The sequence below is a fragment of the Beggiatoa alba B18LD genome (assembly GCF_000245015.1).
In the GTDB taxonomy this organism is placed as follows: Bacteria; Pseudomonadota; Gammaproteobacteria; order Beggiatoales; family Beggiatoaceae; genus Beggiatoa; species Beggiatoa alba.
Genome location: NZ_JH600070.1, coordinates 1,559,779 through 1,617,449, shown reverse-complemented (window position 1 = coordinate 1,617,449; position 57,671 = coordinate 1,559,779). Strand labels below are relative to the sequence as shown.

At 40.0% G+C, this 57,671-nt stretch carries 49 protein-coding genes and 1 tRNA gene (2 of these 50 only partly in view); 19 read left to right on the top strand and 31 right to left on the bottom strand.

Going from position 1 to position 57,671, the window contains the following annotated elements:
- Together BEGALDRAFT_RS18030 and BEGALDRAFT_RS06540 are read left to right on the top strand one after the other, a co-directional pair.
- A protein-coding gene (locus tag BEGALDRAFT_RS18030) for an MFS transporter (RefSeq protein WP_002684977.1) crosses the window boundary here: on the top strand, positions 1–1,655 show its 3' portion. The gene continues 466 nt to the left of window position 1, outside the view; only the last 1,655 of its 2,121 coding nucleotides appear in the window; the start codon falls outside the window, past its left edge; the stop codon is at positions 1,653–1,655.
- Positions 1,652–2,683: an ABC transporter substrate-binding protein gene (locus BEGALDRAFT_RS06540; RefSeq protein WP_002684976.1), complete on the top strand. Its 1,032-nt coding sequence runs from the start codon at positions 1,652–1,654 to the stop codon at positions 2,681–2,683. Before BEGALDRAFT_RS18030 ends, BEGALDRAFT_RS06540 begins: the two co-directional genes overlap by 4 nt.
- 57 nt (positions 2,684–2,740) lie before the next feature.
- Here BEGALDRAFT_RS06540 and BEGALDRAFT_RS06535 read toward each other — a convergent pair whose 3' ends face one another.
- Positions 2,741–3,598 (bottom strand): DUF3421 domain-containing protein, encoded by an 858-nt coding sequence (locus BEGALDRAFT_RS06535; RefSeq protein ID WP_002684975.1) that lies wholly within the window; start codon positions 3,596–3,598, stop codon positions 2,741–2,743.
- Positions 3,599–3,757: 159 nt separating this feature from the next.
- Between BEGALDRAFT_RS06535 and BEGALDRAFT_RS06530 the strand changes: the two genes are divergently transcribed.
- Positions 3,758–5,053: a glycosyltransferase family 39 protein gene (locus BEGALDRAFT_RS06530; RefSeq protein ID WP_002684974.1), complete on the top strand. Its 1,296-nt coding sequence runs from the start codon at positions 3,758–3,760 to the stop codon at positions 5,051–5,053.
- Positions 5,054–5,277: 224 nt separating this feature from the next.
- On the opposite strand, the gene cls is transcribed toward BEGALDRAFT_RS06530, so the two are convergent.
- Together cls and BEGALDRAFT_RS06520 are read right to left on the bottom strand one after the other, a co-directional pair.
- Entirely contained in the window at positions 5,278–6,726 is a 1,449-nt protein-coding gene (gene cls, locus BEGALDRAFT_RS06525; RefSeq protein WP_002684973.1) for a cardiolipin synthase, read from the bottom strand.
- A gap of 42 nt (positions 6,727–6,768) precedes the next feature.
- Positions 6,769–7,569, bottom strand: coding sequence for an endonuclease/exonuclease/phosphatase family protein (locus BEGALDRAFT_RS06520; RefSeq protein WP_002684972.1), 801 nt, complete (start codon positions 7,567–7,569; stop codon positions 6,769–6,771).
- Positions 7,570–7,788: 219 nt separating this feature from the next.
- Here BEGALDRAFT_RS06520 and BEGALDRAFT_RS06515 point away from each other — a divergent pair, with 219 nt between their 5' ends.
- Both BEGALDRAFT_RS06515 and BEGALDRAFT_RS06510 read left to right on the top strand, forming a co-directional pair.
- On the top strand, positions 7,789–9,432 hold the full coding sequence (locus tag BEGALDRAFT_RS06515; protein ID WP_002684966.1) for a vWA domain-containing protein: 1,644 nt from the start codon (positions 7,789–7,791) through the stop codon (positions 9,430–9,432).
- 119 nt (positions 9,433–9,551) lie between these two features.
- Complete coding sequence (locus BEGALDRAFT_RS06510; protein WP_002684965.1) at positions 9,552–10,205, top strand: hypothetical protein; 654 nt, start codon at positions 9,552–9,554, stop codon at positions 10,203–10,205.
- 330 nt (positions 10,206–10,535) lie between these two features.
- On the opposite strand, the gene BEGALDRAFT_RS06500 is transcribed toward BEGALDRAFT_RS06510, so the two are convergent.
- Together BEGALDRAFT_RS06500 and BEGALDRAFT_RS06495 are read right to left on the bottom strand one after the other, a co-directional pair.
- Entirely contained in the window at positions 10,536–12,257 is a 1,722-nt protein-coding gene (locus BEGALDRAFT_RS06500) for an NADPH-dependent assimilatory sulfite reductase hemoprotein subunit (protein ID WP_002684961.1), read from the bottom strand.
- A gap of 49 nt (positions 12,258–12,306) precedes the next feature.
- Positions 12,307–14,052, bottom strand: a complete 1,746-nt coding sequence (locus tag BEGALDRAFT_RS06495; RefSeq protein WP_002684959.1) for a diflavin oxidoreductase — start codon at positions 14,050–14,052, stop codon at positions 12,307–12,309.
- A gap of 418 nt (positions 14,053–14,470) precedes the next feature.
- Here BEGALDRAFT_RS06495 and BEGALDRAFT_RS06490 point away from each other — a divergent pair, with 418 nt between their 5' ends.
- A complete protein-coding gene (locus BEGALDRAFT_RS06490; protein ID WP_002684956.1) occupies positions 14,471–15,073 on the top strand; it encodes a class I SAM-dependent methyltransferase in 603 nt (200 codons plus the stop codon).
- A 77-nt stretch (positions 15,074–15,150) separates the two neighbouring features.
- Here the strand turns inward: BEGALDRAFT_RS06490 and BEGALDRAFT_RS06485 are convergent, their stop codons facing one another.
- Entirely contained in the window at positions 15,151–16,179 is a 1,029-nt protein-coding gene (locus BEGALDRAFT_RS06485; protein ID WP_002684954.1) for an SPFH domain-containing protein, read from the bottom strand.
- Between the two features lie 210 nt (positions 16,180–16,389).
- Here BEGALDRAFT_RS06485 and BEGALDRAFT_RS06480 point away from each other — a divergent pair, with 210 nt between their 5' ends.
- A complete protein-coding gene (locus tag BEGALDRAFT_RS06480) occupies positions 16,390–18,090 on the top strand; it encodes a hypothetical protein (protein WP_002684952.1) in 1,701 nt (566 codons plus the stop codon).
- Positions 18,091–18,110: 20 nt separating this feature from the next.
- Here BEGALDRAFT_RS06480 and BEGALDRAFT_RS06475 read toward each other — a convergent pair whose 3' ends face one another.
- Positions 18,111–18,920: a hypothetical protein gene (locus BEGALDRAFT_RS06475; RefSeq protein ID WP_002684947.1), complete on the bottom strand. Its 810-nt coding sequence runs from the start codon at positions 18,918–18,920 to the stop codon at positions 18,111–18,113.
- A 68-nt stretch (positions 18,921–18,988) separates the two neighbouring features.
- On the opposite strand from BEGALDRAFT_RS06475, the gene BEGALDRAFT_RS06470 reads away from it, so the two are divergent.
- The 3 genes from BEGALDRAFT_RS06470 (at position 18,989) to BEGALDRAFT_RS06460 (ending at position 21,372) form a co-directional block, all read left to right on the top strand.
- Complete coding sequence (locus tag BEGALDRAFT_RS06470) at positions 18,989–19,567, top strand: Maf family protein (RefSeq protein WP_002684943.1); 579 nt, start codon at positions 18,989–18,991, stop codon at positions 19,565–19,567.
- A 133-nt stretch (positions 19,568–19,700) separates the two neighbouring features.
- On the top strand, positions 19,701–20,888 hold the full coding sequence (alaC, locus tag BEGALDRAFT_RS06465) for an alanine transaminase (RefSeq protein ID WP_002684936.1): 1,188 nt from the start codon (positions 19,701–19,703) through the stop codon (positions 20,886–20,888).
- 289 nt (positions 20,889–21,177) lie between these two features.
- A complete protein-coding gene (locus BEGALDRAFT_RS06460) occupies positions 21,178–21,372 on the top strand; it encodes a hypothetical protein (RefSeq protein WP_157237558.1) in 195 nt (64 codons plus the stop codon).
- Between the two features lie 93 nt (positions 21,373–21,465).
- Here BEGALDRAFT_RS06460 and BEGALDRAFT_RS06455 read toward each other — a convergent pair whose 3' ends face one another.
- The 4 genes from BEGALDRAFT_RS06455 to argC form a co-directional block, all read right to left on the bottom strand.
- Positions 21,466–22,383 carry a TraB/GumN family protein gene (locus tag BEGALDRAFT_RS06455; RefSeq protein ID WP_002684932.1) on the bottom strand — a complete coding sequence of 306 codons (918 nt, stop codon included), beginning with the start codon at positions 22,381–22,383 and terminating at the stop codon, positions 21,466–21,468.
- A 74-nt stretch (positions 22,384–22,457) separates the two neighbouring features.
- Positions 22,458–22,970 carry an OmpA family protein gene (locus tag BEGALDRAFT_RS18025; protein WP_157237557.1) on the bottom strand — a complete coding sequence of 171 codons (513 nt, stop codon included), beginning with the start codon at positions 22,968–22,970 and terminating at the stop codon, positions 22,458–22,460.
- Between the two features lie 38 nt (positions 22,971–23,008).
- A complete protein-coding gene (locus tag BEGALDRAFT_RS06445; protein ID WP_002684928.1) occupies positions 23,009–23,470 on the bottom strand; it encodes a bactofilin family protein in 462 nt (153 codons plus the stop codon).
- A gap of 106 nt (positions 23,471–23,576) precedes the next feature.
- Positions 23,577–24,611, bottom strand: a complete 1,035-nt coding sequence (gene argC / locus BEGALDRAFT_RS06440) for an N-acetyl-gamma-glutamyl-phosphate reductase (RefSeq protein WP_002684927.1) — start codon at positions 24,609–24,611, stop codon at positions 23,577–23,579.
- A gap of 577 nt (positions 24,612–25,188) precedes the next feature.
- Between argC and BEGALDRAFT_RS06435 the strand changes: the two genes are divergently transcribed.
- On the top strand, positions 25,189–25,947 hold the full coding sequence (locus tag BEGALDRAFT_RS06435; protein ID WP_002684925.1) for an oxygen-binding di-iron domain-containing protein: 759 nt from the start codon (positions 25,189–25,191) through the stop codon (positions 25,945–25,947).
- Between the two features lie 362 nt (positions 25,948–26,309).
- Here BEGALDRAFT_RS06435 and BEGALDRAFT_RS06430 read toward each other — a convergent pair whose 3' ends face one another.
- Genes BEGALDRAFT_RS06430 through BEGALDRAFT_RS18020 form a run of 3 tightly spaced genes read right to left on the bottom strand, consistent with a single transcriptional unit; the run spans position 26,310 to position 31,141 of the window.
- The gene (locus BEGALDRAFT_RS06430) at positions 26,310–29,399 is read right to left on the bottom strand and encodes an efflux RND transporter permease subunit (protein ID WP_002684921.1); all 3,090 of its coding nucleotides are present in this window, start codon (positions 29,397–29,399) and stop codon (positions 26,310–26,312) included.
- Between the two features lie 6 nt (positions 29,400–29,405).
- The gene (locus tag BEGALDRAFT_RS06425; protein WP_002684919.1) at positions 29,406–30,539 is read right to left on the bottom strand and encodes an efflux RND transporter periplasmic adaptor subunit; all 1,134 of its coding nucleotides are present in this window, start codon (positions 30,537–30,539) and stop codon (positions 29,406–29,408) included.
- Complete coding sequence (locus BEGALDRAFT_RS18020; protein ID WP_002684917.1) at positions 30,536–31,141, bottom strand: TetR/AcrR family transcriptional regulator; 606 nt, start codon at positions 31,139–31,141, stop codon at positions 30,536–30,538. Before BEGALDRAFT_RS18020 ends, BEGALDRAFT_RS06425 begins: the two co-directional genes overlap by 4 nt.
- 140 nt (positions 31,142–31,281) lie before the next feature.
- Between BEGALDRAFT_RS18020 and BEGALDRAFT_RS06415 the strand changes: the two genes are divergently transcribed.
- The gene (locus BEGALDRAFT_RS06415; RefSeq protein WP_002684915.1) at positions 31,282–32,067 is read left to right on the top strand and encodes an HAD family hydrolase; all 786 of its coding nucleotides are present in this window, start codon (positions 31,282–31,284) and stop codon (positions 32,065–32,067) included.
- Here the strand turns inward: BEGALDRAFT_RS06415 and BEGALDRAFT_RS06410 are convergent.
- The 5 genes from BEGALDRAFT_RS06410 to BEGALDRAFT_RS06390 form a co-directional block, all read right to left on the bottom strand.
- Positions 32,027–32,464, bottom strand: a complete 438-nt coding sequence (locus BEGALDRAFT_RS06410) for a hypothetical protein (protein ID WP_002684913.1) — start codon at positions 32,462–32,464, stop codon at positions 32,027–32,029. The two genes, BEGALDRAFT_RS06415 and BEGALDRAFT_RS06410, sit on opposite strands and share 41 nt — an antisense overlap.
- A gap of 75 nt (positions 32,465–32,539) precedes the next feature.
- Complete coding sequence (locus tag BEGALDRAFT_RS06405) at positions 32,540–32,974, bottom strand: CBS domain-containing protein (RefSeq protein ID WP_002684910.1); 435 nt, start codon at positions 32,972–32,974, stop codon at positions 32,540–32,542.
- A 91-nt stretch (positions 32,975–33,065) separates the two neighbouring features.
- Positions 33,066–33,887, bottom strand: coding sequence for an alpha/beta fold hydrolase (locus BEGALDRAFT_RS06400; RefSeq protein ID WP_002684908.1), 822 nt, complete (start codon positions 33,885–33,887; stop codon positions 33,066–33,068).
- Positions 33,888–33,925: 38 nt separating this feature from the next.
- Positions 33,926–34,150, bottom strand: a complete 225-nt coding sequence (locus tag BEGALDRAFT_RS06395; RefSeq protein ID WP_002684906.1) for a hypothetical protein — start codon at positions 34,148–34,150, stop codon at positions 33,926–33,928.
- Between the two features lie 77 nt (positions 34,151–34,227).
- Positions 34,228–34,419: a hypothetical protein gene (locus tag BEGALDRAFT_RS06390; RefSeq protein WP_002684905.1), complete on the bottom strand. Its 192-nt coding sequence runs from the start codon at positions 34,417–34,419 to the stop codon at positions 34,228–34,230.
- Positions 34,420–34,621: 202 nt separating this feature from the next.
- Here BEGALDRAFT_RS06390 and BEGALDRAFT_RS06385 point away from each other — a divergent pair.
- Positions 34,622–34,697: transfer RNA gene (locus BEGALDRAFT_RS06385), tRNA-Phe, on the top strand.
- Between the two features lie 619 nt (positions 34,698–35,316).
- Here the strand turns inward: BEGALDRAFT_RS06385 and BEGALDRAFT_RS06380 are convergent.
- The 7 genes from BEGALDRAFT_RS06380 to BEGALDRAFT_RS06350 all read right to left on the bottom strand — a co-directional run bounded on the left by BEGALDRAFT_RS06380 (position 35,317) and on the right by BEGALDRAFT_RS06350 (position 41,708).
- Positions 35,317–36,726, bottom strand: coding sequence for a S41 family peptidase (locus BEGALDRAFT_RS06380; protein WP_002684903.1), 1,410 nt, complete (start codon positions 36,724–36,726; stop codon positions 35,317–35,319).
- A gap of 87 nt (positions 36,727–36,813) precedes the next feature.
- Positions 36,814–37,977, bottom strand: coding sequence for a murein hydrolase activator EnvC family protein (locus tag BEGALDRAFT_RS06375; RefSeq protein ID WP_232281972.1), 1,164 nt, complete (start codon positions 37,975–37,977; stop codon positions 36,814–36,816).
- Between the two features lie 27 nt (positions 37,978–38,004).
- Entirely contained in the window at positions 38,005–38,394 is a 390-nt protein-coding gene (locus BEGALDRAFT_RS06370; protein ID WP_002684900.1) for a roadblock/LC7 domain-containing protein, read from the bottom strand.
- Between the two features lie 59 nt (positions 38,395–38,453).
- Complete coding sequence (locus BEGALDRAFT_RS06365; RefSeq protein ID WP_002684899.1) at positions 38,454–38,984, bottom strand: GTP-binding protein; 531 nt, start codon at positions 38,982–38,984, stop codon at positions 38,454–38,456.
- Positions 38,981–40,060, bottom strand: coding sequence for a hypothetical protein (locus BEGALDRAFT_RS06360; RefSeq protein WP_002684898.1), 1,080 nt, complete (start codon positions 40,058–40,060; stop codon positions 38,981–38,983). Before BEGALDRAFT_RS06360 ends, BEGALDRAFT_RS06365 begins: the two co-directional genes overlap by 4 nt.
- Positions 40,061–40,214: 154 nt before the next feature.
- Entirely contained in the window at positions 40,215–40,742 is a 528-nt protein-coding gene (locus BEGALDRAFT_RS06355) for a GTP-binding protein (protein WP_002684897.1), read from the bottom strand.
- A gap of 210 nt (positions 40,743–40,952) precedes the next feature.
- On the bottom strand, positions 40,953–41,708 hold the full coding sequence (locus tag BEGALDRAFT_RS06350) for a hypothetical protein (protein ID WP_002684896.1): 756 nt from the start codon (positions 41,706–41,708) through the stop codon (positions 40,953–40,955).
- Positions 41,709–41,896: 188 nt separating this feature from the next.
- Here BEGALDRAFT_RS06350 and BEGALDRAFT_RS06345 point away from each other — a divergent pair, with 188 nt between their 5' ends.
- From BEGALDRAFT_RS06345 to BEGALDRAFT_RS06335, 3 genes are all read left to right on the top strand, one after another.
- Entirely contained in the window at positions 41,897–43,075 is a 1,179-nt protein-coding gene (locus tag BEGALDRAFT_RS06345) for a helix-turn-helix domain-containing protein (RefSeq protein WP_002684895.1), read from the top strand.
- Between the two features lie 88 nt (positions 43,076–43,163).
- Complete coding sequence (locus BEGALDRAFT_RS19370) at positions 43,164–46,013, top strand: AAA family ATPase (RefSeq protein ID WP_002684894.1); 2,850 nt, start codon at positions 43,164–43,166, stop codon at positions 46,011–46,013.
- Positions 46,014–46,276: 263 nt separating this feature from the next.
- Positions 46,277–47,734 (top strand): hypothetical protein, encoded by a 1,458-nt coding sequence (locus BEGALDRAFT_RS06335; protein ID WP_002684892.1) that lies wholly within the window; start codon positions 46,277–46,279, stop codon positions 47,732–47,734.
- A gap of 157 nt (positions 47,735–47,891) precedes the next feature.
- Here BEGALDRAFT_RS06335 and BEGALDRAFT_RS18015 read toward each other — a convergent pair whose 3' ends face one another.
- Positions 47,892–48,998 carry a hypothetical protein gene (locus BEGALDRAFT_RS18015; protein WP_002684891.1) on the bottom strand — a complete coding sequence of 369 codons (1,107 nt, stop codon included), beginning with the start codon at positions 48,996–48,998 and terminating at the stop codon, positions 47,892–47,894.
- 227 nt (positions 48,999–49,225) lie between these two features.
- On the opposite strand from BEGALDRAFT_RS18015, the gene BEGALDRAFT_RS06325 reads away from it, so the two are divergent.
- Positions 49,226–49,465, top strand: a complete 240-nt coding sequence (locus BEGALDRAFT_RS06325) for a hypothetical protein (protein WP_002684889.1) — start codon at positions 49,226–49,228, stop codon at positions 49,463–49,465.
- A 290-nt stretch (positions 49,466–49,755) separates the two neighbouring features.
- Here the strand turns inward: BEGALDRAFT_RS06325 and BEGALDRAFT_RS06320 are convergent, their stop codons facing one another.
- Entirely contained in the window at positions 49,756–51,435 is a 1,680-nt protein-coding gene (locus BEGALDRAFT_RS06320) for a potassium channel family protein (protein WP_198284612.1), read from the bottom strand.
- A 23-nt stretch (positions 51,436–51,458) separates the two neighbouring features.
- Entirely contained in the window at positions 51,459–51,842 is a 384-nt protein-coding gene (locus tag BEGALDRAFT_RS06315) for a DUF6394 family protein (RefSeq protein ID WP_002684884.1), read from the bottom strand.
- A gap of 113 nt (positions 51,843–51,955) precedes the next feature.
- On the opposite strand from BEGALDRAFT_RS06315, the gene BEGALDRAFT_RS06310 reads away from it, so the two are divergent.
- Both BEGALDRAFT_RS06310 and BEGALDRAFT_RS06305 read left to right on the top strand, forming a co-directional pair.
- Complete coding sequence (locus BEGALDRAFT_RS06310) at positions 51,956–52,441, top strand: HyaD/HybD family hydrogenase maturation endopeptidase (RefSeq protein ID WP_002684879.1); 486 nt, start codon at positions 51,956–51,958, stop codon at positions 52,439–52,441.
- 449 nt (positions 52,442–52,890) lie between these two features.
- Positions 52,891–56,196, top strand: a complete 3,306-nt coding sequence (locus tag BEGALDRAFT_RS06305) for an Eco57I restriction-modification methylase domain-containing protein (RefSeq protein WP_002684877.1) — start codon at positions 52,891–52,893, stop codon at positions 56,194–56,196.
- A gap of 398 nt (positions 56,197–56,594) precedes the next feature.
- On the opposite strand, the gene BEGALDRAFT_RS06300 is transcribed toward BEGALDRAFT_RS06305, so the two are convergent.
- Positions 56,595–57,341 (bottom strand): HNH endonuclease signature motif containing protein, encoded by a 747-nt coding sequence (locus BEGALDRAFT_RS06300; protein WP_002684875.1) that lies wholly within the window; start codon positions 57,339–57,341, stop codon positions 56,595–56,597.
- Positions 57,342–57,501: 160 nt separating this feature from the next.
- On the bottom strand, positions 57,502–57,671 hold the 3' portion of the coding sequence (locus BEGALDRAFT_RS06295) for a helix-turn-helix domain-containing protein (RefSeq protein ID WP_002684873.1). The gene runs 148 nt beyond the window's last position; the window shows 170 of its 318 coding nt (coding positions 149–318); its start codon lies beyond the right edge, outside the window; the stop codon is at positions 57,502–57,504.

Genomic DNA, 57,671 nt, shown 5'->3' with positions numbered 1-57,671 from the left:
AGCAGTTAATTGGTGTGCTACATCTAGGGGTTGACCAGAAATTAGTACAGCGGAGTTTAGAAGAAATTACTTACGATATACTCATTGTTTTATTAGTATCGCTGTTAATCACATTTGAATTACTTTTATTCTTGATTACATTAAATATTTCTACACCAATTCGTTTAATTAATAACGTCTTAGTTCGTGCTCGCTATGGTAATTTTAGCTATACCATTGCGAATCAGTCACAAGATGAAATTGGGCGTTTTGTTAGTGCATTCAATCAGTTAATCCAAAAAATTAATTTGCAATATCAAGCAGTTTCAACACAACTGGATAAATTAAAAGATAAAAGTATGGAGGCTTTACGCCTTGTTACTTTGTTTAGAGAACGTTACACCATAAGCGGTAATGAACCTTATAAAGTTTCAGAAAAAAATTTAATTAATATTCGTATTCCCGTGTTTTTATTTATGCTTGCGGAGGAGTTATCCCGCTCATTCTTTCCGATTTATGTTCGTGAATTATATGCACCAATTATTGGATTATCACAAGATATAGTGATTGGTTTACCAATTTCCCTCTTTATGCTCTTGGTTGCCGTTGCGATGCCCCTGTCTGGGCGTTGGTGTGATTATTACGGTAGTCGTCGTATTTTTCTCATTGGTTTGATTCCAAGTACTATCGGCTTTATTGGTACAAGTCTGGCATTTAATCTGTATGACCTCTTATTCTGGCGCAGTTTTTCTGCGTTTGGTTACGGCATGATGTTTATTGCCTGTCAGGGTTACATTGCTAATAACACGACATCGGTGAATCGCTCGCAAGGGGTAGCAATGTTTGTCGGGGCAGTAATGGCAGCATCCATGTGTGGCCCCCCTATTGGCGGGATTTTGGCTGATCAAATTGGCTTCCGCGCAGTATTTATCATGTCTGCTTTTCTATCTGTGCCTGCAGGCATCATGGTTTATCTATTCTTAAAAGATGAAGTGGGCAACAAAGAAACGAGTAAGCGGGCAAAGCCTGCAAGTATGTGGGAATTATTTATTCTCTTTAAAAATGTTCGTTTTGTGGTACTTTCATTTTTAAGTGCTTTTCCGACAAAATTTGCGTTAACAGGATTTATCTTCTTTTTAGTGCCGTTATATTTGCATTCCTTAGATAATAATCAGGCGACAATTGGGCGTGTGCTGATGTTATACGGCATTGCGGCGATTCTGATTTCTCCATTGTCTGCAACCTTAGCTGACCGTTGGAAGCAAAAACGCTTATTTGTCAGCATTGGCGGATTTATTGGTGCTATTGGGATTCTGCTCATTTTATATTGGCAAAGTACACTTGCGATTGTTATCAGCGTCACGCTTTTAGGCATTGCACACGCTATCAGCTTATCGCCACAATTGGCGTTAGTTCCCGATATTTGTCCCGCTGAAACACAACGTTTAGGACAAGCAACTGTCATTAGTTTTTTCCGTTTAATTGAACGCATGGGCGCAGTTGCAGGCTCATTAGTTGCAGCTATTTTTGTCGGCTTATATGGTTATACAGGGGCTATTGTTGGCATTGGTCTTTGGATTTTAGTCAGTTCCTGCTTATTTACCCTTGCTTTTTTAGTATTAGGAACAACCCCTAAAGCCACGAAAACAGATATCGATACGGTAGTAACACCATGAACAGCATAAAGAGCGTTGTTTGTATTTTATGTTTATGGATGAATTTGCCGTTATATGCGGCAGACACGCAATCCCCTTTTCATATTTATATGGTGGTGTGGCGTGGAGAAACAGAAGTCGATGTTGGCTTTCGAGAATATTTTAAAAATAACCGTATCCCAGTGACATTTACGCTGAAAGATATGGATAGAGATAGTAGTAAATTTCCTGAAGTGATTGCCGAAATCAAGCGTGTTAAACCTGACTTAGTTTATGCAGTCTCTACCCCTGTGACTTTAGGATTAGTGGGTAAAGAAAAAGACTTAAAAGCCAATCCTGAAAAATATATTACTGAAATTCCTGTTGTTTTCACCCTTGTCACTGATGCAGTGAGTTCAGGGATTGTGTCAAATAATGCTTCTTCTCAACGCAATGTGACAGGCACAAGCCATGTTGCCCCCTTAGAGACACAATTAAACGCGCTGTTGAGTTATAAACCGTTTAAACGATTAGGGGTTATTTATAACGAAAAAGAACAAAATTCAGTGATTATCACGCAAGAATTACAGACACAAGCGCAGAAACTAGGCTTTGAATTAGTGGCAATGACCGTACCTTTAGATGCAGCAGGGCAACCTATTCCTGAATTATTGCCTGATTTAGTGGAAAAAATAGCACGGGCTAACGTTGATTATTTATACATGGGACCAGATTCATTCGTTGCGGGTGCAAATGCAGATGTATTAACACGCACGGCTTTGTTGTATCAATTACCAACTTTTACAGCAACTGAAATTTCAATCCGCAAATCAGATGCAATGATAGGTTTAGTCAGTGGATATTATAGTTTAGGACAGTTCACTGCTTATAAAGCAGAACAAATTTTAGTAGAAAAGAAAGCCCCGCAAGAAATTCCCATTGAAACGTTAAAACGGTTTTCATTCATTATTAATATGAAAGTTGCATTAGCATTAAAAGTTTACCCACCGTTACCCGTTGTGCAATTTGCCGAAGTGATTAATGTCCCTAATAAAATAGCACAACCCTAATGCTTAACTCAGGGGAAGCCCCCTGAGTCAATCATTAATTGCTATATTCAGACAGCCTTAAAATCGAGCTGACATATAATCACCCATTTTAATAATGGAATAACTACCATCTTGATTATGACGAGCCGTAAAAGTGCGACGGTCTATGCCCGTGTCTGTTCGTCCTTGTGGATTATTGGGAATAGGAATATAGCGATATTCCACATGAAAGACACTGTTATTATTGTTGCGTCTAGTATTACCTTGTTCTACACGCATCTGAAGAATATCACCCATATAAAAAACGCCTGCCCATTCTCCCTGTGTATCATAGAAATTCTTAATGGCAAGAGAGGCACTTTGTAAATCAATATCCTCTACCATAGGCGCAGGTTGGGTTTGTGTAGTATTTGTATTTTTTTCAACTAAAACCTCATACTCCTTAATTAATATCTCTTTCCCCCCCCAACCGATATGACACCCACCAAATTCAGCTCGAATCTTTCCGGGATGAATACCGTTTTCATAATGTGCACGACACACATATAAGTTCTCATTATTAGGAGAATGTTCACGTCCCCCTAAAACAGCGCCTTGTGGCAGCTTGCCATCTTTCATTGCAACCCATGTAAAATTATCATTGTGTAATAAAACTTCATAGTTGCTAACAGTATGCTCCGCATCTCCCCATCCAATATTACAACCATTAAATCCGACTCGAGCCTTTCCCGTATGCACACCTTGATGAAAAACAGCGCGACAGATAAATAAACTACTCGCCTCAGGCGGGGCTTCATTCCCCCCCACAAAAGCATTATTGGGAATATTATCACCCGATGCTGCCTGCCATTCAGCCTCTGCATAAACACGGGGCATATACATGATAATAAACATAAATAGAAAAAAGACTTTGCAATATAACATGCTATTTTTCATAATGTTACCTTCCTTATATTTAACAAGCTATCTATAGTGCATGTTAGCTCTTCGCTTGTAAAGCCAATATATTTCAACCGAACATCAGCTTTAACCGAGTACTTTGATTGGGACAATAAGACATCCAACCTGTTTTAATACACTATTTTTACTTTTCTCATGTATTCCAGAATTTTAAAAAAACCTGTTTTTCTACATCATCCGACTGCTTGGTTATTCCCCATTTTTTGCCTTTTCTGCCTACATTTAGCATATGCTTACCAGCAACCACGTTGGAGTCCTATCGATGAACAGGCGCATTACGACTATATCGATGTCCTCACACAAGGACGATTACCTGCACCCGATGCAGACATCACCGAATACACTCATTATTTAACAACAGAAATTTTTCACTTTGCACCTGCTGATAACTTAGGACTGGTTGGCAAATCTTACCAAGCACAACAACCTCCTGTTTACTATGCCTTATTAGCCATTCCAAATTGGGTTTTAAAAACATTAGCGGTTGACCCAACACAACAAATTCGTCTGCTACGTTTTATAACACAACTATTTATTTTGCTGGGTTGCTTACTCCTCATTCCTATTTTTAAAGAACTTCAACAACTATTTGGCATTCAGGCTAATTACGGTTATGTTTTTGCTTGTCTTTTACTTTGTTTACAACTAGATAGACGTTATGCATTAAGCAACGATAATCTTGCCTTATTTCTAAGTCATTTCAGCTTGTTATGCTTACTTCGCGCATGGCGATTGCAACAATTATCCTATGTTGGTTTGGCAAGCACAGGTGTGACACTGGCGTTTTTAACAAAATACAGTAACGGTTTATTATTAGTTCCACTGGGTGTTTTTCTTTGTTTATGGGGATGGTATGTACGTTACACTTTGCGGGCGATGCTATCGTTAATGCTTGTAAATATCCCTTTATTACTGATTCCTTGCTATTTATTAGTAAACAAACTGTTATATGGTGATGCGTTTAAAAATAATGTGACACAAAACTATTTTGCAAGTTTTGTCCAGCCGATTGGTAATCCACAAGATTTTATTCATCTTTTTTTAGAAAAACTCTGGAATATCAACCATTTTTTTAATACACCTTCTGTTGTAGCGAACATATCATTTATTTTATTTGTTTTAACATTGCTGGTTTGTTTACTCAGTGGGTGGCGTTATTTGCGTGCTACCATGTGGGTTGCATTTACTTGTGGAATGAGTTTACTGACATTATGGGTAGCATGGTGGTTAAATAATCATTATGTTGGTGTATATTGGTTTGAATTTAGACATTTTAATGCATATAATCTTTACTTTTTACTGGCTAATTTTGGATTTATCTTTTTTTTGCGAGAAATTTGGCAAAATAACATTGTACAGATAGCAGGTTTATTGTTTAGCACGCTGGGTGTATGGGCATGTGTGCAAGCAGGTTACTTATTAATAAGCTGAGTTCAGCGAGATTTTTAAAAAGACAAGCATTTATCTGAATCAGGATTTTCAGAATGAACAGGATTTAAACCCCTTAAACTAAAAAATTAATGCGAATCACGCTTTTTAATTCTGCTAATTCTGAAAATTCTGTGAATTCTGATTCAGACAAAAAAAGACCTGTTAGATTTTGAAAACCTAGCAGGTTTTTGTTTTATTTTATAAAACTTGCAAAGCTGAAGGGGTTATAATAATGGACTTAACAACTGTGTTGCGTTCTCCATAAATCGCCGTAAAGCTGGGCGTTTTTTCCAAGTTACAGGGTCAAAAAAATAAGCTTGTTTTAAATAGTCTAATTGCATGGTTTTCACTTGTTGAGTGAACTCTTCATCATAAACAAAAAGCGTAATTTCAAAATTTAGCCAAAAACTACGCATATCCATATTTACTGAACCAATTAAACTGAATTCACCATCAACGCTAATCGTTTTAGAATGTAATAAACCACCATAATAGCCTGCAATTTTAACCCCCGCCTCCATTAATTCGTCAAAATGTGCACGACTCGCAAAACGCACTAGCAAAGAATCCCCTTGTGAAGGAACAAGTATTGTTACTGCAACCCCGCGATGTGCTGCGGTACATAATGCTGTTTGCATCGCTTCATCGGGTACAAAGTAAGGCGTTGTAATAATAAGTTCTTTTCGTGCTGTATAAATCGTGGTTAATAACATGCCATGAATAATCGTCGGTGCAAGTCCAGGCCCTGAAGGAATCACTTGCACAATAGAACCCTGTTGATAATTTGCCTCTGTTTCAGTTGCTAGCGTAGTTTTAAGGCTAATATCGGTTTCCATTTCCCAATCACCTGCAAAAATGGCATTTAAGGCTTTAGCTGCCGCCCCTGTGACACGTACCATGGCATCCACCCATAATCCAATTGCATCATGTTGTTTAAAATAGCGCGGGTCGGTCAAGTTCATGCTGCCCGTATAAGCAATTTCATTGTCGATAACAATGATTTTTCGATGGTTACGTAAATCTAAACGGACGAAGAGTGAACGTACTACGTTAACAGGTAACGCAATTTCAACTGCAACACCAGCCTGACGTAATTGTAACAGCCACGCGCTATTGATAAATTCATGACTGCCTACAGCATCGACAAGCAGACGACATTCTACCCCACGCTGTACCGCTTTTATTAATGCATTTAGGATATTATCGACAAGTCCGCCTGTTTGACAAATGTAAAAAACTAAATGGCAAGTTTCTTTTGCCTGATTAATATCATTCAACATTTGTTGCAGCGTTTCTTCTGTTTTGTCTAATAAACGCAGTTGATTCCCTGCTAGTGCAGGCATCCCAATGGTGGCAATGGCTTGGCGGTGTAGGGCTTCGCAGGCGGGATTTAGTAAGGGAAAGTTTAAACTTTGTTGAACACCAAGCGATTTTAGCCATTCATGATAAGGCTTTTGTAATTGAACAGCGCGTTCGGCGCGTTTTGTGCCTAATCGATTTTCACCCACCAGAATGTAAATAATTGCGCCAAAGAAGGGAATTAATAAAATCACAGTGAGCCAAGAGAGTGATACACCCACCGCACGCCGTTGCATAATCACGCGCGTTGATAAGGTGAACACGATAAGCCAATGTAAAATTAATGCGGTAATCTCAAACCCGACGGTAAACATAAGGGTATATTTCGGTGTGATTGAGCGACAACACGCTATTTTTTAAGCGTGTGCAAGTTCAACAAAGAGCGGTTTATGGTCAGAAGAACGGATATTACCCAAAACATGGGTATTTTGTTGCTCGTTATCAAAGCCACGGTAAAAGATATGATCGAGTGGGGATAATAAAAAGTGTTTGATTTGTTTACGTGCATCTGGGGCAAAAGTCACAGGATTTAATTGTAAGCGACTGGCTAAGTGTTCAAGAGAAGATAAACGTTTTGGATTCCATGTGTTAAAGTCGCCCAGAAATAAAATAGCACCGTGATGATGGGTTAAAATATGTTCCAAGTCGTGCAACTGTGCGCAAAATTTTTGACTATTTACAAAGTTAATACCATGAATATTAATCGTTAATAAAGTTTCGTTGCGATTAGGTAATGGATATTCTGCGATTAATGAGACTTTTGGCGTATGACTCATAGGCTCATGGTTATCGCTAAAAATAGAACGAGTATGTAAAGGTTTTACTTTTGAAGCGGTTAATACTCCCGAATAACTATTGGTTTTTTTATCAATTAAATTCGGTGCAAATGTCCAACCTAAGGCAGCATGATTGAGTAAGTGACGAATGGTTTCATTCCAGCGAACTTCTTGTAAAAACAGCATATCAGGTTGATACTCATTTAAAATGCTTTTGAAATCATTGAACCAATGATAACGATGACTACGTTTCGCAATATTCCAGTTCAAAATGCGCAAAGAAGGACTATGTAATTTTGCCAATGGAAAATGATTATCCGTCAGGATAATTTGTGGTGCTGGCATAAAACGATAGTGACCTAATGGAATAAAATCGAGCATGGATAGTCCTACGGTATGAGCGACCTTTCACAAGGTCAGAAAGTAATAAATCCTACGACCTATTTTTTGAATCAGGATTTTTAGGATTAACCTGATTAACAAGATTATCTACAGTTTAGGTTTTTAATCCTGAAAATCCTGTGAATTCTGATTCAGACAATAAAAATCCTATCCCTTACGCACTATTAATTCCGTCAACGACATGATAAAGAGGGAAAAATGTTTAAACCAATTCTTTTACTCTCACCATTGGTGTTGAGTTTACTCATTGCTTGTCAGCCAAATACGTCCAGCCCAAACGGCAAGACAACAAGCGATTATGAGGCAAAACCAAGTCTTGAAACCAGCGCAGGCACAGCAAATTATGTCACACGTGGACAGCCCCAGTCCGTCGTCGCCCCATCACCCGAACAACGTCAATTACTAGAAAACCGCGAAAACTATGCCCATCTAGCAGAAAACTCACTGAAACTAACCAAAGAACAACCCATTTCAACCTTTAGCATCGACGTTGATACAGGTAGTTATAGCAATATTCGCCGTTTTCTCAATCAAGGCAGTTTGCCCAATCCTGATGCCGTTCGCGTTGAAGAAATGCTTAACTATTTCTCTTATCAATATCCTTATCCCAACAGCACAACCCCCCCGTTTAAAGTGACGACCGAACTTGCCCCCGCTGTATGGAATCCAAAAACGCTGGTTTTATCTATCGGCATTCAAGGCTACGACGTGCCACGTACGCAACTGCCCGCCAGCAATTTAGTTTTTCTCATTGACGTATCAGGCTCGATGAACAGCCCCGATAAACTCGGCTTACTCAAAACAGCCCTGCAAATGCTCAGTTCAAACTTAAGCGCGAAAGACCGCGTGTCGATAGTCGTTTATGCAGGGGCATCGGGCGTTGTTTTAGAACCCACCGCAGGCAACGAAACTGCCACCATTAACGCCGCCTTACAACGCCTGATTGCAGGCGGTTCAACCAACGGAGGCGAAGGCATACAACTCGCCTATGCCATGGCACAACAAGCTTATATTCCTAATGGTATCAATCGCATTCTACTCGCAACCGATGGCGACTTTAACGTCGGACTCACCGACTTCGAAGCCCTCAAATCCCTTGTTAGCGAAAAACGCAAAAGTGGCATTGCTCTAACAACTTTAGGCTTTGGAACAGGCAACTACAACGATGAACTCATGGAACAACTCGCCGATGCAGGCAATGGACACTACGCCTATATCGACACACTGAACGAAGCCCGCAAAGTTCTCGTTGATGAAATTTCTTCAACCCTACAAATCATCGCCAAAGACGTAAAAATACAAGTTGAATTTAACCCCACACAAGTTACCGAATACCGACTGATTGGCTACGAAAATCGCATATTAGCGCGTGAAGATTTTAATAACGACAAAGTCGACGCGGGCGAAATTGGCGCAGGACATCGCGTAACCGCCTTATACGAAATCACCTTACAAGGCAGTGGTGGAGAACGTTTAGAACCATTACGCTATGACGAACATAAAACCCAAGCGACCAGCACAAAAGACGAAATTGCATTTTTACGCCTGCGCTATAAAGCCCCAAATACTGATACAAGCGAACTCTTAGAATATCCAATTCTCCTATCATCACTGAATAAAAACCTTAACAATACCAGTGAAAACTTCCGTTTTGCCAGTGCTGTCGCCGCTTTTGGGCAACTTCTCCGTGGTGGTAAATACACCGAACGCTTTAACTATAACGACGTTATCAACCTAGCCCAACAAGCCAAAGGCGCGGACGAATTTGGCTACCGTAGCGAATTCATCAACCTTGTCAAACTTGCGCAATCCCTGACGACACAACGCCCTGAAAAACCATAAATCCAACTCAAAACAAAACGGATAACACAGCTTGAAGCCGTGCTATCCGTATCTTATAGTGCATTAAGTAACGCTTATATCAATGCCTGCTTAAACTTGCACCCTACCGAGAATCCCTCATGAGTAAAGAAATTGACCGCATTTCTAGCGACATCGCCTGTTTAAACACAAATACATTTCCCGCTACCCTTGTATCTACCACAGGTTCACATTGCGAAGTTTGGCAGTCATTCCGTACCTATATTGAAAACGGTGAAAAAATCACCCTGAACTTTGTTGTAAAACGCCATTATCAAGCCTGCGAATTTCACGAAGTTCGTAATTTATGCAGAGATTACCGAATATTAAAAGAAGAACTAACCGATATTATCCCCAGTGCGATGTTTATTCAGACACTGATAGACGGCAAAAGTAACTTAATCGTCATGGCAGAAACCAATACCCCATGGTTTAACCTTGCTAATCCCATTAACGAAACCGAAGCAATCCCAACTTTACGCCATAGTCCCAAAGCGTTAATGCAATTACAACGATTTTTAACCGCCGCGAAAAAATGGCATGAGGAAAAAGGCTGGGTGATTGATTTATATGGGCTAGACAATTTAATTTTGAATAGAAATAGTGAAGTACGCTATATCGACAGCTTTAGCGTATTTTTTTACGAAGACATGCTGAAATATATTAGTGGCGACGATTCACTAAAAGATAAAATTGATATTTCTTTAACTCGCCGTTCTTACTTAGAATATATTTATCGAGAAGCTACAAAATAACGCTGAAAAATAAAGACTTGCTAGGCTTCCAAAATCTAGCAAGTCTTTTTTTATCTGAATCAGAATTCACAGAATTTTCAGAATTAGCAGAATTAAAAAGCGTGATTCACCTGACTTTACTTTTTGGTTTAAGAGTTTTAAATCCTGTTAATCCTGAAAATCCTGATTCAGACAAACTGTTGTCTTTTTTAAAAGAAACTCGCCAAACTTGGGTTACTTTAGAAAAAACACGAACTAGGAATTGATTTAACAAGTTAAATGCTAAAAACTTATTCGCCAAACTTGGGTTAATAAAAACAAGTTTCAAGCATTTCAGTTAAAACAATGACTTTAACCTTCAAACACCGTCCGTTGCACAAAATCGCCGAAACTTTCTTTTGATTTCCGCTGTTTTGCATACTGTCCGAACAAAGTATCTAATTCGCCTAAAATTTCCGTTTCGTTCAAACTTTCTTTGTACAAACGGTTTAAGCGCGTGCCGTCAGGTTTCGCGCCTAACATCAGGTTATAACGCCCGTAATGTGTGCCGACAAAGCCAATTTCTGCCGCATAAGGACGAGCGCAACCATTGGGGCAGCCTGTCATACGGATAGAAATATCATCCTTTTGTAACTTATGTTTAACTAAAATCGGTTCAATTTTAGTAATTAAGTCAGGTAAATAACGTTGTCCTTCTGCTAAAGCCAACGGGCAAGTATTGAAAGATACACAGGCAATTGCAGATTTACGCACAACAGACGCATTTTCTGTTAATTGACTGATGCCGTGCTTGGCTAAAACCGCCTCAATCCACGCTTTATCTTCAGTTTTAATATCGCTTAAAATCAAGTTTTGATTGCAACTAAAACGAAAATTTGCTTTACGCGCTTGCGCAATGGCTAAAAATGCCGTTTTGAATTGCACATTTTCATCATCTAACACCCGACCATTTTCCACAAAAGCGGTGTAATACCAAAGCCCTGCATGATTTTGATGCCAACCATAATCATCTGTACGATGGGTTAAATTCACAGGTTTTGCAGGTTCTAATTTAAAACCAATACGTTTTTCTAATTCGGCTTTAAAACCCTCAACCCCTAATTTATCAACAGTATATTTTAACCGTGACAATTTGCGGTCAACTCGATTACCAAAATCGCGCTGTACTGTAAGCACTTCATAAACCGCTTTTAACAACGGATTTTTTTCTAAAACATCAGGAATTTCTGCATTTTGTAAAGCATTTTTTAAAGCTTTGTACGGCACATAACCAATCGTTGTCGCTAAACGCGGATAAGTTTCTGCGTTGCCGTGCGTTGTACCCATCCCGCCACCGATGGCTAAATTGAAGCCTTTAATTTTGCCTTTTTCAACAATCGCAACCAGTGCAATATCATTGGTATAGACATCTACATCATTAGAAGGCGGAATCGCAATGCCAATTTTGAATTTACGCGGTAAATAACGATTTTCATACAGCGGGTCAGGCTCAGGCTCGGCAGTCGTCAGCGGGGCTTCATCTAACCAAATTTCATAATACGCGCGGGTTTTAGGCAATAATAAGATACTAATATCATTGGCTAATTGAAACACTTCGCCATGAATCGGCGAGACTTGCGGGTGCGCGGTTGCAGTGACGTTACGATTCACATCGCCACAAGTACAAATCGAGTCTAATTTGTATTTATCAAAGGCTTGCAAAGTTGGCTTAATATGAGATTTTACAATGCCATGCAGTTGCACAGTTTGCCGTGTGGTAATCTTAATAATGCCTGTGGAATAGTCGCCCGCGATGTGGTGCAAGCCTTCCCATTGTTCAGCCGTTAAGAAACCACCCGCTAAACGTAAGCGAATCATGAAGGAATATAAACGTTCCAATTTTTTCGTGGCGCGTTCTTCTCGGCGGTCGCGGTCATCTTGGATATACATCCCATGGAATTTAATCAGATTTTGGTCGTCTTCACGAATTGCGCCTGTATGTTCATCGGCAAGACTTTCGACAATCGTACCGCGTAAGCCACGGCTGGATTTTTTAATTTTTTCAACAGCAGATTCTTGAGGAGTTTTTGACATAATGCGTATTAATTCAGTAGTTAAATAACAAAAGTAGCATTTTTCAGGCTTAATATACGTCTTTGTGATAACGCCCTTGTTCTTGCAAGTTATCTAAATAAGCCCGTGCTTGTTCTGGTGAACGTTGAGAGCGTTCGGCAATGATTTGAATTAAGGCGTTTTCTACGTCAACACTCATCGGGTCTTTAGCCCCGCAAATGTATAAAACTGCGCTAGCTTCTAACCAATTAAACACTTCCTCTGCTTGTTGTAACAATTTATGTTGTACATAAATTTTCTGGGCTTGGTCACGCGAGAAAGCAGTATTTAAACGGGTTAAAACCCCTGTTTCTAATAAAGTTTGCAATTCAGTTTGATATAAAAAATCTGAGGTGAAATGTTGTTCTCCAAAGAATAACCAATTGCGCCCAGAGTCGCCCCGCGCTTCTCGTTCAAACAGGAAGGAACGGAACGGCGCGATGCCTGTGCCAGGCCCTATCATGATGATGTCAGTTTCTGCATTGGGGAGCTTAAATTGATGATTAGCTTGGATATAAAAGTTTAAATTTGCCCCTTCTGGCAGTTGTGCCAAATAATTGGAACAAAAGCCGTATTTTTCGATGAATTCACCATTTTCAGCGGGTGTTTTGAATTGATGACGGCTAACGGTTAAATGAATTTCATTATTGCCATGTGCTAGCGGTGAGGAGGAAATCGAGTAAAGACGGGGCGGAATTGCTTCTAAACTAGCAATAATTTCAGCACGTTTGCTTGCAAAATCTGTCGGATAGCGGGTTAATAATGCCAGTAAATCCAAGCGTTCAGCGGGAATGGTTTGCGCAGTAATGCGGGCGTAGGCTTGTATCACGCGCTCAGGCAAATATTGCACGTTTAATTTTTCGGTGAATAATTGTTGCGCGCTGTAGTTTGTGCCTTTGTAATCAATGGATTCTTCTGCATTTAAACCGAGTTTAGCTAATAAAGCATCAACAGTTTCCGCAGGATTATGGGGGACTAAGCCTAAAGCATCACCCGCTTGATAAACGATTTCATCTTCTGATTCAATTTCAATATGATAAATCTCTTTATTTGAATCACGGTCGTTTAAATTGAGATTAGTTAAAATCGTACCTGTGTAGCTCTTTTTCCCTGTTTTCGCGCTGGTTTGTCCTGCGGGTAACGCGGCGGGGGCGGTGTTGCTATAGACAACAGTTTGCGTGAATTCGGCTAACCAGTTTTGTACTTCGGGTTCAAAATCGGTATCGCATTTGCGCAAGGGGAATAAGCGTTGTGCGCCGAGTGTGGCTAATTGGTTGTCGATGTCTTCGCTGGCTTTACAGAATAAGGGATAAGCAGAGTCACCTAACCCAATGATAGCAAACTGTAATTTGCTTAAATTTAAATCAGCGGTTTGATAGAGGTAATCGTAAAACTTGCGGGCAGCGGCGGGCGGTTCGCCTTCGCCTTGGGTGCTGATGACGATAATTAAATGGCTTTCTTTGGCTAAATCGCTTAGGCGATATTGGTCTAAGCCTTTGAGTTTGGTTTGTGTCCCGTGTTTTTTCAGTTGGGTACTGAGTTCAGTAGCGACACGTTTGGCGTTGCCTGTTTCTGTGCCAAAAACGATAGTGCATTGGGTTAAGGCTAAAGTGGGGGCGAGTGTCGCGGTTGTTGTTGTCGGTAAACTAGAAACATTGAGTGCGAGCGAATCACGTGCAACTAGTCCACTGAGAAAACCGCTCATCCAAATTAATTCGTCACGTTGGGCGGTTTTGAGTAATTCATTAAAAGTTTTCTGAGTAATTTCTGTCAGCATAGCGGTTCTTTTAGCTAAAGGGTAAACAATCCCGCTAAAGACTAACAGAGTTGATTAGGGTGCATTAGACAATGTTTTTATACCCTCAAAAAATATCAATATATCATTAATTGATAATTTATTAATGTAGTCTGAATTCAGTCAAATTTTACCTATGTCCTTCTTGTTTGAAGGGGTAAAATAGTGCAAATTTTTTATTTACAAGTCGGGTTTTAAACGTATAAAACTTGATTCAGATAACCGCGTGAGGATTAACGGTGGTGCTAAACGAGTTGGGTTTTACGGGTTAATCTTAAGACTTTTGTCTGAATCAGGATTAGCAGGATTTAAAAGAGTTATTCGCATTGGGTTTTGTGTGTGGGTTTATCCTGACTTGTTTAGCACGATCCATTTTATAAACCAATCTGATAAAACGGTTATGACAACAAGATTTGATACTGAAGCAAAAACATGGGATAGAGGCAGACGGGTTGAGGTTGCAATGACTTTTGCGAATTGTATAAAGGCTCATGTGCCTTTGAATGCGACACAACGCTTGCTCGATTATGGTTGTGGGACTGGATTAGTTGCGTATCAATTTATTCAAGAGGTTGCGCAAATCACAGGGATGGATAGTAGTGAAAAGATGTTAGAAAGTTTTTTGGAAAAAGCGGAAAGCTATCCCGTTAAAGCAGTTAAGCATGACATGATGCAAAATGATTTACCTGCTGCTGTGTTTGAGGTCGTGGTTTCAAGTATGGCAATGCACCATATTCAGGATACCGCGCGTTTTTTTCAGCAAGTACAGCAAACATTAACAACAGGGGGATATTTTGCAGTTGCTGATTTAGATAAAGAAGATGGAACATTTCACGATAAAGGTAATGAGGGGGTTTGGCATTTTGGTTTTGAACGTCAGGCAATGTGCGAGTTATTGGTACAGTCTGGCTTTCAGTTAGTACATTTTGAGTATTTTTTTCATATTGAGAAGAATAATAAGCATTATCAAATTTTTGCGGCAATTGCTCAGAAAGTGGCTTAATATTACCCACGAAAAACACAAAAAACACGAAAAACACGAAAAATAGAGTATTCCTGTTTTTCGTGGGTAACTTGTTGTTATTTCTTTCCTTGCTGTGCACTGTGTAATAAACTATTTAATAATTCAGGGGATACATTGAGTTGACCAATTTTATCCGCACTGTCCGCTAAATCACGGAAGGCTAAGGCAACCAGTTGAGCGGGGTTCATATCAATGCTCGCAAGGGCTTGTAAGACTTTTGCATCAACGCCAGCAAGGGCTTGCATGGTGACAGTTAGGCTATAAGCCCGTGCATCGGCTTCACGTTGTAAGTTTTCTACTTGTAAGACAACTAATTGTTTCTTTTCTGTTTCTAAAACAACTTTCCCGCGCATATCTGCTTCTTGTAACGCTTGTTGTTTTTCTTGTATCACACGATCAGCTTCGATTTGTGCTTCACGAATTTGACGCTTTTTATTTTCTACGGCAATTTCTGTATTTAATTCATTTTCACGAATCGCGCGTTCTTGTTCTACGGCGGCATTTCGTCGTGCGTAAACGGCTTGATCTGCTTCGCGTAATAAGTTTTCTCTCACGTCTGCTTCTAAAGCTCTTGTAGTATCAGGATTTGGCTTAATAGAAAGGATGGATAAATTTAGAATTTCTAAGCCTAGTGTTTGTACTTCTTTGCTTTGAATAAGTCCTTGTTTAACCGTTTCTACTAAACTATCAGCCGCAACAAGGGTTTCGCGTAAACGGCTGTCGCGGAGCGCGCTTTGCATTAAGACTTGTACGGTATTGATAATGCGTTGTGGGAGTTTTTCAGGGTCATTGCTGATATAAGCCCGCCCTTTTCTATCTAATGTAAAATTAACAAGTTGGGCTAATTTTGTCGGGTCTATCGTGCGATAGGTGACTTGTCCTTGTATGGTAATTTCTTGGTAATCTGACGTGGTTTGGTAAAAAATAAAAGGAACATCAACACTTTCTAACGGAACAGCGACTAAAGAGGTCGTAGGCTCAAAGTAAAAAAAGGCTAATCCACGCCCTTCCCGTTTTATTTTGCCTTTAACATATTGGATTAAATAGGTCGTTGGTTGCGTTTTGATAAAACGAATTCCAAACATGTGCTTTACCTCCATCATGGGTAAATTAGTGAGTAAGATAAATGATACAAGTTGTATCAGTTAATTGATTGATTCAAATTACTTAGTTGCTATATTTTTTGATAAACTATTGTTTTAAGTTGTTATCAGTCAATGGCTTATGGTTTAATAAGAGAAAATACTTATAAAAATGAATAATAGTTATAACGTGAACGTGATATAAACCTAACTATGTCGAACTTATTACCATTGACGGTGCTGTTAAAATATTTACCTATCCATGTTAAAGAGGGTCATCATCGAACGATTGTTACTCGTGACTATTTGATAAACGTTTTACAACAAGAAGCATTTCTTTCTGTTGGTGAATCAATGCTTTTGATAGATGTGGTTGAGCGTTTATTTTGCAGTGTTGCGGTGTTAGATAAGGAAATATTACACGAGCAGGCATGGTGTTTTGTGTCGTTTCCTGCTCAATCTTTTGCCATCGGTTTATTGCAAGTGCTTGCAGATAAACAGCAAAATCTATTAGACCCTTTCTTTTGGGAGGTGTCTTTTTCTCCGCATGAAAATATCGTTTCTGAGCAACATGAGCTTTTATTTTGGTTAGAAACGCAACGTTTGCAACATCATCAATCTAAATTAGCTAAACCCACTAATTATGTGGCGAATAGTGTGACGTTTATTAAATTAGATGATCAATTTTTGCTCCATCGTCGTGAGGGAAATCTTGTTAAAGACCAGCATGGCGAGTTCGTATTGATTGGTGGGTGTACAAATCTGGCAGATTTGGAGCATTTGGAGTTATCTCTGCCCGAAAAACTTGCCTTGCTCAAAGAACCGCATCATTTACCTTATAGTGTTGTCGAAAAAACCTTGATTCGTGAAATTAAGGAGGAAACAACGTTAGAACTGGATAAGGATTATTCATTGTTTTTTATTGAAAAAATAGAGCCTTATAATCATTTGTCTGGCTCTGGGGTGAATTATGCTTATACCTGTTATTACTTCAGTTTATTTCGTATTCAGTTGACAGAGCAAGGATTTTTCCGTTTATTGCAAGCGGAGCAGGATAAACCACAAATTTTTAGTTGGTTTACTTTAGAAGAGTTGCAAGCGAGTAGAACTAGCGACGGTAAAACCGCTTATATTGATGTATTACATGCTCATTTTAGTAGTAATTTTAAAAAAGTAATGGGGGAAATCCCCAACTCTTTTAATAATCAATACAATGTGTTAAAGGAAAGTGATAGCGTAACCTTACCATTGCATCAAGCGCGTTTTTTGCGTGTTGGTGCAACAGGAAAAGAAAAAACGCTAAATATTCCGTTAACAACACGGCAATGTCAGCTTTTATGGTTATTAGGCGCACATGCGCGTCAATTTCGTATTATCGCTTGTCATGCGTCTTTTCAGCTTTTTCCGTATGGTTGGGTGCAAGGTGTACATCTTTCTTTTATTGAGGAGATGCAAATAGTTGCGACTTTGTTACGTGAACATCATTTAGATTTATTGGAGTTTGTGGAAGGGCATTATTATCGCTTGAATTTAGACCCACAGTTGATTTTTTTTGATGAGGCGAATTTTCAGGCGTTTTTATCTAAATCCGCACAAGAGCCTTATCAAATTAGTATTGTTAATCAATCAGTTTTAACGCCATGGGCAACGATTGAAGAGAATAGTTTAATGGAGAAATTAACTCCGCATTTAGGCGTTAGTTTGCAGGAGTTGATGACGGGAAAAAATTCGTATTGTTCCGCTGAGGAAAAAGAGAAGTTGGATAAATTTGTGGATTTAGCACGTAAAAAAATCAATTGTAAGGCAATCGGATTACGTTTATTTTTGCGCACTGAGGAAAACCGTTGTCGTTTAAGTTGTAATATCAGCGCGAAAATTAACGGAAAGAAATTGCATTTAGCTGTGATTGATTGATTTTTTATATGTTTTTATCGTTACGCGCCACTGGGTTCTCGAAGAGAACGAAGTTGTTGTAATTGTTTTTCTTGAATCAGGATAATTAGTTGTAATTGTTCGTCAAAAGTACGGAGATTTTTTTCTGTACTTTGACTCAGTAGGGCAATTTTTTGCAGTGGCTGACTCATTTCTTCAAGTGATTCATTAAGTTGTATAGTATTGATAATGTGTTGATTTGCGTTAAAGTGTTGTCGGTAAATGGTTTGATTGTTCTTAATTAACTGAACAATTTTCGGCAGGCTCTCAATAAGGGCTTGTTGTGCTTCTTGTTGCAGTTGTACTGAACTGTCTGCAAGTGCTGTGAGGCGTGCAGGGCGTTGTTGTAAGTAGTTAAGTTCTTGTTTTAGCTTTTCAATATTTTCTGCCAAGCGGATGATTTCTTGTTCTAGGGCTTGTTGTTGTTCTAGGGTTTGTTGTAGGTGTGTTTGTGTTTGCGTTAAGGTTTGTTGTTGTTGTTTTAATGATTGTAAGCTCTCGTCATCTTGTTTTAAACCGCCTTGCAGGTTTTCTAGTTCTTGCTCAAAGGGTTGACCGCGATAGTCAGGGTCTAAATGTGGTCGTGCAAGTGTGATAAATTGGTGAATCATTTGCCCCATGCTTTGATATTCTAGTAATAAGTCGGTTAAATCATCACTGTTGAGTGTGGCAGGATTTGGGGTTGTTTGTTGTGCTTGTTGTAGGAGTAAACGCGCCATTTCTAGCAGTTGTTGACTTTGTTTGTCGCAGTTAGTTTGTTGTTGAATTTGCACCCAAAGTGCGTTTTCTTGGGTAAAATCATTATGTATCATATTTTCACCATTTATCTTGCTGACTGAGTGTGAAATAATTTACTTTCTATTATGTTTATTGGCTTTCCATGATTTATCTTGCCTCCCAATCTCCTCGACGATGTGAATTATTGGCACAAATTCAGGTTAATTTTCAACAATTATCTGTGGATGTGGATGAAACGCCTTTTCTAAATGAAGCTCCCGTAGATTATGTCAGCCGTTTAGCGTTGATGAAAGCGCAGGTTGGGTTTCGGCAATCACAAGCGCATTATCCTGTTTTAGGCGCAGATACGAGTGTTATTTGCGATGGGGTAATTTTTGGTAAACCGCAAGATGCTGAGGATGCAAAACGGATGTTGTCGCAATTAGCAGGGAAAACTCATCAGGTGATGACTGGGGTCGCGTTGGTGAGTGCTAATAGTGAGCAGGTTTTAGTGAATCAAAATAGGGTGACTTTTCGTCCGTTAAGTGTTTTGGAAATTGAGCGTTATGTTGCAACAGGTGAGCCGTTAGATAAAGCAGGAAGTTATGCCGTGCAGGGGTTGGCGAGTGTATTTATTACGCAAATTGTCGGCAGTTATTCTGGCATTATGGGTTTACCATTATATGAAACGGCATTGTTGTTGGCGCAGGCACAAGTCCCAGTGTGGACAACATCTCTTTAATTTATTTTAGATTTTTGTATGATTTTTGCTTATACAAGGGGTTATTTGTTCAGTTGCTCTTTGTGATAAAAACCGCAATAGCTGGTATGGCTATTGTATATAATTGTTCTATTGCTAATTTTAAGGATTTATCTTGAATACTGATTTTCCTCGAATCAAACGCCTCCCCCCTTATGTCTTTGGCATTGTTAATGAGCTTAAGGCACAGGCACGAGCGCGGGGGGAAGATATTATCGATTTTGGGATGGGCAATCCTGATCAGCCTACGCCAAAACATATTGTCGATAAGTTGGTTGAAGCGGCTCAACGTAAAGATACGCATCGTTATTCTATGTCGCGCGGTATTCCCCGCCTGCGCCGTGCTATCGTCCGTTGGTACGCTCAACGTTATGATGTGACTTTAGACCCTGAGTCTGAGGCTATTGTCACTATCGGTTCTAAAGAGGGTTTAGCCCATTTAGCATTAGCTACTTTAGGGCCTGGGGATTCGGTGCTTGTCCCTAATCCAGCTTATCCTATTCATCCTTATGGTTTTGTCATCGCAGGGGCAGATATTCGTCATGTGCCTTTAATCCCTGGTGTGGATTTTTTTGCAGAGTTATCTCGGGCAATTGTGGATTCTTGGCCGCGCCCAAAAATGTTAGTCATTAGTTTTCCTGCTAATCCAACAACGCAGTGTGTTGAGTTAGATTTTTTTCAGAAAGTCGTGGATATTGCTCGTGAACATCAGATTTGGGTGATTCATGATTTAGCGTACGCGGATATTGTGTTTGATGGCTATACCGCGCCGTCAATTTTGCAAATTCCAGGGGCAAAGGAAGTGGCAGTCGAGTCTTTTTCGATGTCTAAAAGTTATAATATGCCTGGTTGGCGCGTTGGATTTATGTGTGGCAACCCCATTTTGATTGGGGCATTGGCTAAAATGAAGTCGTATTTGGATTATGGGACATTTACGCCGATTCAAGTTGCGGCAATCACGGCATTAGAAGAGTCTCAAGAGTGCGTTTCACAAATTCGGGATATGTATTTAGAGCGTCGTGATGTGTTGTGTGATAGCTTGAATAATATTGGTTGGAATGTCACGCATCCAAAGGGTAGCATGTTTGTCTGGGCAAAGATTCCTGAGCCTTATCAGGCAATGGGTTCTTTAGAGTTTACGAAGAAGTTAATCAGTGATGCACATGTTGCCGTGTCGCCTGGTATTGGTTTTGGCAGTTATGGGGATGATCATGTCCGTTTTGCATTGATTGAGAATCCACATCGGACACGTCAAGCAATTCGTGGTATTCGGGATATGTTCCGTAAAGACGGTTTGTTATAGCATTTAGTCCCCTTTCTTTAGTAGGGTATATATAGTAAACGTATTATAAAACGATATGGAGGACTGGCAGTCCTCGCAGGACTGCCAGTCCTAGATTTAAATCACTTTATGGTACAGTTACTATAATAAAAGAGAGGGGGAGTATTAACAATTTAAAACCTGTCTTTTATAACAGAAATCAGTGGTCGATTGTGTAGCCGTGTCTGTGTCATAAAAAGCTTGATATAATTAAATAAGGGGTCAGTTTTAAAATTGACTTCATGTATAGGCGATATGTTTTAGGAGATAAATGATGTTACTTAACCGCAATGAAACACTACTTAGTAAGGTTCAATCTGTTGTTGGTGTGAGACGTTCTGTATTACAAGCGGGTGCACGTGTTCCTGCAACGGTCATGGCGCAAGTCCTGCCTGCGGATAATCTCATGACCCCCGATCAAGGGGATAATCGTTATGAAGACCTCGATTGGATTCGTGGCAATTAATGGGATGTTTTTAATTTGTTGATTAAGCTCTGTATGTTTTAATTGATAATGGCAGGTATCAGATACAGAGCTTATTTAGTGTGTTGCTTTACTTTACCAAACAGCGCTGACTTTATATCCCTGTTTGCGCAGTTGGTAGATAATTCCTGTTTCTCCCACCAAATGCATTGAACCTACTGCAATAAAAGTAGATGTTTGTTGTATGATAGGTATTATTCTTTCCACCATACGATTATTTCGCTCATCGACTAATTTAACCATCAGGGCTTTCACCAATTCAGGCTCGTTGGTTGTTTTTTCTAAATAAATCGCTTCAAAGTCTTTCATCGCCTGCAAGGTATGTGCAATATAGAATTTATGAAGTTGTTCAAGCGTTTCATTAACAGACTCTATATGTGCAAGGCTATCTTTCAGCAGGGTAATTTGTTCAGTTAAGGGTATATTTTCAAATAAACTTAATTGCTCTTCTGCTGTTTCTAAGCCTTTAATCTTTTTACCCAGTTGTAGCGCGTATTGATAAAGCAGTAAGTCTAATATTTGTCCTGTTTTTGATTTGGGCATACTAATGGTTAGCATCACTGCCCAAGGTTTCATGCGTTTAACTACGGACTCAGGGAAGCCATGTTTTTCTAATTGTTGAATCATGGCGGGGTAGTCTTCTTTACCAATGATTTGTTCTAACGTTTGCTCGCCTTCTAAATACATGGCGGTCACACTTTTATAAAGCGTTGAGAAATTTAATTCTAGTTCAAAGACAGCAAGTTCACTTTTATCTATGGCTTGTCGAACGGTTGGGGATAATTTGGCAACTCGTGGGTCTTCTGAGTGAATCGTACCAAGTAAATAGCTGGTTTTTATCCCTTCTTTCTCAATTTTCCACAATAACCCTTTTTCTAAAGTCACTGTTGGTGCTGAAGTTTTTGCTTCACGTGCCCATGTGTGGGTGGGGACAAGGAAGAATTGACAAAGTAGTAATAGATTAATGAGGTAATAAGTAGCAGGTGCTTTCATAAGTGAGCATTAACGTATCATCGTTGCAATAACGTCTTATCGCAACTGTGTTATGTGAGGGGTTTTATAGTGATTTAATGCGATTGAATAAACCGTTGCATTTCTTTGACAGTTTCACATTCGCCTGCATGAGGGCTGGTATCTCCTTGCACAGGTGTTGGTCTATCAGGCAGATAACCTTGTGGGAAAAAAGCTAAATCAACGCGGCGATTGCGTTCACGATCTTCAGGGCAAGCATCTGATGCAACAGGACGTTGTTCACCAATTTCTTGCACATGCAATTGATGAATAGAAACTCCTTGTTTTAAAAGGTATTGTTTAACTGCTTGAGCACGTTTACTGCTTAATTGTCGGTTATAGTTTTCCTCGCCAGTATTATCAGCACGCCCAGTAATCAAAAGATTCACCGCTGGATATTGTTGTAATGTCATTGCAAGACGATTCAGTACGGGTAAATCTGTTTTACGTAATATCGCATGATTCAAGGCAAAAAAGACATTATCTTGCCATCCCCATGTAATGCCTGTCGGTGGTGGTGGATAATTATCTTCTGTCGCATAGACCGCAGAGCTTAGAAGGACACTCATGAATATCATGAGTCTGATAAACCCCCCATTGTTCATAATTACTCTTCCTTCGTTTCAGTCTCTGTCTGGGTATGGGTTGGCATTGCCATACTTGAGCCTTTTTTCTCTTTATCATGTTTAATGGCGAGTGGCTGTTTTTTATCGGTGTGGTGGACAAGGCTGCCGTTGACTTCTGCACCCATCGCCATTTCTATTAAATTATAGTAAACGTTGCCCGTCACTCGCGCATTTAAAGCAAGCTCAATATGTTCTGCTGCGTAAACATCACCAATAATAACCCCATTTAAAATAGCATTCGGTACACGTACCTCACCCTTAATTGAGCCTTGTTCACTCAAGGTTAAAATGGAGTTGGAATCATCTTTTGCGGTGATATTGCCTTTAACAGTACCATCAACGTGTAAACCGCCTGAAAACACGACATGACCATGAATTTCTGTTCCCTGTCCAATCAATGAGTCAATACGTGTGACTTTTTTCTTTTTCTTGCCCCAAAACATGCGATACATACTCCTTAACAACTGCAATAAAAAAAGGTACATCTAACGGGATTCAATGCAAAATGCTTGATTCTGATGTACAAAGGATGTGCCATAAATAGCCTATTTAAGGCAATAGCCCAACCAGTTTTAAGCCTGTGCTTTCTGGTAATCCACACATAATATTCATATTTTGCACAGCTTGCCCTGCTGCACCTTTCACCAGATTATCGATAACAGCAAGTACCACCACAACATTCCCGCCTTGTGGGCGATGAACAGCAATACGACACATATTTGCACCGCGAACACTTCTTGTTTCTGGATGAAAGCCTGCGGGTAATACATCGACAAAAGGTTCATCTTTATAACGTTGTTCAAAAATATGCTGTAAATCTAATACATTGTTTTCGTACAACGTTGCATATAACGTCGCGTGAATCCCGCGAATCATAGGTAATAAATGAGGGACAAAAGTTAATTGTACAGGCACATGTGATAAGGGATTTAAGCCCTGTACGATTTCAGGTAAATGCCGATGTCCTGCAACCCCATAGGCTTTAAAACTTTCGCCCGTTTCTCCCATTAGCATACCAACTTCGGCTTTACGTCCTGCGCCACTGACACCCGATTTTGCATCTGCAATTAAACTTTTAGGGTCAACAATGCCAGCCTCTAACAAGGGAATAAATCCTAATTGCACCGCCGTTGCATAACAACCAGGGTTTGCGACTAAACGTGCGGCGGCAATCGCGGTGCGGTTCACCTCGGGCAAGCCATACACAGCATCATTTAATAATTCAGGGCAAACATGTTTCACTTTATACCATTGTTCCCATGTTACTGGATTTTTTAAGCGAAAATCTGCGGCTAAATCGATAACACGCACCCCTGTTTTTAATAAATCAGGCACGCTTTGCATGGCAGTTCCGTTAGGCGTGGCGAAAAACACGATATCACAGTTTGCTAATTGTTCAGGATTCGGCTCGGTGAATGCTAAATCAACAAAACCGCGCAAGTTAGGAAACATATCAGCAACTTTAACGCCTGCCTCGCCACGTGAAGTAACCATTTGCACGCGCACATCAGGATGAGTTGCTAATAGCCGTAATAATTCAACCCCTGTGTAACCTGTACCACCGACAATACCAACTTTAATCATTGAAGCATCTCTTTTGCTAAAAATAATAAATAATGAAGTGTATCGCTTATATCATAACCCTATCTCAAAAATGTCTAAATTACGTCTTTTTCATCACAAATTTTTGACACAAACCCCGCAAATTATCAGTTCTCCTTCAATTTTTAAACAAATTATTTTACTGGTATAAACTTTGCTAATTCATTTGTTTAAGTGATTTAACAACCTGCTTTTTGTTGTAACATCACTGGCTTGAGTTCAATACAAAATTGTTTGATGTTTCCTCTTTATGCTAAAGACATATATTATATAGCTTTTTAAAGTGAAGCATTCTGATTCAGAATGATGCTTGACTTATCGTGCTGGCAAATTAAGAGTAGGATATATTCCTAGCAATCCTTAAATTTCCAACGTGTGGCTTGGGCATAAAAGCATTAAACTGCTGGACTGGTAGGCTTACTTTGCGGGTAATACTGCGCTTCTGACTAAAGTATGAGTAAGCTCAAGCAACTATTGTGGATTTTTAAGGCTGTCGTCAAATTACTGGATAGTTAAAATTGCGTGAACGCTGATAGGTTGTGTGAGGAGAATCAATTAAATGCCTGTCGAATTGTACAATGATGGTACACATAAATGTATTGCTTTTTATGACCTAGTGTCAGGCGAAGGCGTGCAAGCCAATCAATTTTTAATCGTTAATGGAAGTCATTCCGCCCTACTCGACCCAGGGGGGGATTTGATTTATAACGATTTATTCATGAAGTCGTATAAATATGTATTTACTAAAAATTTAGAGTACGTGATCGGTTCACATCAAGACCCCGACATTATTTCTTCTTTAAATAAATGGTTGGTTGGGAGTGAGTGTAAAGTCATTGTGCCCAGTATTTGGGAGCGATTTATCCCCCATTTTGCGCCCCCTGGTAAATCCAAAGATCGCATTATTGGCATTCCTGATCGGGGTATGGACATTTATCTTGGAAATGCCGTTTTAAAGGCGATTCCAGCCCATTTTTTACACTCTGAAGGAAATTTCCAATTTTATGATCCGCTGAGTAAAATTTTATTTTCTGGAGACTTAGGCGCGTCGTTAGTACATAACAAAGAAGACCAGCCTGTTGATGATTTTGAATCTCACATTAAATATATGAAACCCTTTCATCAACGCTATATGTCCAGCAATAAAGTATGTCGTTTCTGGGCTAATATGGTGCGGGAATTAGATATTGAGTGGATAGTGCCACAACATGGACGCTCTTTTAAAGGCAAAGAGATGATTGGGCAATTTTTGGCATGGATTGAAAATTTAGAATGTGGTGTCGATTTAATGACACAAGATAATTATAAACTGCCTTAATGCTGATTTGAACGCCATAAAAAAACCGAGTGTTGATTTAACACTCGGTTTTTTTATGTTCACCATTTAGCGTGAACCTGAGTACGGCGAGATTCTTTTAAAAAAGACAACAGCTTGAATGTTGTAGGGTGGAATAGCGAAGCGTATTCCACCTTGAAATTCTGCAAAAACTGAGCAAAAACAGATTATAAATCGTATGGTGGAATACGCTTCGCTATTCCACCCTACATTTTTTAGTTGAAAAATTCTAAAAGGTTTTCGCCACTCGCCGAGCTCAGGTTAGTTAAAGAGACAAAAAGACCTGCTAGGTTTTGAAAACCTAGCAGGTCTCTATTTTTTTAAATTTGCAGATATGGGGGAAGTTAATGCGCAGGCGTGCGTTGTTCTTCTGCCTGTCCCTCGACAGGAACTTGATAAATTTTTAAGGGTTTATGAGCTTCTCCTAAATAGCTGTAAATCGTGGGCAACACAAAAAGGGTGAAAAGTGTGCCTATCGAAAGCCCTGAAAAAATCACAATGCCAATGCTAAAGCGGGCAGCAGCGCCAGGTCCTGCGGCGTAGAGCAGGGGAATAACGCCCGAAACCATAGCGATAACAGTCATTAAAATCGGACGTAATCGAATGCGGGCAGCATGTTGAATGGCAGCAAATTTGTTTTCGTTAAAGTGTAATTGACGCTCTTTTGCGACTTCGCACATTAATATCCCGTGTTTGGTTATCAGTCCAATCAGCGTAATTAAACCAATTTGGGTGTAAATGTTTAACGTTGCTGTCCCCCATGCCATGACGAGTAACGCGCCACAGAGTGCTAAAGGTACTGAAACCATGATAACTAAGGGGTCGCGCCAGCTTTCAAATTGTATCGCTAAGACGAGGAAGATAATGGCAAGGGCGAGTGCGAAAGTGATGTATAACGAAGAGCCTTCTTGCATGTATTGGCGCGATGTGCCTTTAAAGTCGTAGGTAAAGCCAGTAGGGAGAATTTCATCCGCTTGTTTCATTAAAAAGTTTAAAGCATCGCCTAAACTGCCATTTGGCATTAAAACCGCGCTGAAGGTAATCGCGTTGGCTTGATCCATTTGTTCTAGGCTTAAAGGTTCACCGCGCACGGTAAAATCGAGTAATTCCGCCAGTGGGATTTGTTGCCCTGAACTTGCTCGCACATAATAATTACCTAGACTTTCAGGGGTTAAGCGGTCAGTACGCGCTACTTGGGGCACGACTTCGTAACTGCGTCCATCGCGGTTGATGTAGTTGACACGTCCATCACCAACAAATGTCGATAGAGTGCTGGCAATATCTGCCATGGTTACGCCATACATGCCCGCTTTATCGCGGTTAATTTGATATTTCAGCGTGGCTGTGTCGAATTTAATATCGATGTCGGTAAAGATGAATAAATGGCTGGCTTTTGCGCGTTCTTGTAGCTCTAAGGCTAATTTCAGTATGGTTTCATAATCAGCTGTGCTTTTAATGACCATTTGCACGGGTAGTCCTCCTCCACCGCCTGGTAAAGCGGGCAAGGGAAAGGCTGCCATTTTAACGCCTGCAATGTCTTCTACGGTTTTAGTAAATAATTCCGTCATCTGTTTTTCAGTATGGGTTCGATTTTGCCAAGGTTCACTGAGCATCACGGTCAGTCCTGCATTAGATTTTGGCATCCCTGCTAAACTCAATACATTGCGTATTCCTTCGGTTTGTTTCGCGCGTTCTCCAATTTCATTAAGGTTCGTATCAATAAAGTCGACGTTCGCGCCACTGGGCGCAGTTGCCATGCCTAAAAACGCGCCTTTTTCTTCAGTGGGGGCGAGTTCTGATGGAATCATCGGGAAGAGCATGACGAGTGAACCCATCACGATGATAGCGAATAGTAGTACGGCAGGGCGATGGGTTAACGTTGCATCTAACATGCGTCCATAGCCACGTTCTACGCTTGCCATGATGGCTTGTACACCTTGTTCAAAACGGCTGGCGTGTTGTCCGTGTTTTAGAATCAGGGAACACATGGCGGGGGAAAGGCTTAAGGCAACCATGCCCGAGACGATGACCGCGCCCGCAAGGGTGAGGGCAAATTCTTTAAAGAGTGTGCCTGTTACCCCTTCTAATAATGCAATGGGGGAATAAACAGCGGCGAGGGTGATTGTCATGCTGATAACGGGCATCGCAATTTCTCGTGTGCCGACAATGGCAGCATCAAAGGGCGATTTGCCTTGTTGTAAATGGCGTTCTACGTTTTCAACAACGACAATTGCATCATCAACAACAAGTCCAATTGCCAAGACCATCGCCAATAAGGTGAGCAAATTCAGGGAAAAGCCGAGAAATTGCATGGCTAAACAGACCCCAATCAGTGAAAAGGGAATGGTGACGATGGGAATCAGCATGGCGCGAAATGAGCCCATGAAGAGGAATATCACGATAACGACAATTAAACTCGCTTCAGCAATGGTGTGTAACACTTCATTAATCGATGCGCGAATATATTCGCTGGCATCGTAACTAATCTCCATTTCTATCCCACTGGCAAGATTACGCTGAATGGTTTTTAACTGTTCGGTGACTAATTGCGCAACATCTAACGGGTTTGCCGTTGGTGTTGGTTCGATAGCAATAACAACGGCGTTAATGCCGCTCATCCGTGCTTTCACAGTTTCCCGCACAGCCGCTAATTCCACTTTAGCAATATCTTGTAAACGGATAATGCCTTCAGGTCGTTTAGCAATCACCATTTGTTCAAATTCTTCTACCCCTTTTAAATCGGTATTAACTTGAATGATGTATTGATAATAACGGCTTTTCACCTGCCCAGGTGCGGCACGGTAGTTATTATTGCTTAATACCGCATTGACTTCGTTAGCGGTTAAGTTGTGCATCGCCATAGCTTTAGGGTCTAACCAGATACGCACCGATAGTGAGGGAGAAAGAACGCTAGCACTAGAAACCCCCTGAACAGACAGTAATTGATTTTGTACGTTACGTTTTAAATAGTCACCAATTTGAGCCGTTGACAAAGTTTTACTGAAAAAACTTAGATACATCAATGCAGTGGTTGAGCCGACTTCACTGGTAATGGTGGGATTTTCAGCTTCAGGCGGTAATTGAGAATTAACGCTATTCACCTTCGCCATGATTTCCGCGAGTGCTGCATTAGGGTCTGTGCCGACTTTCATGTGTGCAGTAATCGTACTACTACTCAATTGGCTACTGGATTCTAAGTAGTCGATGTTATCTGCTTCGGTAATGGCTTGTTGCAAGGGTTGGGTGATAAAGCCTTGTATGACATCAGCCGATGCACCGTAATAACTGGTTGATACGATAATATTCGTATTGGTCATTTCGGGATATTCCCGAATTTGTAGCTTGAAAATCGCTTGTAAGCCGAGAATTAAGACTAAAAAGCTCAAAGCGATAGCCATAACAGGGCGTTGTATAAAATTGTCGGTAAAAGTCATGATGGATTAATCAATAGGAATCGGTTGGTCATGTTTAATAAAGTCATTTTTCACAATTTTAACTTTTGCGTGATTGTCTAAACGCACTTGCCCTGAAGTCACGAGCATATCACCTGCTTGTAAGCCTGACAGAATGACGGCATCATCGCCACGGCGTTCTCCAACGCTAACACTTTGTTGTTTAACCCGTAATACTGGTTTTTTTGCCCCCGTTTTATCAGGTTCTTCCAATTTCTGCACGATATAAACCATTTCACCGTATAACGTGAAGTTAATCGCCATTTGTGGCACAACGATGGTATTTGCTTGTTCGGTTTGCCAAATGGTGATTGTCGCGTACATGCCACTGCGTAATTTTTGCGCGGGGTTGGGGAGACGGGCTTGTAGTTGAATAATCCCGCTGTCTTTATCGACGGAGGGTTCTATCGCGCTCAGTGTGCCTGTAAATGATTGATTAGAGTAAACATCTGTATGTAATTCAATGGGCATTCCGATACTGACATGAGGCAGATATTTTTGTGGAATGATAAAACGCACACGCATTTCATCATTACTTTCTAAATAGGCTAAAACGCTACTAGGTTGTAAATATTGCCCTTTCTGGACTTTCCGAATGCCCATTTGTCCTGAAAACGGGGCTTTAACTTCTAAACGGTCGACTTTCGCTTGTAAACTAGCCACCTCAGCCAATGTGGCTTTATAGGCAAACTCTAGCTTTTCCACTTCATCAGCGGAAATTAAATTGCGTTGATAGACTTTCTGGTTACGTGTCCAAGTATTTTTTGCTTCGGCTAAACGAGCTTGTGCAGCGGCTAAATCAGCACGTTCGACATTAGATTCTAAAGAAACTAACACTTGACCTTGTGTCACACGGTCGCCTGATTCAAAACGAACCATTTCCACCATACCTGCCACTGAGGTTGTGACATCAACCCCTTCAGACGGTTCAATATAACCAATCGATTGGATAGCAGGTCGCCATGTGCGCGAAGTCACGTCGATAACCTCAACAGGTAATTCAGGTTCGGGCATATTCGACATAACTTCAGCAATCATTTGATTTTTAAAATTATTAAACCAAAAAATACTGCCAAATAGTAAGAGAGAAATAACGATAACGGCAAAAAACCAACGTATCATGAGGATTGTCCTTCAGAAGAATGCGGATTTAAAACGAGTGCGTCCCAACAGGCTTGGACAAAAAGTGTCCGTTGTTCAGGGGTTAAGCCTTGTAAATTGCCTTTACGAATATGAAAGTACCACTCGAGCGGCCCTAGCCCCAGACTGAGCAATACATCAACGGGCAAGGGTTTAAAGATGCCTTGTTCTAAGCCTTGTAAACCAAATGTGATAACGGGTAAAAAGGTTTTATCAAGAAATTCAATATCATCTGCTGGTTTATTCGGTACCATGTCTAAAATGGCTTTAATTAAAAAACGGTCAGGATAGGCTTCGTTACAATCGATAATGTTGTTAATTAAAATCTCGAGTTGCTGACGTAAGGGCAAATTGTTATCTAAGTCTTTACAAATATAATGAGCAACTTGTTGAACAGATTCATAATGTAGTTCATTAATCAAAGTCTCTTTATCTTTAAAATAACGATAAATTGTCCCCATCGGTACACCTGAGGCTTTGACTATCATGCTCATGCTTGTACCATGCAAGCCATTGCGTACAATGAGTTTATGGGTTGCATCTAAAATACGACGACGTTTATCATCGCAAGGTTTATCATTCATGTTTATCCTATATTGGAGTGAGCGTTCACTCTATTCTAGGTAGAAAAAAACGAAATGACAAATTTTGTCGATTCGACAATTTATGGCATAGTAAATACCTTAAACCAGTGTATTTTTAGGGAATGTGAGGGGGTAAAAAAATGGGCAATTTAAAAATAGGCGAACAACTGCTTGATGTGGATTTAATTATCTTTGATAAAGATGGAACGCTTATCGACTTTTTTTATTTATGGGGACAAAAAGCCCGCCAGAGTATTGAAACATTAGTACAACAAGTTCAAGGCGATGCCTTACTGTTAGCGACTGTTTGCACACGCTTAGGCTGTGATTTAAAGACAGACAATGTCGTCAGTGATAGCGATATGGCTTGTGCATCTTTGGAAATGGTGCAAAAAACAGCAGTGCAAGTGTTGCAAGAATGGGGCTTGTCTTGGGAAGCGGCGGAGACTGCTGTACAAACCCATTTCACGCCTATTTTAATGGCGTTACCAACAGCTGAGATGATTCGCCCAATTGGTGCATTAAGCGATTTTCTCGCACAGTGTCAGCAAGCCGCTATTAAAGTAGGGATTGTCACCAGCGATTATCGAGCGGGCACAGTTTACGCGCTGGATGTGTTAAATATTCAAAACTATATCGATGTTTTAGTTTGTGGCGATGATGCGTTAGAGAATAAACCATCGCCCGCGCCTGTTTGGTATATTGCTGAGCAATGCCAAGTTGAGCCACAAAAAATCCTTGTTGTGGGTGATAGTCGTAGCGATTTGACGATGGGAAAAAATGCAGGGGTTGGCTACTGTGTAGGCGTTTTGACAGGTGCAGGGACTCACGCTTCATTGCAACCTGTCGCGGATATGATTATTGATTCTATTGCAGAAATGCAGGTTATTTTTTCAGGTTCTGACGTGGTGGCAATCGCGGATTAGTGGGAGCTGGCGATTCTTCAATCGGCTTTCGTCGCCCAAAAAAGCTACTTAAAAACAAGCCTAATCCACCTATCATTAAGCCTAAAATCATCATTAAATCAAAGGCTGACATCGGTACTAAAACCATATTAATGCTATTGATAACCCCTGCAATAATTAAGATGATGCTAATAATCACTAACCACCAACCAATATCATTATCAGGATTATAAAAAATCATCCCAATTCCAAAAATAAAGGGAATCAATACTAATCCTGTGTTGAGACGCATACCGCCGACGTAATAGCTATAAACAAAGCTGAAACCGACATGAATATTTTTTAAAAATAAATATCCACCCATGATGAGCATAATCAGCCCAATAAAGAAACGTCCAAAGCTAAATTCTCGCTGCATGTCGATTTCCTCTATTTAGGGATATTTTCTATAAAAAACCCCGTTGTTTTTAGCATACAACGGGGGTTTTTATACTTATGCCATCGCAATATAATCGCGTAAATGCTTCGCTTCGACAGAGGTTTCTTTTAACTTAATTTTCACTAAATCGCCTAATGACACCATGCCCACGATTTTGCCACTATCCACAATTGGAATGTGTCGGAATTTTTTCTCCGTCATAATGGTCAATGCCTCATCAATTGGCGTGTCAAATGTGCCGATAATTAAGTCCTTTGTCATGACATCAGTCACTAATACAGTATCCAATTCTGTAGAGCGGGTTGCGCAAAATCGAAGCACATCACGTTCTGTAACAATGCCAATGGGCAAACCCGCATTAGACACAATCAACACAGCCCCGACATAGTGCTCACACATTTTTTTTGTGGCAGCTAACATCGTTGCCGTTTCTACAATAGAAACGACTTCACACATACCTTTTTGGTCCAAAATTCGTTTTAGTGTCATTATTTTGCTCCTGTATGGATGACAAAATCATCTCTTAATCATGAGATGAGCGTAATTTGTGCGTTTTATTCTACTTATACAGTGATATTAACTAACGACTCATTGTCGTCAATTTAGGTTTTTCAAGCAAGCTATTAATAAACTCAATCATTAGAACGAGCGTTATTTCTCGTGCTTGTTGATGTGGAACATGCCCACAAGCGGGAATGATTTCCGCCCGTACAGCTCCCCGCACTTGTTTTGCAATGCCTTCTACTTGTAAGTGTGTACCATATTCATCATTTTCGCCCTGAATAATCAGGGCTGGGGCAGTGATATGGGGTAAACAGTCTTCAATATTCCAATGCACAAATGCAGGTGATAACCATGTATCTGCCCAATTTTTAAACATACTTTCGGTTTTATCCCCATGATAACGGGCGAGCTTCTGGGAAAGACCGCTAATCGTATATAACTTTTTTGCTTGTCGCACGCCTGCAATCGTTACTGTTTCCGCAAAAATATGTGCTGCTTCGGTAATAATACCAACAGTTATATGAGGAAAACGTGCGGCAAACAGTAACGCAATCGAACCGCCATCGCTGTGCCCTATCAAAATAGCCTGATGAATGCCACACGCGCTCAAAATTTCAGGTAAATAAATTTCAGCTTCATCATGTAAATAGCCAATATGTCGCGCTTTGGGGATGGGGTCGGATTGACCAAAGCCAAAACGGTCATAAATCAGGGCAGGACAGCCTGTTGCTTCACAAACGGCTTGCGGAAAATCGCGCCACTGCTGAATACTGCCCAGTGCCTCATGTAAAAAGACTAAGGTAGGGCGAGAAGAATCATCATTGTTAGGCTTTAAATATTCTGCGTGAATATAACGCCCATCTAAGGTAATGGGGATGATTTCAGTGTGAATTGTCATTTTAAAAAACAATTACATTCATGTTTTAGTCTTATACCTTATTCATCAGGATGTTCTTCACAACAATATTGTTCTCGATACCCGATAACGTTAGAAATAATAACGTACATGTCCGTGAATTCTTTAATATCAAGCGTACAAAAGTATTCATCACCCTCTGCTTGCATACGCTTCCAGTGGCTTATCTCTGTCTGTAATCTTTTCACATCTTCTTCTGGGTTTCCTGACTTTAAAATGACTTGTCCGTCTGAATACAGTGCCATATGAAAATATCCTCTAGTTGTATGAAGATAACTCCCACTTATTGAGATAATGGGCATCAATTTTGTTAAAAATAGGGTTAATACTTTGTTGGTCGTCGTTGATTAATCGCTTGCCAACACATCGCAATGGCTTGTTTAGGCGTTAACTGCTTTTCAAATTGCGGACGAAATAAAGTTTCAATCTGTTGCGCGGTCATGGACACATTTTCTTGTTCTAAATAGGTACAAATTTCATTAAACCAACGTAAATAAGTATAAGGTTGGGACATTATCGTTTCTCAATCATGACTTAAAACAAGGGGGTTTATGTTTAACGCATCCCCTAAAATGGATTACAAAGAAATACAGACTATTTTAACAGCCTAATAAATGAGTCGTTATAAAACAGGTCAAATTTTTTACGCTTTTTTAAGAACGATTGCTTGACAAAAATTAGATTTAGGTGTTTAATATGTGCTTTACACGCCGCGTGGCCAGATAGCTCAGTCGGTAGAGCAGGGGACTGAAAATCCCCGTGTCGTTGGTTCGATTCCGACTCTGGCCACCATTCTTTGATTAAGTCTTGTTTTAACACTTTATCTAAGTGTTTTTCTCATCGTAAAATCCCCTAACATTAAGCAAGTCACTTTCTCATTTTTCCTATACTTTAACTTTATAGGCAATATGTTTAGTTTGTCTCAATTTCCTGCACGCCATTTATTCATTCAAAAATAATCATCTGTCTGAATCAGAATTTTTATAATTTCGCATTTTAATCCTAACCTGAGTTCGGCGAGTTTCTGTTAAAGAAACAACAGCTTGTCTGAATCAGAATTCACAAAATTTTCAGAATTAGCAGAATTAAAAAGCATGATTCATCTTACTTTTTGGTTTAAGGGTTTTAAATTCCGCTAATTCTGTTAATTCTGAAAATCCTGATTCAGACAATGTTGTAATCTTGTCTGGTGAATCTTAATGAAAAACAAGAGAATAATCTCTGCCAGTCCTTCAACCCTTTTCGCGTGTTCCAACAGACCTGCTAGGTTTTGAAAACCTAGCAGGTCTCTGTTTTATTTTATAAAACTCGCCGAACTCAGGTTAATCCTAATATCGATTTGAACAAATTAAAACGCCCCTTCATTTTTGTTCCATGAAGGGGCGTTTTTTATTAGACGTAATGATGTCAATTAAGAAGCAGATTTACGAGTTTCTAAAATAATAATTCCTTTCAGTAAGTTAAGGGCTTCATGAACAGCATAATCGCGTTGGGCGAGCGGTTTTTCTGCATCCTTTTTCGCGGTTGTGTCTTTGCTGTCTTTAGCATCTTTAGAAGTATCTGTGGCTTGTGGTTGTTTGCCGTTTTTCAGGTCTTCCTCTTCTAGGGCTTTGTTCACTTCGTCTGCTTTAGATTTTTTGTCTAAATGACGAGCAAGGTCTGCTTCTCTTAAGCCTAAATCTTCATTTTTTGCTTCGGCAAGTTCTAAGCGTTTCAGTGGGATATCAGGAACAATCCCTTCTGCTTGTATAGAGCGACCTGACGGGGTGTAGTAACGGGCTGTGGTGAGTTTTAATGCTGCATTGTTTCCCATCGGCAGAATGGTCTGTACAGAGCCTTTTCCGAAGGTTTTTTCACCCATGATGATGGCGCGTTTGTGGTCTTGTAGTGCGCCTGCAACAATTTCGGAGGCTGAGGCTGAACCACCGTTAACGAGAACAACAATTGGTGCACCGTTAAGTACGTCATCGGGACGGGCTTCAAATTTTAGATGGGCATCGTTGGTACGTCCTTCGGTGTACACAATGAGTCCGTCTGTAATGAATGCGTCAGAGATGGCGACAGCTGCGTTGAGTACGCCCCCTGGGTTATTGCGTAGGTCTAGGACGAGTCCTTTTATTCCATCTTTATTGTCTTTTCTCAGGGTTTCTAAAGCTTTGCTTAGGTCTTCACCAGTATGGGCTTGGAAGTGGCTGATACGAACATAGGCGTAGCCTTGTTCTAGGGTATCGCTACGCACGCTTTTTACTTGGATGATATCGCGGACAATATCAATGGTAAGTGGTTTTTCTTCGTTTTCGCGGACAATGGTCAGTTTGATACTGCTTCCTGGTTTACCGCGCATGAGTTTAACTGCTTCTGTCAGACTTAAGCCTTTTACGGGGGTATCGTCTAAACGGATAATCATGTCTCCCGCTTGTATGCCTGCTTTTTGAGCGGGGGTGTCGTCAATGGGGGAAATGACTTTAACAAAGCCATCTTCCATGCCTACTTCAATGCCTAAACCGCCGAATTCACCTGTCGTGCCAACTTGCAGTTCTTGATAGGCTTCTTCTGTAAGGTAGTTAGAATGGGGGTCTAGCCCTGATAACATTCCTTGAATGGCATTTTGTAGAAGTGTTTTGTCGTCAACGGGTTCTACATAGCTGCTTTTAATGCGGTGGAAAACTTCCGTAAATGCACGTAGGTCTTCAAAGGGAATGGTTTTTGTACTGGTGTCGCGTTCGGCAAAAACGTTAGTTCCTAGGATGGTAAAGGCAACGAAAGAACCTAGCACCGTACCTGCAACGAGTGTAGGTAGTTGACGGGAAAAGATATCCATGAAATTCTCCGACCATATGTTGTTATGGCACTTAGCTGAAACTGTAAAAGCGTATGTGGGTATGCTACCCGTTTGTTACAAGTATATTTAATTATGTATCCACGTCAAAGGGTCAACAGGAACGCCTTGGTAGCGGAGTTCAAAGTATAAACCTGTGATATTGCGCCCGCCGCTGTTGCCAACGCTGGCAATTGGAGTACCTGCTTCAACCCAGTCACCTGTTTTGACGTATAGGCTTTGGTTGTGTCCGTATAGGCTCATGTAGCCTTTACCGTGGTCGATGATAATGAGTTGTCCCATATTACGAAACCAGTCAGCAAAAGCAATGCGTCCTGAGGCAATGCTGGTGATTTTGTCGCCAAGTGGGGCATTAATCAGTAACCCTTGGTATTTTAGTGAGCCGATGAGTTCGTCTCCAAATTTTTTTGTAATGTCACCTGCAACAGGGCGAGGTAAGTTGCCTTTGAGTGTAGCAAAAATGGTGTTGGACTCTACAGGCGGGGGGAGGGTTTCAAAGGTTTTGTCGACAATGCCTAGGAGTTGTTCTAGTTGTTTTTTGTCGTCTTGTAGGCGTTTGATTTCTTTATCGGTGCTTTCTATGGTGCGGGCGAGTTCTTCAAGAATGCCTTGGCGGTCTTGGTAGCTGGTTTCTAGTTGGTTCTTTTTGGTGCTTTGTTCGCCAATAAGTGTATTAACAGTGCTAGTTTCTTGGACAATTTGTTGGCTTAGGGTTTGGATGTGTTTAAGGGTTGTTTGTATGGCATCAATTTCTTGAATACGGGCGCGGTTGATGTAGTCGTAATAGGTGAGTACGCGACCAATTGCAAAGGGGTCTTGTTGGTTGAGCCACAGTTTTAGATAGTCTTGTCGTCCTGTGATGTAAGCAGCGCGGATTTGTTTGGCGAGGGCTTGACGCTGTTCTGTGAGTTTTTGGGTCTGTTGTTGTTTTTGTTGTTCTAAGTCAATGAGGGTGTTGCGTTTATCGGTTAGTTCTTCGCTAAGTCCGTCTAGGCGTTCAGCGGTTTCACCAATGTCTTCTTCGCGTTGTTGAAGTTGACGTTGTAAGCGTCCGTATTCGGTGCGGGTGTCTTGCATTTTGTCTTGCAGTGCTTGAATACGGGCAGTGAGTTGTTGGAGTTGGTCGGCTGTAGATTCGCTAAATCCCAGTATTGGCAGGAGGATTAGGCCAATGAGTAAGCTGAGACGGTGCATATGGTGTGGGATTAGGTGGTGAGGTGGATGGTCGTCCACCTGCTATAACAAATAGGGGGTTGGTATTTAAGCGGTCACAATTTGTGCAAGTTCTTCTGCATATCGCCGTGAGTAGCTTAGGAGCATACCTAGTGCATTTTTATGGGTTGTCAGTGAGACAAGGACAAGGTCTTTATTGACGTGCATAAAGGCAATAATACCGCCTTTGTTTTCAGAAATGACGTTTTCGCAGTTGCCCATACGCAGTTCGGCGGTGATGGTGTCTCCAAGTGACATGAGGGTACTACCCATCGTCGCCAAACGTTCTAAGGAGTATTGGTTTGCTTTTTGACGCATGGCGACGAGGTGACCGTCTAATGTTGCAACGACGCTTGCATCAATTGCGTTGCAGTCATCGAGTAATTTACCGAGTCTTAATTCTACTTGTTTGATTTGTGTTGTTGAAAGCAGTGCCATAGTTGAAATCCATATCCTGTATTAGTCATGATGTTTGTCAGTTAATTTGGTTAGGTGATTTAACCAAACTCGAGCATTGCGACAAGGGCTTGTATGAGCATCACGACACTTTCTTTTGAGCGGGCATCAATGGGAAATAAAGGCAGTTGAATCCCGCGATTTTGCAAAAATGTATAGTATGCCTCAATACTCGGTTCATTGCTGATATCTGTGCGTGTAATTCCAATAACGGCTGTTGTTTCCGTAATAAATTCATGGAAATTGTCTAAATAGCGGGCTAAATCACCAATAGGGTCTGAACCTGCATTATCTATAAGAATAATGAGACCTAGCGCGCCTTTAGTTAAAATTTTCCACATGTAGTCAAAGCGTTGTTGACCCGGTGTACCGTATAAACGGAGTTTTTGTCCATCTTCTAGGGTAAGTTCGCCATAGTCCATTGCGACTGTGGTTTTTTCTTTGCGTTGTGCCGTTTCTAAATCAGTGGCACGCACATCGGTGTTAATCACAGGGATTTCGCTAATGGTGGCGATTGCAGAGCTTTTACCTGCTCCCATACTACCAGTAAATACAATTTTAATTTCACTCATGACATTAGGCGTTTTAAGATACCTTTAAACAAGTGACGTTTTACCCCTGACACAGATTTTTCCTGTAGTGGATTTTGTTTCTCTTCTGCAATTGTCAGTCCTAAAACTTGGCAGGCATTGAAGAAGTCAATAACAGTATGAAGTTCTACTTGGGTCTTTTCTGCAATCGTCGATAAATCTGCACCGTGTTTTAGCATAAATGCGGCGAGATTCATGTAAGTTGGTTGGTGTGGTAAAACAGCAAAATTTGGCCATTGTTTTAAACGGATAGAAACATTAGGGGGATAAGAGGTAATGATGCGTCCATGGGACGCGGCTAATGTTGTTACCCATAGGATTGTTTCAATGGGATAACCATTTAAACCACTTTTTTCTACTTCGCTTAAAACCGTTTCGGGCGATAACTCGCTGCAGTCTATGTGTTCAGAGTACGCGCCATACATCATTTTTTGAGCAGAATTCAGTTGATTAAGACTCATCCCGAGTTTGGTTGTAAAACAACGACGTTCTGTCGGGAGGAGATAAATAGGGGGAAGTCCTGCACAGCTAAATCGTTTAATTGTTTTGGCTTGTATCGCGGTTTGAAGAAGTCCTAAGAGATATTGAGCAGGGTTAAACCGATTGTTATTATTATCATTAGTTGCCTCAGATTGTGAGGGGGTGATAGCTTGGTTTATTGTTGGCGTTTTTAAAAGAATGGGGATAGAGCTTGTTGGTACCAATGGCGTAGCAACAGCAGGCGTTGATGTTGTTAACGGAATTTGGCAAGCAATGGATTGGTATTCAACTAGCGCATTCAAGAGGGTAATGAGTGGCTGTACACGGATGGGTTTAGGGAGAAACCATTGAGCATCATAGATATTGTATTTTGCATAGGCAATAACACATTGTTTATCACTGATTGCGTGTTCCCAGAAGAGTTTGCCATCGGTTTGTTCCACATCAACCACGGTAATATTAGCAGTTTCTGCAAATTCCCATTCTGCACTGAGCTGTCTTTGCACGAGTTGCAACATGGATTTGAAGAAGACGCTATCGTTTTTCTCCAACGCTTTAATGGAAATTTTGTAGGGCATATCACATTAAACGACTAATCGCACCAATAACAAACCACGTAAAAACTACGTGCGTTAAAATGTTTCTCTGCCAATTTAGCATAATTTATACCATTGAATCCAAAGTTGTATTTGTGATTGGGTGGAATCAAGTGTGTGTATCATACTGCTTTTATCACATTTGTGCTTGTAAAATAGCTAATAAAGCATGAACTAATATTTTTACATCATTTGCCTGACGTGCATCAATTTCGAACAATGGAAAAATTTGGTTTCTGCTCATTAGTTTATTTCTATAGTCGTCTAAACTAACGTGGTTAGACACGTCCATACGGGTAATACCAATGACTGCCCCCGTTTGATTGATAAAGTCTTTAAAGGAATCAAGGTAAAATTCTAAGTCAGCGAGCGGGTCTGGGCGAGCATTGTCTAATAGTAGCACTAAACCAATTCCCCCTTGTGCTAAAATTGTCCACATATAATCAAAGCGTTGTTGTCCGGGTGTGCCATATAAATGGACACGTTGACCATCATCTAAGGTGAAATAACCATAATCCATTGCGACCGTCGTCGTTTCTTTGCGTGCCTGTCCTTCATTATCAGAACAACGGACATCTGTAGAAATTGGCGGTACTTCACTAATTGAGCTGATAGCTGTTGTTTTACCTGCGCCCATAGGTCCAGTAAAAATTATTTTTTCCATATAATCGTGAGTGTCGCTGTATCGTTGAAGATAGAAAGTGAATAATATTCTTATTGATTTTATAAAAAAATGATTATTACAAAAAAATTAAGGGTTGCAACGGTTTATGGAATCGTAAAACACGGTTAAACCTTTAACAGCGTGATACAACCGTTACAACCCTTCTGTATCCCCTAAAATAATAAAATATAGGGTTCTACCATACTTTTTTTATCGTAAACTCGCCATTAACATGTTGGCTTGAGGAATACATCCTTTTCCCACCATCCAGACCACTTTGTGTGAGACAGTGGGTAAATTATCAGGGAGTTGATACAATACCAGCATTTTAAAGGTAGAACTGCCATGTCGACTGCTCAATTCCACTGTGTAAGTATCCCCATAAACAACGGGTAAATTATGTGGCCATTGGATAGTGGTGCGATTGGCAGGCCACACGACTTCTGCTTGTTGTCCTGATGATTTGTGTTTAATTAATAAATCGCCTGCTAAACGACTATCCGTTTCAGGTCGCCAGAGAGAAAGCTGTTCAGGATTAGCAACACAGTAATGACGTTTTTTCGTGCTAATATCAACTAACCATAAATCAGCGGGGGACTCCTGCGGACTTCGTGTTAATGGGGTGGATAGCTCACTGCTGTGCAAAATTCCCGCCAACGCGACCGCTATATTCTCATGATTTGTGACCGTTGGGGTCTCTTCGCTGGATGTATTCGCTGTTTTTACTGATGAAAGGCGTGGTTTTTGCACTAGTCCTTGGAATGCCCCTTGTAAAGTAGTACTTTGACCATCTGCAAAAACAAGGGTAATTTCTGCCCCTTGAGGGAGCATTACTGCCGTCGTAGATGACAATAATTGTCCTATCGTAAATAAAGGAGAATTAGAACGGATAACAACCATATCGTCATTAACGGCATATACACTATTTAACCAAAAGACTAATAATACACAAATAAATTTTTTCATAAACACTAACTCCTTAAATAGACTAATAAAAGGGATTCATTAATCTTCATTTAAACTGAGTGATTCAATTTTAAGAATGAATGCCTTGTTTTATCCTCAAGTTTAGCAAAATATCTACCTAAAAACCTGACAGAGGTGTTTTTACACATTCACTGTAAAGCGAGTCTTTACAAGGAATGAAGATTCATATGGCAAATTCACTTTCAGCGGTAAAAAAGACCCAGCACCTAGCCTTACAAGTCGCACCGCAAGCCTTTGCAGTGCTATTAAAGTCTTATTTAAAACGGTGCAATATCAATGAAGCAACTTTTGCGGAAGCATTAAATATTCGGCGGGGAACTTTAACCCGTTGGTTAAATGGTACTGTTAGCCGTCCACGTCAACGGGCGGATGTTATTCGTTGTGCAACATATCTCAATTTAAACGCTGAAGAACGCAATACCCTCTTAACAGCGGCAGGTTTTCCGCTTGAGCATGGGACACGTTATCGCATGGCAACACCTTCACTTTCTTTTAATCTGGGTGCAATACAACGCAGTCCTTTTATTATTGGCCCCCCTATTACAGAACCTCGTCAATTTTTTGGGCGTGAGTATGTATTAAAACGAATTTTCGATGTTTGGAAATGTACGCCCCTTCAACATATTGCCGTTGTTGGTTTAAAGCGCAGTGGTAAAACGTCTTTACTGCATTATTTACGTCGCATTATTGACACCCCAGCCGACCAGCTACGCACAGGACAACGTAATGATTGGCTATTACCGGGTTATCAATGGATTTTTGTTGATTTTCAAGACCCACGTATGTGCTATCAAGAAAGTCTGTTACGGCATTTATTGGTTGAAATGAATATGCCTGTACCAGAACCTTGCGATTTAATCAGCTTTATGGAAATTATTGATCAATATCTAACAATTCCAACCATTATCTTGTTAGATGAAATTAATGCAGGGTTAGCCGCAACAGATTTAGATGAGCAATTTTGGTGGGGATTACGTTCATTAGGCAGTAATCATACAAACGGTAAACTCGGATTTTTATTAACCGCCCATCAAGCCCCTGAAGAAATGGCAATGGATAATAGTAAACCATCGCCATTCTTTAATATTTTTGGGCATGTTCTGAATTTAGGCGCGTTAACAGAAACAGAAGCCTTGGCATTGATTCAAAGCTCACCCATTCCTTTTTCTGAAGCAGATACCGCGTGGATTATGGCTGAAAGTGGTTTATGGCCTGCCCTGTTGCAGATTCTTTGTCATGCCCGTTTAACCGCTTTGCAAGAAAATCAAACAGGACTTGCATGGCAGGTTGAAGGCTTAAAACGCATGAATTCTTATCGTTATCTATTAACACAAGACATATCATAAATAGATAAAAGGTTGCGACAGTGCAAAGGCTGTCACAGCCTTTTATCTTTCAATGTTCCCCTCTGACTGCATACATTGACCATTCCGCATGAATGTTTCCGCTCAATCGCGCCCGCGCTTCCGACATTTCTTACTACAAAGTTGCTTACTGAGTTTTTCATTATTAGGCTGGTTATTGTTTAAACCGACAGGATGGCGACGTTATCTACAAGATATTAGCCCTAATCTGCCCCCTGATTTCGCACTCAGTGATTTACAGACAATACACTGGCAATCTACCCATTTATGGCAATTGTTATTAGCAGGGCATGTTATCTGGGCAATCTGGGTGAGTTTAATCACCATTAGCATGGTTAGCTTATTTACAAATACAACAGATGCACTCTTTTTAAGCGGTGCTTACGCCTACTTTTTCACCCTCATTGGCGGTTTAATCGGTAGTTTAAGCGTCTCCGTTATTTTCGGCATCACGATTGGCATTATTGGCGGTATCGCCCTAAGTTTAACGGTTGGTTTATACAACGAAACCGTGTTTAGCATGGCGGAAAATATTGCAATTGTTGTCATGCTCAACGTCAGTGAAGAAAGTATTCAAATCCCACAAGGGACATTACAAGCATGGATGACGATATTATTAGCCGTGTTTACGGCAAGCCTTGCCGCAAGCATTATGCAAAACATCACGATAACCCCTTATCGCCATTCACAACAACGACAAATCGGTAGCGTTGTCATTGGCGTTATTATCAGCAGTGGTGCGATTTATTTTATTATTCAATTTATTAGCACATTGGCACAGGGAGCGGCGAAACTACTTGAAAATGGAGGCGTGTTTAGTTTCGTCTATGACAGTTTAATTAGTCTTATGTTTGGTATCGCAATTTTTCTCATTTGGATACTACAAACGTTACGCATTGGGCAAGGGCTACTCTTAGGCTTTTTAGTGAGCACCCTGCTGATTCTCAGCACACTACCATTGAATCAATTTGAAGACCAAAACAGCTTATCTTTAATAATTAAAGGCGTTCATGACGGTATAGAAAATGGACTACTTTATACACTCCTATTTGCCTTTCCTTATGCATTAGCAAAACGAATTGCAAATCCGTGGGCTGGCTTAGTTGCGGGAATTTTTAGCAGTGCAGGCATGTATATTGCCTTCGTAGTAATATTAAAAACGCAATCATTAGAATTGACATTACGCTTCTTACTACTGGCATTTTTAATCGGCATTAGTTTTCCCGCTTGGATTTCTTTATTAATTTATCCATTTGTATCTGCTTGGAACTTAATTTTATACCGCTTAGAAGAATTACGTGCGCCTGATGCGCCCAGTTTACTGCCACTACATTCTGCATTTTGGGATGAACGACAACGCTTACCACTCTATGGCTTAGAAAGCTATTTAGTGATGTTAGCCGAGCGTAAACCTGCTGAAACTGAGCAGGCTATTTATGCACTGAGTCAAACCCCACAGAAATGGGCAGCACAAGAAGCACAAATCGAGCTAGATGCACGTCGATTAGAACAATGTCAAACCGTTGCCGCTATTAGTAAAGCACATAAACATTTAGCAGCGGGCGAATTATCCAGCCCTGTCAGTGCCCTACTACGTAGTTTAAGCCGAATTAGCCGCGATACAGAAGCCGCTTTATTACAAGAAAGCACCTATAATCAACGTCTAGCCTTAGATGCCGTTGAAGAACGCTTAGATGGTTTATTACGCGAATTAACCCGTTCTACAGAACCTTACGCGCTTCGTTTTCGCCCAATTGCAGAACAATGGCGGCAACAACTTTCTGATTATGGGCGTGCTTTAGGCGAAGCCGTTGAAAGTCGGCAAGAGATTAGCAATCCGTACATTATTGGTATTCCCTTAACAGAACATCAAGAAATCTTTGTTGGTCGGGGAGATGTCAGCGAACAAATAGAACGTTTACTCCTTGACAATCGTTGCCCGCCTTTATTGCTTTACGGACAACGCCGTACAGGAAAAACATCACTATTAAATAACTTAGGGCGATTACTACCCAGCACAATTATTCCATTATTTGTAGATTTACAAGGGCCTGCTTCACTCGCAAAAAATTACGAAGGCTTTTTATACAATATCAGTCGAGCAATGCTGAGTTCTGCAAAGCGGCATCGTGAAATTCAGCTACCCGCACTAAACCGCGAAATCTTACGCGATGACCCATTTACTTATTTTGATGAATGGCTAGACACCATAGAACAAAGCCTAGAATCACAACAAACTATTTTATTAACCTTAGATGAATTCAGCGCGTTAGAACATGTATTTGCAAAAAATTTATTAGATGAAGCCTCTGTATTAGGCATGTTCCGCCACATCATCCAACATCGACCACGCTTCAAGCTCCTACTATCAGGCTCACACACGATAGATGAATTTGAACGCTGGGCAAGTTATTTAATTAATGTTCGAATTGTGCACTTAAGTTATTTACAAGCCAGTGAAGCCCTAAAACTCATTGAACAACCAGTACAAGGCTTTGCATTACGTTACGAATACAATGCAAGCCAACGTGTGATGGAAGTAACCCGTTGTCATCCTGCGCTAATACAACTCCTATGTGCGGAAATTGTGACCTTAAAAAATCGCCAACACATTCATGAAAGACGTTTAGCCACTTTAGAAAATGTCGACGCGGCAATTCCCTCTGCATTACAACATGGGCGTTTCTTTTTTGCAGATATAGAAAATAATCAAGTCAGCCATATCGGTGCAGAAATATTACATCGACTCGCTGAGTGTGGAGAAGGGGCTATTTTAACCACGGAAGAATTAGCAAAACCCTATACATTGGAAGTATTTACCCCTGCACTACAAAATCTCTTACAACGGGAACTCCTTGAACCGTTAGGAAAAGGCTATCGTTTTCAAGTAGAAATGGTTAGACGCTGGTTTTGTGGATAGAAACAACGAGATTATGTTATGATGAAAAACGCTTTTATAGAAAATACAACATATTATCAATATATATAAAGAGATAGGTGTAAAATTGGCGGTTAAGTTATTTATTTTATAGATATCTTTATCCTAATATTTTACTCAAATGGGTTAGATTTAAGTGTTTGATACCAAGTTAGATTGGTTATAAAAAAGGATTGTTTATTCAATACAAAAAATAATCTGCCCTGTCTATATTTACGTACTTGATGAATTTAAGGTTTCACAACATGAAAAAACTAACACTTTCTCTTGCCGTTGCTACCAGCTTAAAACTTCTTCCAACGGTCGCAACTGCTGAAACATTTATCTATGGTTCAGCGACCGAGCCTAGATCCACAGGCTATCCGATTTATGCGATGGAACAACCTTTAGAAGCAGCAAATCACTACTGGAACGTCACAGGCAATACACTTGTTGTTCGCTTTTTAACCATCCCAAGTTATACCGTTACATCAAGCACACCTTTATTCGTTAAAATTGCGCTTAGGAACGGTGTCCGTTTCTCAAATGCCCCAAGCCTCCTATGTAAAACCACCGCAGGCATGACCGCAGCCGTAAAAGTTTCCTTAGGGTCATCCAACACAGCCAGAGCCACATTCTCCCTAAAAACAGGTTACAGAATAAGCCCAATCAGTGGCTATTGCAGTTTACTGGTGTTAAGTGGTACAACTGCTGCAAAAACAGCTTATTACAATCTTGGTTCTGTCAGAGAAGACAAGATTTTTTCTGCAACAGTTGAGTACAAAAATGCCTTTGCTGTTAAAACGACAGCGTATGTGGGTCGATATGTGACTTTCCAACAAGCCGCCGCGCTCGCGGTTTCTCGTGTAGATACGGCAGGTGTTGCAGCCAATGCCGTGATTGATGTGAAAGAAAGCTCCAAAAAATTTATTTCCACCACTGAAGTCAATGATCAAAATGCATTTGTGGGACGAGTTTCTTACAAGGGAAGTAATGACGGCGCAATTACCAATAGTATGTTACGCAACACGGCAACCTTTGTGACTGTCCCACATATCCTACAAACGGCGTTACTCACTGTACAAGGCGACTCCCTCATTAATGCCTCAAAAATTCGTCTCGTAACAGCAGGCTTAACAAACGAATGTCTATTAGGAACAACCATTGCTGAAATTGTACCAACGGGTAACAGCGTATCTTTTGCAATTTCACCAACGGCTGTTTCTGCGGGGGTTAATATCTGCTTAGAAGTCAACGGCACTGATGCTATCGAGCCCAGCCAATTAACCGTAACGCTAGGTGGTACACCCAAGAATGATTGGACACCTGACTTTGGTGATCCCAATATGAATATTCATCAAATCACGAAAAATGGCGCGACATTCAGAGTCTTAAATATTCCCGCCGTCTTGACCACTGATGCGACAACCCCCCAAGATAGAGCTTACATCCGCTTATACAACACCAATTCATTTGCAGCCGTTGTACGTGGCACGATGTACGCCCAAGATGGGTATCTAATTGGAGACTCAATCGTCATCGGTACGTTACAACCACATGAAGTCAGAGTGCTCGATGCCTCTTGGTTACAAGGTAATTTTGGCTTATGGTCAGGTCGTGCTCGTCTTGTCATTGATGTTGAAGCGGAAGAGTTCTCCGTACAAGCAACTATTCGTAGCAGAAGCGGCGTTTTAACTAACTTAAGCTCTGAAGCAACAGACTAATCTACTCTACTGTAATCAAAAAATTTTTATAACGAATGCCTACCACTTACTATACAAGTGGTGGGCGTTTTAGTTTAAAACTCACACACAAAAAACCTGCTAGGTTTTAAAAACCTAGCAGGTTTAGAACAACATAAAAATAACAGCTTAATGCCCGTTATTTACTCTTTTCTTCAAAAGTGACTTTAATATCAGGATAATAAAGACGGGTGAAACCTTCAAACCCCGAATCTGAACCAATAACAAGCCAAATCATGCCTGTACTATCCGTCGTAAATTCAAACGGCTCAGAATTACTTAAGGTTTTAACCTTATACTTATCCTCTTCCGTTTCAACCGCGACATTACCCAACAAAACCATATTAGTACCACCAACAGCTTGATTTCCCTTATCTATACTGATTTGCCAGTAACCTTCAGTATTAATTAACAGAGGGTCAGTAATAGAAACACCCGCTTTCAAGTAAACCGCCTCTCCGGGTGCGCCACCAATCCCCATAGAACCTGCTGCCGCATTAGATGCCACATCAATGGTAAACATGGCATAGTAACTGGTATTCGGTTTTAAGCCTGACACTGCACGCTTCATGAACATAAATAAATCATCACTACGATTATGTCCTTGCAACATCGGCGCACTGCCTGATAATTCCAAATCAGCGGGCAAAGTTTCATAACCAAAAGCCAACTCATAAATTTCTAGGTCTGCATCAACGGGTAAATCTGCAAATCCACCAATCCAGCCATCCACATCATCCTTAAAGTTGGAAAGATAACGAATTGTTTTCGCTTGAGTAGGAACAACATCAACATTCAACTGAACATAGCCGAGACTAGTATCCAACGCCCCATTGGCTTGTAAATCTGCCCCAAAATACAACCGATAACTCCCTAATGGTAAATGAACTTGGTCGAGAACCTTGAGAGATTTACCGTCATTAATAAGGGGAACTTGTTCAGCTAAGGCAAGACCTTCTACAAAGCCTCTGGTATTACCATCATAACTAAATAAACCAAAGGGCGTGCTAGTGACAATCCACCAATCCATCGGTTGTAAAACCGTGAAAGTTGGCAATGCGGTCGCGCTGATAGTGACCGTTAAAGGTTCATCGGGAGTAATGGTAATTTGATTGCTTTGCCCATTGGCTTCAAGACTTAGGTCAACAGGCAAACTATTTACCATCGCTTGACTAACCGTTGCATGACTGAGTAATAAACCCAGCATGACTAAACCATATTTGAAAAAGTGTTTTGGTCTGAACATAAAAAAATTTCCTATAAATTTAAAAAATAGAATATAATCAGTATATTATTGATATAGACTTATATCAACCTGAGAATATTCAGTTTTTATGACGATATAGAAATTATTTTACGTTAAATTTTTACCTTAGCCAGTAGTGTCTTATACTTAAATGACTTAAAAATTAATTAACATAATGAATATTAAGGTTATATAGTATCTTTTATTTAATAATAAAGAGGGAAATCATGCGCAAACGTAAGATTATGCAAATCATGCCCGCAGAAGGGTGGGCAGCAGTGTTTCACGACCAAAACGGCGTCGATAGTTTTGAGCCGATTGTTTGTTTTGCGTTAATTTGGCACGTCTATTCAGCAGAGGACGAAGCCTTAGAATATCATGTAATTCCGATGGTTAGCACAGATAAAGGCATTGTTTTAGCTGATGAAAATCCAAGCTATGTAACGGCAGTGAAGAAAAACTTATAGGCAATTTGAGAAAAAAGACCTACTTTTTTTGTCTGAATCAGAATTTTCAGAATTAGCAGAATTAAAAAGCATCATTCACCTTAAAATTTTTGGTTTAAGGGTTTTAAATTCTGTTAATTCTGAAAATTCTGATTCAGACAATATTTTAATCTTGCTGATTAAAGTAAGGTCAGACAGACCTACTATAGCAAACGTATTATAAAACGACATGAAGGACTGCCAGTCCTAGATTTAAATCACTTTATGGTACGGTTACTATAGGTTTTCAAAACCTAGCAAGTCTTTTTTATTTAAATCAATCCCCTATTTTGCCACCAACGCCCCAAATAACTACGAGAAAGAATTTCACCCGTTAAAAGATAATGCAAAACAAACTCATCCTTTAAATTCCAATGCATCCATTGGCTTGCAGACTGTGTTCCACATAACAATAAACAATCATTGACTTCTAAGGCTAACTCCTCGCTAGGCAGTAAAAACATCTTATCCCCACGAATACAAAGCAATACAACTGCGTTTAAACGCTCGCCACGTTCTCGCGGACGACTCAATAAATGTTGCAAGGTAGGCACACTCCCTGTATTGATAGCCTTCACGATTGCGGGAGCATTTTGTTGATTTATCTTGATTTCCCATAAAACAGGATGTGATGTGATAACGGTTTGTTGCAACCGCTCAAGTAACGCAAGTAACCACTTTTCATCCTCTTGCTCGGCAAGCATCATAAAACGTTCAAGCAACGGCGTTGTCAACAATATCCAAATATAATTTGCAATAATTTTGCTGGGTTGCATGATAATATCTGCACGAGCCGCTTCAAAAATAATCGCATTATCTGCCAAATTTTGCCGTAATACGATGAACAAATTCGGATTTAATTCTCGAGCCGTCATCACAATCGACAAATTATCCACATCATCATTTGTCCCCGCGACCAACCCAACAGCTTGCTCAATATTTGCCGCTTTTAACGTATCCGCCTCTGTCCCGCGCCCAATCACATACTCACCTTTAGGCGCACCCATTTCCGCAGGCGTTGCCTCAATCGTCACCAACTGAATAGGCTCTTCTTTTAACTCTTGATAAACCGCTTTTCCAAAACGCCCATAACCACACAAAACCCATAAACCTTGCTGAGGGAGCTTTAAATCAGCTGTTAGCGGTTTATTCCATTTACCAATAAACCACTGCTGCAAAATGTGAAGCGTTGGCGCGTGGAGCGTGGTTTGCAACTGACGAGCAAAAACTTCAAACGGATTTATCACATACTCAGTCCCAAAAGATGCCATATTTGCAGCAATTTTCTGGTCATCAACACGACAAATTACTTGAATATCAGGATTTAACAACTTTGCTGTAATCGCAACATGTAAATTCACCAGATTATTATTCGTAATAGCGACAACACCAGCACAACGAGGATGATTAATCCCCGCTTCCTGCAAATAATACGGTTTACTCGCATCTGCACACAAATGAGGCACATAAACGGCAAAATTTTCTAGCGACAACTCATCTAAATGACTCTGTTCAATCTCAATCACAACAGAACGAATCGAGCGCGTTTCCAATGCATGAACAAGTGCTTTACCCGTATCCCCATAGCCACACACCAAATAAAACGGCTCACGCAAACGGCTTACTGTTTTAGAAAAACGATGCTCTACTAAAACCCGTCGCAAAGACTCATCCTGCAACAACGACAGCAACGCACTAATGGCATACAACCAACCGATAACCGTTAAATAGACAACAATCATCGCCCACAAACGCTGGGCTTCAGAAAACGCATAAGGAATTTCACCAAAACCAATCGTTGTCGCCGTATAAGAAACAAAATAAAAGGCTTGATAAAAATTCATATACCAAGCCTGCCCGTTAGCATCCACGCCTAACATTAACGTCATGCCTATTACAGAAATTGAATAAACCCCAATTAATACCAATAACGGCGCGCGCATACGGCGCATAATAAGAAAAATGACATTATTCATTAACGCGGCAACATCACAGTTTCAATAACCAATAACAACACAGAAATGATATTTGCTAACAACGCACCGCCCGATAAAGACACAATACTTGCCATATCCGTTGGAGTCATCCCTGTTTGCTGCACATGAACGACTGTTGTCCAAACAATCGCCGCTGCAATCAACTGCAAATCTGCAACTAAACTGGTTGCTAACAAAACCGCGCCCATTTGCGAACGGTCGCCAAACTTCAAAACCGTTGCAATAAAATTCACCACAATCGCAAAGGCTAATTCATAAACATGATGATGCTCAGGATTATCAATATCACCAATAAAAAAACCAAAATTGAGCGTCAACGCGAGGACGATAAAAAATGCAAAAACGACTTTTTCTGGATTCATACGATAAGATGAAAGAAAGAAATGAGAGAAACGCAAAATTCTACTGAATGGCGTTTATGATAGATATAGCGAATCTAAAAAATCTGTATAGAAACCAACAAAGGCGGGAACTCATGCAAACTTTAGTGCTCGGTATAGGTAATACCCTACTTTCTGATGAAGGAATAGGCATTCACGTTTTAAACTACTTACAAACGCAACAAATTAGCCAAAAAACAGTAAATCTTGTCGACGGTGGCACACTGAGTTTTAGCCTTGCACCACTCATTGAAGAAGCAGAACAACTCATTGTTATCGACGCAGCACAACTACATGCCCCAATTGGAACAATACGCTATTTTATCAACGAAGAAATGGAAACATTCCTAAACAAACGCCAAAGCAGTGCGCACGAAGTGAGTTTGATTGATTTATTAACAGTAGCAAGTCTGACAGACAGATTGCCAAAACGGCGGGCATTAGTGACGGTACAACCTAAAAAACTGGACTGGGGAACAACTCCCAGCCCAGAACTTGCTTCAGCTATTCCTCAAATCGCCGCGCTAGTCATTCAGCTTATTGAGGCGTGGAGCATTTCAGAGACTGCCCCCGCAGACTAACACAGCTTTATCCTTTATAAATTCACTTAAGTTAAGTTTTTCAATCGTGATAAACCAGCGAGGGATTAAATACATAATTGTCTGAATCAGGATTTTCAGAATTAGCAGGATTTAAAACCCTAAAACCAAGAAATTATAGCAAACGTATTATAAAACGACATGAAGGACTGGCAGTCCTCACAGGACTGCCAGTCCTAAACTTAAATCACTTTATGGTACGGTTACTATAATGCGAATCACGTTTTTTAATTCTGCTAATTCTGTGAATTCTGATTCAGACAAAAGGGTTAAAATAAACAACTAAAACCCAACTTATTTATCACTATAGTAAACGTACCATAAAGTAGTTCAAATTTAGGACTGGCAGTCCTCAAAGGACTGCCAGTCCTTCGTATTGTTTTATAGTACGGTTACTATACCTAAAACATTATTCAAACTAGGATTAAATAATGTCCCTCTTTCGTAAAAAAGTCATCGATAAAAACCTTACGATACAAACAATTCCCGCAGAACATTATGAAAAGTTAAATAACTGGCAAACTTTAATAGAAACGAAAGCCTTAGAAAAAGAAACCGAAATTTCTTTACAAGGCATTTTTATGCAAAACATCATGGTCGATGTTTTAGGGTATGTTCCATTCGGACAAGCAAAAACGTTTAACATTATGCGTGAATACCCCATTGCACGCGGAAAAGTTGATTTAGCCTTAGGAACATTTAGCCCCGACAAAAAAAATGACCAACTACAAGCCGTTTTTGAACTAAAAGGCGCGAAAACTAAAAATTTAGATGCCATCATGAGCGGGCGACATATTTCCCCCGTCCAACAAGCATGGAACTACGCCCGCAATGCACGAGGCTGTCAATGGGTTCTCGTCTCCAATTATTTAGAAATCCGCCTGTATGCCGTCGGTGAAACTTCCCTTGTTTATGAACATTTTGATTTAGCAAAACTCACTGAACCTGCTGAATATTCGCGCTTTATCCTCTGCCTACATGCCTCTAATTTACTCACAGGCAAAACATACGCTTTACTCGAACAAAGTCGCCAAGCAGACAAAGACATCACTGCTCAACTTTATAATGATTATCGTGGCTTACGTGAAAATTTACTGGCGCAACTGATTGAAGATAACCCTAATTATTCACCGCTTGAACTAATCGCTCCCGCGCAAAAACTGCTCGACCGCATTCTATTTATTGCCTTTGCCGAAGATAACGCCCTTTTACCTGCAAATAGCTTAGAACAAGCCTATAAATATAAAGATATTTATAATAAACGTCCTATTTTTGATAATTTCAAAGGCTTATTTAATGCCATCAATAAAGGTAACGACGAATTAAAAATTTTCGCCTACAACGGCGGATTATTTGCGAACGATAAACTTATCGATAAATTGCAAGTTTCAGATAATTTATGTCAACAATTTTGTGAACTTGCGAAATATGATTTTAATTTTGAAATTCCTGTCACAATTTTAGGGCATATCTTTGAACAATCGATAACTGACCTTGAAGAAATACATCAGCAAATTGTCAGCGGTGAAGCGTTTAATATTGCTAAAAAAGCCCATGCTGTCAGTGGTAAGCGCAAACAACACGGCATTGTTTACACACCCGACCACATCACCGCATTTATTGTCGAACAAACCTTAGGCGATTATTTACAAAGCTGTTTTTTAAGCTGTTTAGCCGAATTCGGCACATTACAAGCGGATGGTGTAATTGAGTGGCGGAAAGGCAAACAAATAGAATTAAAATTTTGGTATGCGTGGCAAACTGTTTTAAAAAATATCAAAATCGTCGACCCCGCTTGTGGTTCTGGCGCGTTTCTCATTGCCGCATTTGATTTTTTACACGCTGAATATACACGGATTAATCAAAAAGTTAGCGAATTAACGAATAGTCCAATTAGTGATTTATTCGATTTAGACAAAGAAATTTTACAAAACAACTTAAACGGCGTTGATTTAAATCCTGAATCGATAGAAATCAGTAAATTATCGTTATGGTTGAAAACCGCGAAAAAAGATAAAAAACTCGCCCTGATTAACCAACAGTTACAAGTTGGTAACAGTTTAGGCTTTCATGAACCCGCACCCAATTCAAGTTTTTATTGGCAACAGCATTTTGCCAAAATTATCGAGAATGGCGGTTTTGATGTTGTTTTAGGCAATCCGCCTTATGTTCGACAAGAATTTCTCAGTGATTTAAAACCCTATTTTCAAGAAAAATATCAGGTTTATCATGGAGTCGTTGATTTATATGCGTACTTTTTCGAGTTAGGCTTTAAGCTCTTAAAACCACAAGGAATGCTTGGCTTTATTTGCTCATCCACATTTTTTAAAACCAGTTCAGGGAAACCCTTACGCGAGTTTTTACAAAAAACGGCGACTTTAACTAAAGTCGTTGATTTTGGGGATTTACAAATTTTTGAAGGGGTCACGACATATCCTGCTATTTTGATTTTTAAAAATCAGCCTGCAACGGCTGAAAGTCAAATTAAAACCCTTATTTTAAAGGATAAATTGCCTGAAAATTTAAGCGATGTTTTTACCGAACAGCATGGCGTGATGGCGCACGCACAGTTAAATGCGGAGAGTTGGCAAATTGAAGATGCACGTTTAAATCAGTTGCGAGCGAAATTAACACAGGGTTATCCGACGCTTAAAACGGTTTACGGCTCGCCACTTTACGGAATTAAAACGGGTTTAAATGAGGCGTTTATTGTTGACCGCATGACACGTGATGAATTGATGCAACAAAGTCTGAAAAAACCCGTACATAGCTCGTTATATCGTGGTGTATTAACGGGTTTAAATGAGGCATTTATACTTGACCGCACAACACGAGATTCATTAATTCAACAAGATGCTAAATCAGCTGAATTGTTAAAACCATTTTTAGAAGGTAAAGATTTAAAAAAATGGCACATACAACCACGTGATTTATGGTTAATTTTAATACCCAAAGGTTGGACACGGGAAAAAATGGGCGGGCAGTTTGATGAAGTGACTGCATGGGCATGGTTACAAAAAAATTATATATCTATCGCACAATGGCTTGAACCGTTTGCAGAATCAGCTCAAAAGCGTACCGATAAAGGGGAATTTTGGTGGGAATTAAGAGCTTGTGCTTATTATGAAGAATTTGAGAAACCCAAAATTATCTGGGCGGATATTGCTTGTGAAAATAAGTTCTTTTTGACACAGGAGAATTATTATTTAGCAAATACAGCGTATATGTTGCCTTGTAAGGATTATTTTTTATTAGCTTGGTTAAATTCAAAGGCTTGTACTTTAATTTTCACGGGTATGAGTACAATGATACGCGGTGGTTTCTTTCGCTATATTCGTCAATATATTGATGAAATTATAATTCCCCCCGCTACCGACGAACAAAAAGCCCAGATTGGACAACTTGCCGAGCAATGCCAACAGTTAGCAGAGCAACGTTATCAGTTAGAAATTAAATTACAACGCCGTTTTGCGGATTTAGGTGTGCAGAAGGTCAACCAGAGACTAGAACAATGGTGGTTATTAGACTTTCAAGCCTTTCAAGCGGAATTAAAAAAATCGTATAAAACGGAAATCAGTTTAAAACAACGTGATGATTGGGAAAGTTATTTAGAAGAATCCCGCGAAAAACACACAATCCTTAATCAACAGCTTCAGGCATTAGAAAATCAGATAAATCAAGCGGTTTATGCGTTATTTAATTTAACAACGGAAGAAATTAGTTTGATAGAAAAGTGAGAATATTAAACCTGCTAGGTTTTCAAAACCTAGCAGGTCTGTTGGAACACATGAAAAGGGTTGAAGGACTGGCAGAGATTATTCTATTGTTTTTCATAAAGATTTACCAGACAAAATTACAACATTGTCTGAATCAGGATTTTCAGAATTAACAGAATTTAACCCGCAAACCCAAAAGTCAGGGGAATCACGCTTTTTAATCCTGAAAATCCTGATTCAGACAAAAAAAGACCTGCTAGGTTTTCAAAACCTAGCAGGTCTCTGTTTTTTGCTCGTTACCAAGCTCTGCTTGGTAATGCCTGCCCTGCAAGCTCCGCTTGCCGAATACAAACAGACTTAAGATTGAAGCATTCAAGTACAAGCCAAGCAGAGCTTGGTAACGAGTAAAACACAATAAATTATGATGAATTTTGTGTGTAATTATCACCAATAGTCTGTTCGATATACTCTGAAAAACTCGAGTAATTTTTGTGTTCTTTACCTTTTGTTTTCGCTAAAACTGTTTTATCAACACGGGATTTTATGTAATCAGCTAGTTCTTCAAAACGTTCTAACGGAACATGATAAATTGAACTATCTTTTCCAACTTTAAATCGCTCTTTCAATTTTGAACCAAAAAAACCATAACTCATATTTTCTTTACCTACCTCCCACTCTTTATATTCGTTATAACGAGTTATTAAGTAGCTAATGTAATTCTTTTTGTGAATATCTGAACCGATAGAACCTTCGGGATATTTATTGACAACTTTTTTAGTCGCTTTTTTTACAACTGTAGTATTGATATTTACAGCGTTATTATCTCCAACCACAGCATTATTAATAGGAGCATTAAAATTATTGACTTTTGTAGTTGTGTGGTTTTGGTTAGTCGTATTTTCCTGAGAAAGACTAATTTTTTTCTGCAAAACTACTTCAGAGTTAATATCTCCCTTGGTAATTTTTGAATGGCAAATAGGACAGATAAGAAGTAGATTACTAAATACATCATTACTAGGATTTTCATCTATATGATGAACTTGGAAATGTCCAACATCTTCATTACCACAAAATGGACATTCAGATTTTATCTCTTTCTGCAATTTAGCTTTAGTTTTTGCAGGGATAGACTTTCTTTTTTTGGGAATATCATTTGTATCTGTCATGTAAAAATAACTCTTTGTGCTAAAACATATTTAAGTGAAAAATATTATATTTGTTTTTTAATAAAGGTACAACTAATTAACTTTAAAAGTTTTTTATTTTCCTAATTCGAAATTCGAACTGAGATGGTAAAAACAAAAAAATGGTTTTTAAATATGCGCATTAAGCAATTGCCACCAGTCCTTTTTTGTTTATCAATGAGAGCAATTTAAGTGAAGCTCCCGACGGTGTCTTTTCACCACGTTCCCACTGACTGACTGTGTTTTTTGAAACATTCATATAACGCGCAAAAATAGTTTGGCTCCCGTTTTCACGTTCACGGATGCGACGAA

Coding starts and splice junctions, on each gene's coding strand:
- BEGALDRAFT_RS06540 (WP_002684976.1), top strand. CDS start 1,652: ATGAACAGCATAAAGAGCGTTGTTTGTATTTTATGTTTATGGATGAAT.
- BEGALDRAFT_RS06535 (WP_002684975.1), bottom strand. CDS start 3,598: ATGAAAAATAGCATGTTATATTGCAAAGTCTTTTTTCTATTTATGTTT.
- BEGALDRAFT_RS06530 (WP_002684974.1), top strand. CDS start 3,758: ATGTATTCCAGAATTTTAAAAAAACCTGTTTTTCTACATCATCCGACT.
- cls (WP_002684973.1), bottom strand. CDS start 6,726: ATGTTTACCGTCGGGTTTGAGATTACCGCATTAATTTTACATTGGCTT.
- BEGALDRAFT_RS06520 (WP_002684972.1), bottom strand. CDS start 7,569: ATGCTCGATTTTATTCCATTAGGTCACTATCGTTTTATGCCAGCACCA.
- BEGALDRAFT_RS06515 (WP_002684966.1), top strand. CDS start 7,789: ATGTTTAAACCAATTCTTTTACTCTCACCATTGGTGTTGAGTTTACTC.
- BEGALDRAFT_RS06510 (WP_002684965.1), top strand. CDS start 9,552: ATGAGTAAAGAAATTGACCGCATTTCTAGCGACATCGCCTGTTTAAAC.
- BEGALDRAFT_RS06500 (WP_002684961.1), bottom strand. CDS start 12,257: ATGTCAAAAACTCCTCAAGAATCTGCTGTTGAAAAAATTAAAAAATCC.
- BEGALDRAFT_RS06495 (WP_002684959.1), bottom strand. CDS start 14,052: ATGCTGACAGAAATTACTCAGAAAACTTTTAATGAATTACTCAAAACC.
- BEGALDRAFT_RS06490 (WP_002684956.1), top strand. CDS start 14,471: ATGACAACAAGATTTGATACTGAAGCAAAAACATGGGATAGAGGCAGA.
- BEGALDRAFT_RS06485 (WP_002684954.1), bottom strand. CDS start 16,179: ATGTTTGGAATTCGTTTTATCAAAACGCAACCAACGACCTATTTAATC.
- BEGALDRAFT_RS06480 (WP_002684952.1), top strand. CDS start 16,390: ATGTCGAACTTATTACCATTGACGGTGCTGTTAAAATATTTACCTATC.
- BEGALDRAFT_RS06475 (WP_002684947.1), bottom strand. CDS start 18,920: ATGATACATAATGATTTTACCCAAGAAAACGCACTTTGGGTGCAAATT.
- BEGALDRAFT_RS06470 (WP_002684943.1), top strand. CDS start 18,989: ATGATTTATCTTGCCTCCCAATCTCCTCGACGATGTGAATTATTGGCA.
- BEGALDRAFT_RS06460 (WP_157237558.1), top strand. CDS start 21,178: ATGATGTTACTTAACCGCAATGAAACACTACTTAGTAAGGTTCAATCT.
- BEGALDRAFT_RS06455 (WP_002684932.1), bottom strand. CDS start 22,383: ATGAAAGCACCTGCTACTTATTACCTCATTAATCTATTACTACTTTGT.
- BEGALDRAFT_RS18025 (WP_157237557.1), bottom strand. CDS start 22,970: ATGAGTGTCCTTCTAAGCTCTGCGGTCTATGCGACAGAAGATAATTAT.
- BEGALDRAFT_RS06445 (WP_002684928.1), bottom strand. CDS start 23,470: ATGTTTTGGGGCAAGAAAAAGAAAAAAGTCACACGTATTGACTCATTG.
- argC (WP_002684927.1), bottom strand. CDS start 24,611: ATGATTAAAGTTGGTATTGTCGGTGGTACAGGTTACACAGGGGTTGAA.
- BEGALDRAFT_RS06435 (WP_002684925.1), top strand. CDS start 25,189: ATGCCTGTCGAATTGTACAATGATGGTACACATAAATGTATTGCTTTT.
- BEGALDRAFT_RS06430 (WP_002684921.1), bottom strand. CDS start 29,399: ATGACTTTTACCGACAATTTTATACAACGCCCTGTTATGGCTATCGCT.
- BEGALDRAFT_RS06425 (WP_002684919.1), bottom strand. CDS start 30,539: ATGATACGTTGGTTTTTTGCCGTTATCGTTATTTCTCTCTTACTATTT.
- BEGALDRAFT_RS18020 (WP_002684917.1), bottom strand. CDS start 31,141: ATGAATGATAAACCTTGCGATGATAAACGTCGTCGTATTTTAGATGCA.
- BEGALDRAFT_RS06415 (WP_002684915.1), top strand. CDS start 31,282: ATGGGCAATTTAAAAATAGGCGAACAACTGCTTGATGTGGATTTAATT.
- BEGALDRAFT_RS06410 (WP_002684913.1), bottom strand. CDS start 32,464: ATGCAGCGAGAATTTAGCTTTGGACGTTTCTTTATTGGGCTGATTATG.
- BEGALDRAFT_RS06405 (WP_002684910.1), bottom strand. CDS start 32,974: ATGACACTAAAACGAATTTTGGACCAAAAAGGTATGTGTGAAGTCGTT.
- BEGALDRAFT_RS06400 (WP_002684908.1), bottom strand. CDS start 33,887: ATGACAATTCACACTGAAATCATCCCCATTACCTTAGATGGGCGTTAT.
- BEGALDRAFT_RS06395 (WP_002684906.1), bottom strand. CDS start 34,150: ATGGCACTGTATTCAGACGGACAAGTCATTTTAAAGTCAGGAAACCCA.
- BEGALDRAFT_RS06390 (WP_002684905.1), bottom strand. CDS start 34,419: ATGTCCCAACCTTATACTTATTTACGTTGGTTTAATGAAATTTGTACC.
- BEGALDRAFT_RS06380 (WP_002684903.1), bottom strand. CDS start 36,726: ATGGATATCTTTTCCCGTCAACTACCTACACTCGTTGCAGGTACGGTG.
- BEGALDRAFT_RS06370 (WP_002684900.1), bottom strand. CDS start 38,394: ATGGCACTGCTTTCAACAACACAAATCAAACAAGTAGAATTAAGACTC.
- BEGALDRAFT_RS06365 (WP_002684899.1), bottom strand. CDS start 38,984: ATGAGTGAAATTAAAATTGTATTTACTGGTAGTATGGGAGCAGGTAAA.
- BEGALDRAFT_RS06360 (WP_002684898.1), bottom strand. CDS start 40,060: ATGCCCTACAAAATTTCCATTAAAGCGTTGGAGAAAAACGATAGCGTC.
- BEGALDRAFT_RS06355 (WP_002684897.1), bottom strand. CDS start 40,742: ATGGAAAAAATAATTTTTACTGGACCTATGGGCGCAGGTAAAACAACA.
- BEGALDRAFT_RS06350 (WP_002684896.1), bottom strand. CDS start 41,708: ATGAAAAAATTTATTTGTGTATTATTAGTCTTTTGGTTAAATAGTGTA.
- BEGALDRAFT_RS06345 (WP_002684895.1), top strand. CDS start 41,897: ATGGCAAATTCACTTTCAGCGGTAAAAAAGACCCAGCACCTAGCCTTA.
- BEGALDRAFT_RS19370 (WP_002684894.1), top strand. CDS start 43,164: ATGAATGTTTCCGCTCAATCGCGCCCGCGCTTCCGACATTTCTTACTA.
- BEGALDRAFT_RS06335 (WP_002684892.1), top strand. CDS start 46,277: ATGAAAAAACTAACACTTTCTCTTGCCGTTGCTACCAGCTTAAAACTT.
- BEGALDRAFT_RS18015 (WP_002684891.1), bottom strand. CDS start 48,998: ATGTTCAGACCAAAACACTTTTTCAAATATGGTTTAGTCATGCTGGGT.
- BEGALDRAFT_RS06325 (WP_002684889.1), top strand. CDS start 49,226: ATGCGCAAACGTAAGATTATGCAAATCATGCCCGCAGAAGGGTGGGCA.
- BEGALDRAFT_RS06320 (WP_198284612.1), bottom strand. CDS start 51,435: ATGCGCCGTATGCGCGCGCCGTTATTGGTATTAATTGGGGTTTATTCA.
- BEGALDRAFT_RS06315 (WP_002684884.1), bottom strand. CDS start 51,842: ATGAATCCAGAAAAAGTCGTTTTTGCATTTTTTATCGTCCTCGCGTTG.
- BEGALDRAFT_RS06310 (WP_002684879.1), top strand. CDS start 51,956: ATGCAAACTTTAGTGCTCGGTATAGGTAATACCCTACTTTCTGATGAA.
- BEGALDRAFT_RS06305 (WP_002684877.1), top strand. CDS start 52,891: ATGTCCCTCTTTCGTAAAAAAGTCATCGATAAAAACCTTACGATACAA.
- BEGALDRAFT_RS06300 (WP_002684875.1), bottom strand. CDS start 57,341: ATGACAGATACAAATGATATTCCCAAAAAAAGAAAGTCTATCCCTGCA.